The organism is Argonema antarcticum A004/B2 (assembly GCF_023333585.1).
Lineage (GTDB): Bacteria > Cyanobacteriota > Cyanobacteriia > Cyanobacteriales > Aerosakkonemataceae > Argonema > Argonema antarcticum.
In genome coordinates, this window is sequence record NZ_JAIQZN010000057.1 from 1 (window position 1) to 40739 (window position 40739).

A 40739-nucleotide genomic window follows, 5' to 3' on the forward strand; every position below is an offset into this window, starting at 1 on the left:
ATTTTACTATGGGTTTGGGCGAGTGTGGTAAGGCCAGGGAGTAAAAGTGAAGGATTGTGAGTAAATGTTAGTAAAGTGACAACTGTTGATGAACCCTCAGATGGCAAGATGTTCGACTTTCGATATAAAGTTCTATCATAAATTTGGGATTCACCAGTTTTGTAACTCGAACTGGTGAGCGGGAACCCCCTAGCCCGCTAGTTCAGTAGTGCTGAGTGCTAAGTGCGGAGTGCTGAGTATGACCCCACGGATGAATCCGGGGATTTAAACCATTTACCGAGTTTGGTGAAGCTAGCACTTGCATTAGGTCTAAAACCAAAATATCTCAAAGAGGATCGAACACGATGGCATTTACACTTCCCGAATTACCTTACGCTGATAACGCCCTAGAGCCGTATATGTCGGCTGAAACCTTCTCGTTCCATCACGATAAGCACCATGCTGCTTACGTGACCAACCTCAACAAGCTGATCGAGAACACCGAACTAGCCGACAAGTCCCTTGAAGAAATCATCAAAGCCACCTTCAAAGACTCATCCAAAGCCGGTGTATTCAACAACGCAGCGCAGGTTTGGAACCACACTTTCTTCTGGAGTTCCATGAAACCGGGCGGTGGCGGGACTCCCAGCGGCGCATTAGCTGCAAAAATCGACGCTGACTTCGGCAGCTTCGACAAATTTAAGGAAGAATTCAAAAACGCCGCCGCCACCCAGTTTGGTAGCGGCTGGGCTTGGCTTGCCTTAGACAACGGTACGCTGAAGGTCACCAAAACCCCCAACGCCGAAAACCCACTAGCCCACGGCCAAACTGCCCTGCTAACTTTGGATGTTTGGGAACACGCCTACTATCTGGATTATCAGAATAAGCGCCCAGACTTCATCTCCACCTACCTCGATAGCCTGGTTAACTGGGACTTCGCCGCCGAAAACATGGCTGCCGCTTAAACCAAGTGTTGGGTAAGCTTTACCCAAGTCTTACCTGAGCTTAAACACTCACGAAGACAGCCAAGAGTAAAATTGTGGCTGTCTTTATTCATATTTTCAGACTTTGTGACAATAAATTTATGGATAGCAAAGAACTAGCTCAGTACGTTGAAGCAACAGACAGCATCTCAAAGCCGTGGCTGCTGGTGCAACTCCGTCTCAAAAAACTCCAAGAACGTCGCGCCACCCTTTCACCCGAAGTCTACACTAACGAGCTGGCAGACATTCATCAAGATTTGAGCAATTTAGGGGAATGGTGGATTGGCATCGAAGATGAAGTATTCGGTACAGATGGGATGATGGGTAGTGGGTAATGAGTAGGGTTTTTTCGTGTCAAATATGCTGTAGTAGGGACACGGCATAATTAACTGTTTTGTATAACCGACTTATGTACGATCCCCTGTCCCTACAAAAATGTTCATGGGAGTGTCAATACCAATTAACTCTTTCCTACTCAAAATTATTATGGCTAAAACCAAAAAGACTACCACTGCCATCAACCTCAACGACCCGGAATATTATTTCAGTCGGGAATTGAGCTGGTTAGAGTTTAATCGCCGAGTTCTCTGTGAAGCGATCGATCCTCGCACGCCTCTACTGGAACGCCTCAAGTTCATGGCGATTTTTAGCTCAAATATAGATGAGTTCTTCATGGTTCGCGTCGCGGCGCTGAAGCAACAGGTGGAAGCAAAGGTAAGTCGTCTGTCACCAGATGGTCGAATGCCAAGCGAACAACTGGATGGAATTAGCCAGCGACTGCGCCCCCAAGTCGCCGAACAGCATCAGCATTTCGAGCAACAATTGCGACCGATGCTGGTCAAGCACGGAGTCAATATTCTGGACTACATAGACTTGAACCAGGAACAGCGGACTTACTTACAAAAATATTTTGAAGAGCAAATTTTTCCAGTCCTTACTCCCCTGGCGGTCGATCCCAGTCATCCTTTTCCCTACATTTCCAATCTGAGTCTAAATCTGGCTGTGGTGATTCAAGACCCCGAAACGGGAGAGGAATTTTTTGCCCGTGTAAAAGTTCCCAAAGTGTTGCCCCGGTTTTTACGCTTGCCAGATGAATTGCGGGACAAATCGGCAATCTGGACAGGAGTTCCCTTAGAACAAGTAATTGCCCATAACCTGGCATCTTTGTTCCCAGGCATGAATATTCAGGAATGTCACCCTTTCCGAATTACTCGCAACGCTGATTTGGCGGTGGAAGAGGATGAAGCAGAAGATCTCCTGTTGGCTATAGAACAGGAACTTCGCAAACGCCGGATGGGCCGATCGGTGGTGCGGCTGGAAATTCAAGCTACTACTTCCGAACCAGTGCTAAAGATGCTGATGCAGGAGTTGTCTTTAAATCAAAATGATGTCTATGAAATAGAGGGTTTGCTGGGACTTAGCGATTTAATGTCTTTTATGGAATTGCCAGCCCCGGATTTGAAAGACCCTGTGTGGAGTCCCGTGGTACCTCCGCGCTTGCGACGAATTGTCGAACCCGATGGGCCGCATTTCGACCGGGACACAGAAGAAGGGGAAGATTTTTTCAGCGTTATTCGCGCTGGGGATTTACTGCTACACCACCCCTATTACTCTTTTGCGGGGACGGTACAGCGTTTCATTACTCAGGCGGCACATGACGCAAATGTGCTGGCGATTAAAATGACTCTCTACCGCACTTCTGGAGATTCGCCGATCGTTAATGCTTTGATTGCAGCGGCGGAAAATGGTAAGCAGGTGGCGGTATTGGTGGAACTGAAAGCTCGTTTTGATGAAGAAAACAATATCCTTTGGGCACGCAAACTAGAACAAGCTGGGGTTCATGTGGTCTACGGTTTAGTAGGTCTAAAGACTCACACCAAAGTAGTACTCGTAGTACGTCGAGAGGACGATCGCATTCGCCGCTATGTCCATATTGGCACTGGCAACTACAATCCTAAGACAGCCCGTGTTTATACGGATCTGGGCATTTTAAGTTGTCGTGAAGATTTGGGGGCCGATCTTACAGATCTGTTTAATTATTTGACTGGCTATTCTCGGCAACGGTCTTATCGTAAGCTGTTGGTAGCACCAGTGAATCTGCGCGATCGCATGACTTCCCTGATCCGGCGAGAAGCAGAACATTGCCAAAAAGGTTATTCCGGTCGCATTGTCGCCAAAATGAATGCCTTGGTCGATCCCAAAATTATTGCTACGCTATACGAAGCTTCGCGAGCGGGCGTCCAAATCGATCTGATTGTGCGCGGAATGTGCTGTCTGCGTCCAGGACTCCCAGATTTGAGCGAAAATATTCGCGTTATCAGCATTGTGGGGCGATTTTTAGAACATTCGCGGATTTATTATTTTCATAATGGAGGTCAAGAGGAAGTCTACATTGGCAGTGCCGATTGGATGACTCGCAACCTCGATCGACGAGTGGAAGCGATCGCACCTGTAGAAGACACAAATCTCGCCAAAGATTTACAAGAAATCCTGGGAATTATGCTGGCAGATAACCGCAAAGCTTGGGAATTACAGTCGGATGGCAATTATATCCAACTGCGTCCGCCTGACAACGGCAGAGAGCAAAATGCACAAACGATTTTGATGGAAATGGCGCTCAACTCAGGTGGTATAGCCTAATTCAAACTTACGCTTTTGTCACTCTTTTGCCGGGTACGGGGAAATCGGAAGATGGGAAGAGAGATAGATGAAGAACTTTTACCTCTTCATCATTAAGCGATCGCCAATTCCTTTCTCAAAAAATCTAGGCTGCACAATATCAGTGAATATACGCAGAAACAAGCCCTCCCTCGCGGATAATCCGAAATAGACCGAAATTTCACTGAAAAGACTTAATTTTTAACTCCAGTATTGTTATACTAAGTGTTTTTTAAGAATTAAGTCTTTGTATTACAGATTGGAGAGAAACTTAAGGGATATAAGTGCCCAATCAATTTTCTTGACTAGCTCAAATGATAGATGAAAAACAACACTCAGCAAGCTTAAACTAAAGTACCTTTAACAGTTCCTAAGCATCTGAGGTCGTAATGTTGTCCTGTTGCGATAGTTCTACTCTAAAAGTCCTAGTGGTTGACGATCACGAACTCACTCGGCTGAGTCTGAAGTTTGCCCTTTCTAGTCAAAAGAATATCGAGCTGGTTGGCTTGGCCTGTAACGGTCAAGAGGCCATTAGAATGGTTGAACGCTACCACCCTGATGTCGTCATTCTTGATTTGCAGATGCCGGTCATGGACGGTTGGAGTGCTTCTAGCTGCATCAAAAATATATATCCCCAAGCGCAAATCATCGCTTACTCAGCAGTGGAACAGGAACAAGCTGCCGCCATGAACCCGAAGGCAAGCGTTGATGCCTTTTGCAGCAAAGAAACAGCCACTCACGATCTGATCGAGCTAGTCAAAGAACTAGGTCACCGGAGTGGCAGCAGTAGTGAATTCGGCTAACGCTTGATAGAGTAACCAGGCACAGCTAAGATCTTAACTTGCTTGAGCTTCTGGAAAAGTTCTTTTAAACTCCTCGATCAGATCGTCCATTTCCTCCAATGCCTGGTTGACATCAATTCTCAGAGTGCCCAGGTCTGGTTGCTCTAACAGCCGTAACAAAGCCTCGCGTTTGCTTTCAATCAAGGAAATTCGTTCTTTAATTGTCTCTGGCTCCATCATTTTTATTTTTTGGTTTCGCTTACTCACACCTCAAGTTTAATTGACATTCGAGATCGCATCTTTTGGAATTTTATAGTTGTTGCTAAAATCCGCCCCTACCGCAGAAAAGGGGGCCGATCGCTATCTGTATGCTTATTCTTAACCGATTCAGCAATAAATCGCTTGAGCGCCTTCTCCCGATTTTTCATAAAGGCAGCCCAAAACCCTGGTTGAAACTCATCCATAGTCTTAGCTAGAGCCCAAACATCTACAGCTAGGATGTTATACAGCGTTTCATCCTCCCGCTTGAGCGAGTTAATCTGCTCTAGTAGGTTACGCTCTTGAGTGCCATTCTGGTTTCCGTCCGCAGTCATGTTTAAGCCCACACTTAAGATTGACATCCTCCCCCAAACCCCCACGATTCGATAGAAGGTGGCGAGTCCGATCTACCGTACCCTACGGGAAGGCTATGCCTACAGCGGGCTATGCCTTAGCGAATCCTGCACGCTAGGGCTATAAGCCTACAGAGGCACGCACTCCCGGAAGCGCATACCCAAACCCAAACTTCATCCTGTCACGTATCCATAGAAAATAATAAGGATTGCTGAATTCAACTATCTAATCAATATGTTACGTCAAACTTCGCTGGCAACATTGGGCTTAACTGTCGGTAGCATTTTAACCGTAGTCGGATTCGCCGCTTATTTTGCTGATAATGCCACGCTGAATCTGGTAGGTTTTTTTTACGGCTTTCCTCTTTTGCTAGGAGGACTGGCTCTCAAGGCGAACGAACTCAAGCCTATACCATTTTCTCAACCAACGCCTCCAGATGTGCTGGAACTGCGAAACCAGCAAGCTACCATAACACAAAACAAGCTTCGCAAAGACTTGACTCGCCATAGCTACGGTCAAGATACGCAGTTCGATAGACCCCTATCTCAGCTAGGTTTGAGCCCAAGAGACGAAGTACGGCCTACGATCGAGGGTATACGAGAAACACAAGTCGAAGGTGCTTACACTTTGGTGCTGGAATTTGAATCTCCGCAGATACCCCTTGAAGTTTGGCAACAGAAGCAGGAGAAAATGGAAAAATTTTTTGGCCCAGGCGTGCGAGTTGAGTTGACCCAGCCCGAAAGCGATCGCATTGACTTGGCCCTAATTGCGACAGAGCTAGGGGCTAGGGGCTAGAAAAGTCAAAAGTCATTAGTCATTAGTCATTGCTCCCCCACTCTCCCACTCTCCCACTCCCCTTTTTGACTTTTGACTTTTGACTTTTGACTTTTCTAGCCCCTGGCCTTTTTACTTTTCCAAGCGCACCGCATACCACTGGAGATACTTCCCTGGGCCTACATCCAATTCACAAAAAGTATCTAGCAAATATTGGGCTTGGGACTCTAGGGATGTAAATTTCTGCAAATCCGGTGGTAAATTATCCTGTTGGTGAGCCAAAATCCCCTTGAGTTTTTCTAACAACTCTTTATGCGTGAGGAATTGCTCTGGTTGGTTTGGTTCTAGGACGACAAAAGCATCCTGCTTGAACATTATGGAGTCTGGCATTTTGGGTTCTTGGTATTTAAATCTATAATAAATATTAGTAATTAGCTAGCCGCTCGCCAAGAAGATTGATACCGAAAAATCCTAAAAAAGGGTTTTTGCATTACCATAATGCTTTCCGCATCTGTGTTCATCTGCGGTAAAAAATCTTTTAAATCTACTTTTCGGATCGGATATAAGCCCAACCGCTAGTAAAGATTCGATAGATTATATCGGAACCGCTCTCGTCGGTTAAGGCATTCTTAATTCCACCAAACCCTTGATAAGCTGCTACGCATCTAAATCGAATACAAAGACGGGCAGGATGCCCATCCCACAAGAAGATCGGAAAAACTGACTGTCAAATTAGATGCGTAGCAGCTTAATAAACCTTTCTTACCCTAGCCCCTAGTCCCTAGTCCGTAGCTATATTATATTGCCAGAGTCCCTCAGTTGTTTTTTTTCTTACACTAATAGAGAGAAAAAGCGACAAACGATAAACAAAGTGGTTAAACGGTTTGATATGACCCGTTCTGCTGTTCTGATCTTTAATCCGGTTGCCGGTCAAAATGACCCAGAGCAAGATTTGGCTCAAATCAGGAAAATTTTAGAGCCAGATATTGACTTGGAAATTTTGTTGACTACACCGGAAGTTGATGCAGGTATTTTGGCTGGAGAAGCTCTAGCACGGGGTGTCGAAACCGTGATTGTCTCCGGTGGTGACGGCACCATCTCAGCCGCCGCTGCTGCCTTAGTGGGAACAAACATTCCTTTGGGAGTAATTTCGCGAGGCACTGCCAATGCTTTTGCTGCGGCTTTGGGTATTCCAAACACTATCCAAGGAGCCTGCGAAACAATCTTGGGGGGTGTCACCCAGACGATCGACGCGGCCTACTGCAACGGCAAACCAATGGTTTTACTGGCTGGAGTTGGGTTTGAGGCCGAAACGGTTGAGAAAGCCGATCGAGAAGCTAAAAATCGCTTTGGAATGCTAGCCTACATCTTAGCTGGAGTACAACAGCTCAGAGAGTTTGAAAGATTTGAAGCAGAGATTGAAACCGAATCCAAAATTATCACAGTTACGGCAGCTGCCGTGACAGTAGCCAACATAGCACCGCCCACATCGATTTTGGCTCAAGGGCCAGCCGGTCTAGTTGTGGATGATGGTCTGTTGGATGTGACAGTAGTGGCACCAATCAATCTAGCAGGTGCGATCGCTGCCTCCTATCACCTACTCCAAAGCGCTCTTGCCGGTAATGCCTCTGAGCGAGACGATATCGGTTATCTGCGGACAAGAAAAGTCAAAATAAGCGCCCAGCCACCACAGAAAGTTGTTCTTGATGGTGAACTGATCGGCAATACTCCTATTGAGGTAGAGTGCGTTCCAGGGGGATTAACGCTGATCGTACCCCTGGTTGAAGAAGCGCCGCCTTCTGAAAAACTGTCGGGGCTTTCTGGCTTAAAAATTGAGTCTAAAGCACCCTTAGAATCGGAGGAAGTTTGAGTTTGGCATTCAAATGCCAATAGTTCGTCAATCGTGGTGGCAATGGGCTACGCGCAGGCTACGCCAACAAACCACCATAATTGACCCAAATTCTTCCCCTCTCATGCGTGGCATGGAAGGGGTGCCCTTTGGAGCGGTTCACAGGCGGCGATCGCAACCCGTTATAAATGAAAGAAACTCTTCTCCCCCGCTCCCCCACTCCCCCACTCCCCCGCTCCCCCACTCCCCCACTCCCCCACTCCCCCGCGAGTCTCTTAGGAGGTTTTAATGAACAACGGAGGCTGCCAACCAGAACCACCGCTGATCCTGATCGTCGATGACGAAAAAATGATGCGAATTCTGCTGCGGCGAGCGCTGGAAAAAGAAGGATACCGAGTGGTAGAAGCTACTAACGGTCAGGAAGGAATAAATGCTTACCAGCGCATCAAACCAGATCTGGTGTTGCTAGATGCCATGATGCCGATCGTGGATGGTTTTACTTGCTGTGCCCAATTGCAATCATTGAACAATGACAATTCTGAAAAAAATCTATCATACAGCAAAGGGTCAGGCCAACAAGATTCACCTTGGGAGATCCGCGAGCGTCCCACACCAGTATTGATTGTGACCGGCTTAGAGGATGCCGAGTCTGTGGATAGAGCTTTTGAGGTGGGTGCTACGGACTACATCACTAAGCCGATTCACTGGGCTGTGCTGCGCCAGCGGGTGCGTCGTTTAATCGAACAAGCTCAACTATACAAACAGTTAGAAGCGGCAAATCAAGAGTTACGACGGATTGCCTGCTTAGATGGCCTTACTCAAGTGGCGAACCGTCGAGGGTTTGATGAAACCCTCGATCGCGAATGGCGGCGGATGGGACGAGAGCAAGGATCGCTGTCGTTGATTTTGTGCGATGTGGATTTTTTCAAAGGTTTCAACGATACTTACGGTCATCTAGCTGGAGATATATGTTTGCAGCAGGTTGCTGCGGCTATTCAGGTCGCTGCCAAACGTGCTGGCGATTTGGTGGCTCGTTACGGCGGCGAAGAATTTGCGGTGATTTTGCCCAACAGCCCTGAAGCAGGTGCAATTCATGTAGCGCAGGAGATCCGCGCTAACGTAGCAGCCATGAAAATTGACCATCCCAAGTCTGAAGTTAGCCAGTACGTTACCCTTAGTTTGGGTATTGCCTGTATCATTCCCCTTCCCAACTACGAGCCGAGAATGTTAATCGATACTGCTGATAAGGCGCTCTACCAGGCCAAAGCTACCGGACGCGATCGCTTTATCCTCAGCAAATTGGGATAGGGGAACTATTGCAATCTGGTCTAATTTTTGACGGCTAGCCCTTAATGTAAAAATTAAAAATTAAAAATTTTTAATTGGCACAAATCCTCTGAATTTTTCGTTATGAATAGATTTAGAGCAGTGTCAGTTGAACTTGTCGATTAAAGAGCGTTCAAAGTTTAACATTATAGACCTTAAGGGTTTGTTTTGCTTAGACCGTATTGGTTACAGCGGCAACGCCAGTAGCCTTATAAACCTGCGAAAACCTTACACGCTTAGCGAAAATTGGTTGGAATGGCACTAGATATTCTTGAGCTTGATGGTAAAACTTTTGTAAGAGCAGATCAACTGCCCATCCCAGAATGGCCTTGCGTTTTGAATGATGAGCCTCAGCCGACGCTCACCATTAAAGACGACGATATGTTTTTGGTGACCGATACGCTGGGCAACATCGCGTGCAATTTAAGAGATGACGTGAACGCCAGTATGGGGCTGTTCTGTGCTGATACCCGGTTTCTGAGTCGCCTGGAGTTGCAGATAGAAGGTCGAGCCCCTGTCTTGCTCAACAGCACAGCCGATAAAGGGTTTATGCTCTCGGTTTTGTGTACTAATCCCAAAATAGAAAATCGTCTCACACCTGACACCCTGGGAATTCGCCGGGAACTGCTGCTTAATGGCGCTCTGTTTTCAGAATTAGAAATCACTAACTACAGTACTAGCCCTGTTAGCTTTGAACTGAGTATTAGCTTTGATGCTGATTTTGTCGATTTATTTGAAGTCCGGGGCTTTGGAAGGGAAAAACGGGGGGAAGCCTTGCGATCGGTCCTTGACGGAAAACTAGCCCAAGAAGAAACTCTAGATCTGACGCTAGCTTATCAGGGTCTGGATGGCTCGATCGTCGAATCTCGCATCCACTTCGATCATCGTGCGCCAAACTTTTTCAAGGGTTACACGGCGATTTGGCAGCTACAGATGGAACCTCACGAAACCCAAAGATTGGGTTATCGGCTTGTGATGTTTACCAATAACCGACCGACATCCAGGCCCAATATCCCTGCTACTCTGTCGCAAGCTAAGGCAGCTGAGTACATGGAAGAGCAAAATTGGGCTCAACAGATTACGCGAATTCGTTCCGATAGAGCCCTATTTAACCGGACTATAGAGCGTGGTGAACAGGATGTTTACTTGCTGCGCCAGTCGTTTGGTAAGAACTCAACGCTTTCTGCTGGGGTGCCTTGGTTTTCGACGTTGTTTGGACGGGACTCAATTATTGCGGCGTCTCAAACTTTGATGCTCAATCCCACGATCGCACGCGAAACCCTCAATATTCTAGCCGAATATCAAGGTAAAACAGATGATGATTGGCGGGATGAGCAATACGGCAAAATCTTGCACGAGATTCGCTTTGGGGAAATGGCTCGCTGCAAAGAGGTGCCCCACACGCCTTATTACGGCACTGTGGACGCCACACCCCTGTGGTTAATGCTCTACGCCGAGTACTATGCTTGGACAGCCGACCTGGAAACCCTGGATCGTTTGTGGCCCAATGCTTTAGCGGCAATGGATTGGATCGATCGCAACTGTAAAGAAACTGGTTACCTCAGCTACGCCTCTCGATCCCAACGCGGTTTAGTCAACCAGGGGTGGAAAGATTCTGGAGATTGTATTGTCAATCGTAAAGGTCAGCAGGCCAATGGCCCGATCGCTCTATGCGAAGTGCAAGCTTATGTTTATGCTGCGAAAGTGCGTCTGTCTGAATTTGCCAGAATGAGGAAGCGGATTGATTTGGCCGATCGCTGGCAAGATGAAGCCAGAGAGTTAAAAAACCGTTTCAATCGCGATTTTTGGATGGAAGATGAAGGTTTCTGCGCTTTAGCTGTGGATGGCGAAGGTAAGCACGTTGACAGCATTACTTCCAATCCCGGTCACTGTCTGAGTCTTGGTATTCTCACCCCAGAAAAAGCTTATAGCGTAGCAGAACGACTGCGGGCACCCGATATGTTCAACGGTTGGGGTATTCGCACTCTCAGCAGTCTATCACCAGCGTACAATCCAATGGGCTATCACATCGGCTCTATTTGGCCTCACGACAATGCGCTAACTGCGATGGGGTTACGCAGTCTCGGTTTGGTCGATCAAGCCTTAGAAATTTTCCAGGGATTAATCGACATGACTCAGCATCAACCCTATCAACGTCCGCCAGAACTGTTTTGCGGCTATGAGCGTAGCGGCGATAATACTCCCGTGCGATACCCTGTTGCTTGCTCACCCCAAGCTTGGGCGACCGGCAGCATCTTTCAGTTACTGCAAATGGTTACTAATCTGGTGCCAGACGCCGCTAATAATTGCTTGCGAATTATCGATCCGGCTTTGCCAGAGTCGATCGATTCTTTATCGCTGCACAATCTGAGAGTTGGGGGAACTCTGCTGGATCTAGAGTTCGATCGTACTGAAAATACTACTTCTTGCAGAGTTGCCAAGAAGCGGGGGAATTTGCGCGTTGTAATTGAAGCGTAAACTACTGTGCCTTAGCTTCGCTCGATCGGCCTAACCATTGCCGTTGGGCGAAGCTCTCCCCAAGAACTGATATCATATCCGGTGGCATCGGTTGTCTAAAAAAAATCACTCTCTTATCTGTGTTCATCTGTGTTCATCTGTCTTCATCTGTGGTAAAAATTTAACCCTCGATGACAACAGACAATTTCTCGCATCACGCTTACGCTACCGATGCAACCGGACATGATATGATATCAAATCCGGTTTCATAGGAATTATTCCTATTTTCTCATCTACTCAGATCAAATAATTGGAGTCAATCGTTGCTCAATTTCATGAATATAGGTGATAGCAAGCTTTCCAATCCTTCCGATCTTTGTATCCCCAAAAACCACTTGCAGTAACAGACATATTGTCTCGCCCAATTGTGGTAATAAATTGAGGCGCTCTTTCATACTGAAAAATATTTGCGAATGATGAATTAGCAAGCCGACTGAGATAATGCAATGCTTGCAAGACTGATGTTTTACCAGAACTGTTCTGTCCTACAAGTGCGTGTAGGCGAGAACTATCTAAAATAAGTTGCGTATCTCGATGACTTTTGAAGTTATGAAGTTCTACTTTTTCTAGCATTTGATTGCTAACATGAAAGCTGATTTTTCCGGCCAACAGTGTCAACAAAATTTCCCGATAGTTTTGGTGCGTTAACGCAGTGTAACGCACCCTACAAAAACTTCTTTGAATTGCAGGATCAAGAAGACGAACTTTCTGGGGGATTTTGATAAAGCGATTCTAATTGTTGACGGGCATCTTCAACGCCGATCGATCGCATCACCAGAAGAGGTTCATCGATCACGTTGCCAGCCGCATCCAGAAACTCTGGGTGCGGCACCTGCTTAGGTCTGCGAGAACCTGAACGGTAAGCTCCTTGAGAACTTGAAGACAAACTGCTGTAATTATAATCAGCACTTATGCTTATCAAACTGCGGATCAGATTGCCAACGGCTAAAAAGGCAAGCAAAGTAAAGGCTAAAATGTAAAGTAGGTGTAACATGAGATTTTCCTCCAAGTCAGACAGTCTATAGGGCGAGCCGTGAAAGATTTTATGGTAAAATCGACAATTAACAAGGCTTCTGCGAGTGCAGACATCCTAGATGTTTTAGTCTTGCCTCTCCTTGTCCTGTTTTTGTTCGGTAGACTGCTCAAGGCGAAACCGCATTCCCACCTGCCAGCATTCCATCACCAAGCGGTGCCACGGGACTAGCGTTGCCGTTTCCACGCCAGCTTGACCCCCTGTTGCTTTATAAAGCATCTCGACTGTGCTTACCTCACTCTGAGCGTGTTTCACGCGCTTCAAGAGGTCGGATTGCTCCTGTTGACTCAAGAAAGAAATTTCTTTTGTTTCCAGTAAGTCGCGCGATCGCCCAAACCAATATTGAAAGTCATCCAACAACGGCTGCAACAGGCTTTTGAGCAACTCAGACTCAGGCAGGTTGGAGTTAAGCATGAATTAAATACAGATTACTAACTTATCTAAATAATAACCTTAAATCAATTTACATTTCGTTACAATTTAAATTGGTGATTGGGGAAAAGGTGATTGGGAATTGGAAGAACAAGGAAGGTTACTCTGCCCCACTCACCCACTCACCCGCTCCCCCGCTCCCCCACTCCCCCACTCCCCTGCCCTTCTGCTGGTTAAGATAGAGGCTGAGGGGCATTTGTAAAGTAGTTGCCCGTCAAAGATAGTCGTTACATGGTCAAGTCGCCGTCACTTATGTCAGAATCTCCAGATTCCCCACAACAACCAGCTAAAATTCATCTCCCTCGCACCAGTGAATCGGAATCCTTAAAAAAGATTCGTCATACGACTTCCCATGTCATGGCGATGGCGGTGCAGAAGCTTTTTCCCAAGGCGCAAGTTACGATCGGCCCTTGGATTGAAAATGGATTTTACTACGATTTTGACCATCCAGAGCCTTTTACAGAAAAAGATCTCAAGGCGATCAAAAAAGAGATGATCAAAATCATCAATCGCAAACTGCCAGTAATTCGCGAAGAAGTCAGCCGCGAAGAAGCAGAACGCCGGATTAAAGAGATTAACGAGCCTTACAAACTCGAAATTCTAGAAGGTTTACAAGAACCGATTACCCTTTACCACTTGGGAGATCGATGGTGGGATCTCTGTGCTGGCCCCCACCTTGAAAATACCGCCGATTTGAACCCCAAAGCATTTGAACTGGAAAGCTTAGCTGGTGCTTACTGGCGCGGTGATTCTAGCAAAGCGCAATTGCAGCGGATTTACGGTACAGCGTGGGAAACTCCAGAACAGCTGGAAGAATATCAGCGACGCAAAGAAGAAGCGCTGCGTCGAGATCACCGCAAACTGGGTAAGGAACTGGGACTATTTATCTTTGCCGATGAAGTTGGGCCGGGATTGCCTTTGTGGACTCCCAAAGGTACGGTATTGCGAAGTATTCTGGAAGATTTCCTCAAGCAGGAACAAGTCAAACGCGGTTATCTACCAGTTGTGACGCCGCATATCGCCAGAGTCGATTTGTTCAAAACTTCAGGACACTGGCAAAAATACAAAGAAGATATGTTCCCGCTGATGGCGGAGGACGAAGAAGCTGCCGCACTCGAACAAGGTTTTGTTCTCAAACCGATGAATTGTCCGTTCCACATTCAGATATATAAAAGCGAGTTGCGTTCCTATCGGGAATTGCCGATGCGCTTAGCTGAATTTGGCACAGTTTATCGTTACGAACAATCTGGGGAATTGGGTGGTTTGACGCGAGTGCGCGGTTTCACAGTAGATGATTCTCACTTATTTGTAACGCCAGAACAACTGGATGCCGAATTCATCAATGTTGTGGATTTGATTCTGTCGGTATTCAAGAGTTTGCAACTGAAAAACTTCAAGGCGCGACTGAGTTTCCGAGATCCAACTTCCGATAAATATATCGGTTCTGATGAAGTTTGGGAAAAATCCCAAGGTGCTATTCGCCGTGCTGTGGAAAAGCTGGGAATGAACTATTTTGAAGGCATTGGAGAAGCGGCATTTTATGGCCCTAAATTGGATTTTATTTTTCAAGATGCCTTAGATAGAGAGTGGCAATTGGGTACTGTTCAGGTAGATTATAATTTGCCGGAACGGTTCGATCTAGAATATGTGGCAGAAGATGGTAATCGCAAACGTCCGGTGATGATTCACCGCGCTCCTTTTGGTTCTTTGGAAAGGCTAATTGGGATATTAATTGAGGAGTATGCAGGTGATTTTCCGTTGTGGTTAGCGCCAATACAAGCGCGATTATTGGCGGTGAGTAATGAGTTTCTGCCTTTTGCACAGGAGGTTGCAGAAAAAATGAAATCTCTCGGTATCCGCGCCGAAGCTGATGCTAGTAATGAGCGATTGGCTAAACTAATTCGCAATGCGGAAAAAGACAAAATCCCCGTAATGGCGGTAGTGGGAGCGAAGGAGGTTGAATCTAATAGCCTGAATATTCGGACTCGCGCTTCTGGAGAATTGGGAGAAATTCCGGTAGCGGAAGTGATGGAAAGGATGAAGAATGCGATCGCAAACTACAGCAACTTCTAAAAAGTAGGGTGGGCATAGCCCACCTTACTTTACTTTGGCCCGATCGCCTGCTGCGGTAACTTCTAGAAAATGACAGATAGATGACTTAAAAGCAAAGTTATGATTACCACAAAACAGAAAGTCGAATCTCTCTTGAGCAAATTGCCAGATGATTGTTCCCTTGAAGATGTCCAATATCATCTTTATGTACTAGAGAAAGTTCGTCAGGGATTGGAAGTAGCCGACACTAAAGGAACAGTAACACAAGAGGAAGCAGAAAGGCATTTGAGCAAATGGCTTATCAAGTAGTGTGGTCGCCCAAAGCTTTAGAAGATGTAGAAGCGATCGCCGCATATATAGCGCGTGATTCTACTTCCTATGCTGCGGCAGTAATTAACAAAATACTTGACGCGACTCGAAACTTAAGCAAATTTCCTTTTGCAGGGCGCATTGTACCGGAATTTGGTGAACAAACTATCAGGGAACAGTTTGCATATAGCTATCGAGTTATTTATCGAATACAGGGTGAAACTGTAACTATTGCGGCGGTGATTCATGGAAAAAGACTCTTGGAGGAATTGGACATTGATTGTTTAGATTAATGACTGCTACAAAAAAGCAAATAATTTGAAGGAAAATAAGTCTATGCCTTCTCCTTTTCCGGGAATGAATCCCTATTTAGAAAATCCTCAATTGTGGCCTGCCGTTCATCATCGGTTGATAGTAGCGATCTCTGATGCTTTGGTTCCTCAACTGCTTCCCAAATATCTAGTAGACATTGAAAAGCGGGTTTATCAGATCGATGGGGAAGATTCCCTTTTGGTCGGTATTCCCGATGTCACTGTCCAACGTTTTGCAAGTCAAACAACCTCTCCCACTTCTAATGTTGCAGTTGCTGCGACACTCACTAAACCTTTGCAGGTAACAGTGCCAATGCCGATGGAATTTAGAGAAGGATATTTAGAAGTACGAGAGATAGCAACTAAAGAGGTGGTGACAGTAATAGAAGTGCTTTCACCTACCAATAAACGCACCGGACAAGGAAGAGAAATATACGATAAAAAACGTCAACAGGTATTGGCAAGCCGCACTCATCTAGTGGAGATTGACTTATTGCGTGGGGGGCAACCTATGCCTGTTTTTGGGAATAACATAGAAGGGAGTTATCGAATTTTAGTTAGTCGGGGAAACCGTCGCCCAAGGGCAGAATTGTACGTTTTTAATTTACCAGATGAGATTCCTGCTTTCCCGTTGCCTTTGCGAACAGGAGATGTAGAACCCGTGGTAGATTTGCAGGCGTTAATTGGCGGTGTTTATGACCGAGCAGGTTATGATTTTGTAATTGATTACAGTGGCGAACCAGTACCGCCATTGTCGGAGACAGATGCTGCTTGGACAGATGGTTTGTTGCGGGAGAAAGGGTTACGCTGATGAGGAAATTTGCTGGTAATTTGTTTCTAAATCGCATTAATATAGATTGATAACAGGGTGCTAAGTAGGTGGGCATAATTAAACGTAAAACTGTCAGGCCCAAAGAAACCCGGTTTCTTGGAGAAACCGGGTTTCTGAGAGTTCAGTTTATTTACGCCACCTACTTAGAAGAAAGGCAATGGAAATGGAAATATGCAACCCATTCAAGTAGGCATCATAAAATGTCCACAGAAAATTTCTACTCTGATTTGCCTAGTTTCAAGAATTTTCTTGATATCACTGATTCGGAAAGATTTGTCTCTGTACCTGATGATTGGTACATATTGATTACAGATATTGTCGGTTCTACAAAAGCTATAGAAGCAGGACGTTACAAAGATGTTAATCTCATCGGTGCTTGCTGTATTATTGCTATCTTAAATATAGCTGGCGAGCGTGAAGTTCCCTTCATTTTTGGCGGTGATGGTGCTTCCATTTTGATCCCGCCATCTCTACTTGTAGAAGCGAAACAAGCCTTGCTGGGAACGCAATATTTTGCCAAGCAGGAATTTAATATGGATTTGCGGCTAGGTATTGTTCCTGTATTAGCTGTAACTGAGGCAAAGTATGAAGTAAAAATAGCCAAATTGAAAGTTTCTGATACTTATAGCCAAGGTATATTTACAGGCGGCGGACTGACTTATGCTACGCAACTGACTAAAGACTCAGCTACTGCTAAGATTTATAATATCAAAAATATAGGTATACCTGACAAAGCAGATTTCTCTGGGTTAAATTGTCCTTGGGAAGATATTCTCAGTCAACATGGGGAAATTGTTAGCTTGATGGTTATGGCAACAGTAAATGATAGTCAAAAGGAAAATTATGTTTATAGAGCAGTGTTAGAGGAAATTTACCAAATTTATGGTAGGAGTGAAAATTTTCATCCTGTCATTCCTGAAAATCTCAGGCTGACATTAAAAAATAAAAACATTTATAGTATGGTTAAAATTAATGGTCAACATATAAACTATTTACAAAAATTTGTTTTGGTGATTGTCATCAAAATTAAGATGTTAATTGGCGCAGTTTTGATGCGATTAAAAATAAAATTAGGGAAGGTAGATTGGGAATTGAGTAAAAATGGTTTGGTTGCCAATACTGATTACAGAAAGTTTGACGATTTGCTACGGATGATTATATCTGGTAATATGACACAGCGAGAAAAATTAGTTACCTATTTGGAAAAAAACTACCGAGCAGGTAAGCTAGTGTATGGAATTCACGTTTCCGATCGCGTTCTGATGACTTGTCTTGTGCCTGTAGGTGTGGGACGGGAAGTCCATTTGGTGGACGGTGCTGATGGTGGATATGCCTTAGCGGCAAAAGATATGAAAGCCAGAATCAATTTGGCTTCTAAGTAAATCCAGATAAATATAAAGATGTCTGTTGTTTCTACTGTTAGTGTTACTGTTCCAGCTACTACGGCTAACTTGGGGCCGGGTTTCGATTGCATCGGTGCAGCTTTAACGCTGTACAATGAGTTCAAGTTCTCTAGACTCGCTTCATCTGAATCGGCTGTAAATATTACTGTGACTGGGGTTGAGGCCGATCGCGTTTTGACTGATGAGAGCAATCTGGCTTACCAATCCTTCTTGAAGCTTTACGAACATATAGGTGAAACGCCGCCACCAGTAGAAATCGAAATAAATCTCGGTGTCCCACTGGCAAGAGGGTTGGGTAGTTCGGCAACGGCGATTGTCGGCGGGTTGGTTGGTGCTAATCTGTTGGCGGGGGAACCTATTTCTCAGACAGAATTGATGGAAATTGCGATCGCAATCGAAGGACACCCAGACAACGTAGTACCTGCACTGCTGGGAGGCTGTCGTTTGGCGGCTACAGGCTTAATTAACGAAGAAGATCTCCCCCCACATCCCCTGAAAAAAGGAGGGCAAGGAGGCGATCGCAGTTGGGAAATCTGCGATATTCCCTGGCATGGCGATATTGTGCCAGTGGTGGCAATTCCCGACTTTGAACTCTCCACGGCAGAGGCGAGGCGGGTTCTGCCAACCGAGTACAGCCGCGCCGATGCGATTTTCAATACGGCGCATTTGGGTTTGCTGTTGCGGGGGTTAGAATCTAATCGCGGCGATTGGTTGCGAGTTGCTTTGCAAGATAAAATCCATCAGCCTTATCGGCAAGGGCTGATTGCAGGGTATGATGCGGTGCAAAAAGCTGCTTTGGGATCGGGTGCATTCGGCATGGTAATTAGCGGTGCGGGGCCAACGCTATTGGCTTTAGCAGATTCGTCGTCAGCATCAGGTGTGGCGGCGGCAATGGCAGCAGCTTGGCAGCAGGAGGGGGTCAAAGCAAAAGTGCGATCGCTCTCTATTGATACCCAAGGCGCAAAAACCTTTAATATCGCCTAAAATAGCTTGTTCTATTTTAAGAGCAGTCGCTTGAGAGTTTCAACCAGTTCAGCTGGATGGAACGGTTTGGCGATGTAAGCATCTGCACCTTGTTTTAGACCCCAATAGCGATCGATCTCTTTAGTCTTAGACGAACACATCACCACGGGTATTTTATTGGTTTTGGGATTAGATTTGAGGCGACGGCAAAATTCATAGCCGTTCATCCGGGGCATTACAATGTCCAAAAGTACTAAATCTGGACGATTAGCCTCAACTTTTTCTAGCGCTTCTACACCATCAATCGCTACCGTGACGTTCAGACCTTTATTTTTGAGAAAGCCTGAGATCATCTCTCTTTGGGTGGCACTATCCTCCACCAACAAAACTGTACTCATAACTTTTAGCTGCTATCCAGTATTGAAACAAAAACCGGAAAGGGTTTCGCCCTCGATCGGGATTTCCCTTAAGTAAATTTAACTACCCAATTCCACTCCTAATCTAACACCCCTTCTCTAATTTAAGCGAAATCCCTGATGACATACCTATGTAGGTTTGATCTCAAATCGAATTTTGCGTTTTGAGATCTTACTTTTGGAACAGAAACTCAACACTACTGATTTAGAGATTGTCGCATAAATTACACATAATCCCAATAATTTCAGGACTTACGCAGAACTCCCCCCTAGCCACCCAGATTTGGGTGGCTAGGGGACGAACAAGGAATATTGCGTAAGTCCTGTTTGTGTTAGTAAAAATCGGCAGCAAATCAGGCGATTTCTCCCATTGCTTCCAACTCCAACATCGCATCAATCATCTGCTGTGCCTTGTACAAAGACTCGCCCAACGTACTGACGCGAACACCGTATTGAATGCCTTCGTATACCCAGTGAAGCCACGTTTCTTTCTCTTTCTTAAGAGTTTTTAGATAAATCGGGATGGAATGGTACGTACTAACTGGTGTTAAATTCATCATACCTACTGACCTCTATGTCTAACGATTCAGGTGTGGATCTTCTATCAACGATCGGTTTTGCACCCCGCGTTTTCATAGAAACTAACTAACTATATTTAATCAGTAAATTTTGTGAGATTAAATCTGTCTAAGGATCTTTTTAACAAATATTGAATTATTTCTGAGGATATACAGATTGCTTGTAACAGCAGCTACAGAAATAAGCCCGCATAGGCAGGCTTTTAGCTTAGCGATTTAGTACGAGTATAAATACCTTAATCACCGGACTTTTGTTTGTAGTGCGATCGACTGCAAACCGAAAATTAACTTTGCCGGATGGGAATTTCAATAATAAATTCTGTGCCAACAGCAAGCTGGCTAGTGTAATGTAACTGGCCCTTGTGTTTTTCTACTACGATTTGGTAGCTAACGGACAGCCCAAGACCCGTACCTCTGCCGATCGGTTTTGTGGTGAAAAAGGGGTCGAAAAGCTTGTCTAGCACCTCCTGGGTCATTCCGGGCCCGTTATCGGCGATGCGGATTACTGCGCGATCGCCGATCGTTTCTGTGCCAATCCAAATTGTCGGGCATAGGGCATAGGGAATGGGGGATTGGCTAAATTCTTCCCCATCCCCCATGCGCCGTGGAAGTTGCCCCTCTTCCAAAGCATCAATCGCATTGGTCAAGATATTCATAAACACCTGATTTAGTTGTCCGGCGTAGCATTCTATTTTAGGCAGATTGCCGTAAGCTTTAATTAGCTGAATTTCGGGATAATTTGATTTTGCTTTTAGCCTGTTTTGTAGAATCATCAACGTACTGTCAATACCTTCGTGAATATCGACTTTCTTCACTGCTGCTTCGTCGAGACGAGAGAAGTTACGCAAGCTAAGAACTATCTCCCGAATGCGTTCTGCCCCCACCTTCATCGAAGACAAAATTTTGGGAAGGTCTTCGGTGAGGAAATCCAAGTCTATCGCTTCTATTTCCTCCAAAATTCTCGGTGTGGGATTGGGGGATTCCTGCTGATAAAGTTGTAATAATTTTAATAGATCTTGAGTGTAGTTATTGACATGGATAAGATTGCCGTAGATAAAATTAACGGGGTTATTAATTTCGTGGGCAACACCAGCAACCAACTGACCCAAACTGGACATCTTTTCGCTTTGAATTAACTGGGATTGGGTTTTTCGCAGCTCGCGCAAAGTTGTCTCTAACAGCGTCGCTTTTTCTCGCTCTCGTGCTTCTGACTCTTGCAATGCTAGCTCAGCTTGTTTGCGATCGCTTATATCTTGGATAACGGCAATTAAATACTTCGGCTTTCCTGGCAACTCGCGCACCAGCGATACCGTTAAATTAACCCAACTCAACGACCCATTTTTGCAAATATAACGTTTTTCTAGCGAGAAGGTTTGAATTTCATTGGCAAGCAATTGGCGCATCAACTCCAAGTTGATATTGAGATCGTCCGGATGAGTAATATCCATAAAAGTTACCCCGATCAATTCCTCTTGTGTATATCCCAAAATATCACAAAACTTTTGATTTACCTGTAGCAACCGGCCATCCGTTCGCGCATGACAAATGCCAACAGCCGCCTGCTCAAAAGTGGCGCGAAATTGCTCCTCACTTTCCCGCAATGCCGCTTCTATCTGTTGGCGTTCGACGATTTCTTCTAGCAGTTGCTGATTAGCTATTTGAAGTTCTGCAGTCCTCGCAAACACCAGGTCTTCTAAACCTTCCTGGTACTCGCGCAAGGCTTTTTCTGCCTGTTTTAGTTGGGTGATTTCTACAACGACTACACCCACGCCGATGGGTTGACTTTCCTCGCCAAAAAGGGGAAATTTAGAAGTTACCCAATGGCGCAATATACCCGGTTGAGAAGGAGTTTCACCGCTTATTTCTTCGTTAATAATCGATTTGCCGGTAGTCAATATATGACGATATCCGGGTTCCAACTTTGGTGCCAAATGTGGCAAAGCTTCACTCATTCTTTTGCCGATCAGATCTGCTGGTGTCCGACCGCTATTTTCTGCCAGCGTTGGGTTGACTTGGATATAACGCATCTCGTCGTCAAAAATACAGAGTCCGGCTGGCGAAGCATTGAAAAAAGCGTCAAAACGAGCTTGGCGCAAGGCTAATTCTTTTTCTAAAGCTTTGCTAGAGGTGATATCAATCCCAAACGCAATCAGAAAGTTGAACTCGCCATTGTCCTTCAAAGCTAACTGTCCGCGCCACTCAACCAAGAGTTCCTGACCATTCTTAGTAAGTACCCGGTTTGAGTGGACGTTAGGTTGGTGGGTGCGTACACAATCCTCCAAAATTTGCAGAAGCTTTTGGTGTTCATCTTCTGGAACAAAAGTTTGCAGATAATCGGTACCTACAACTTCTTCTAGGGTATAGCCTAGCGCGTTTAGCATTGAGGGGTTCATTGTCAAGGTTTTGCCATCGGCGCTGACAGTGACAACAAAAATCTGACAGGCTTCCAGTACGGCTTCGCTGAAGTCTCTTTCTTTGATTAATTCTGCTTCGATTCGTTTTAGATCGGTGATCTCTTCAATACTTGACAAACTTAGTTGTGCGATCGCATCCGCTAAAATTATCGCGCCGCCGATTTCGCCAGTACTGGTACGCCAAGGATGGATTTTACACTTCAGATGCTCGATGGAACCATCTGATTTGACGATAAAATCTTCCTGGGATTCTTCCACTGCTTCAGCCAAACAACGCTGGTATTTCCAGCGCAAATTGTCGGATAAATCCGGTAAAATTTCGTCATGAGAGCGACCGATGATGTCTCGATCGCTTAAACCGAAATCTGTCAGCCAGCGGCGCGAGGCGAACAAGTAACGCATATTGCGATCGCACATAGCAACAGCGCTGGGAATATGTTCCAAAAAAAGATGTAACAGTTCTGGATTATCTGGCGAGTACATGGCTAATTGGTAATTGGGAATTGCTAAGTAGGAATTAGTAATTGCTAATTGGGTAATTTCAAATTTCAGAGATCGGATTCCAGATTGAAATAAAATTTAAAATCTAAAATCTAAAATTACCCATTACCCACTAGCCGCCGCTGATTTTGGCTTTGTAACCCTGTTGAATCAGAACCTGAACAAGCCTCTGACCGCAATCCCCTTGAATTTCAATGGTATTGTCTTTAACAGTGCCACCAGTACCGCATTGAGTTTTCAACTGTTTGAGCAAGGCGTTGAGAGTTTCCGGCTTACTCTGAAAACCAGTAATTACCGTTACGGTTTTGCCCTTGCGACCTTTGCGGGATGCCTGCACTCGGAGGTCTTGTTGATTTGGCGGTAGTTCTGGGACTGCTCGTTCTAGGGCTGCTGAGTTGTCTGGGACCGATCGTTTTAGGGCGGCTGAGTTGTCGCCGTTGCCAAATTCTGAGTAGACGATGCGATTTTCAGTCAAGGTTTTGAGGTCGGAAGATTTGCGCTTTGAAGAAGACATAAAAGACACCAATTATCTAAGAAGATCAGCTTTGTTTCTGCATTCTTTTTCACAGTATTACCAATTTCCCTTGGTGATGCTATAGCAACTGCTTTCGTCGGTGAGGACAGATGCGGGCAGAGGGGCAGAGGGGCCTCAAAAGTCAAAAGTCAAAAGTCAAAAGTAAAGAAGGGATTGGGGGCAGAGGGGCCTCAAAAGTCAAAAGTCAAAAGTCAAAAGTCAAAAGTCAAAAGTAAAGAAGGGATTGGGGGCAGAGGGGCAGAGGGGCAGAGGGGCAGAGGGCAGAAGGGAATTCTGACTCCTGACCTCTGCCGTGACCGTTCGCGCAGCGTCTCGCAGAGAAGGGAACAAGGGTTTAAAACCCCGACCAAATTTTTAATTTGGTCGCTCTTATTAAGGAGGGGTCTGAATCCCCTTCTTAATAAAACCTTCTGCCCTCTGCCTTCTGCCTTCTCAACAAATCCGTTGTCAGGCAAGTGAAGCTTACGTTTTGTATTGTAGTTAATCAATTCAAACAGGAAATAGAACAACCACTGCTTACAGTAATACCAGGAGCAAAGTGGTTCACTCGGCTCAGGTGAAGTGTTCTTAAATTCAAAAAAGCAATGGCGTCAGCATGAATCAATCAAATTCAGGATACAAACTGGTCTACTTTGACGTTTGTTGGAAGTTTTGCTCTTTCAATGCTATTTTCTACTTATAGCAACCGCCAAGGCGGTTAGGACATTCTCAATTCCCGAAACCCTTGATTCTAAACACTTCTTCCCCTAGTCCCTAGCCCCTAGCCCCTAGTCCCTAGCTATATCTTGAGTAACAAACGTATTTCTTTGACACTCCCATCCCCTTTTAGGGGATGGAATTCTTGAGAGCTAGGCTTGCCTAACACGCAAAGGTTTAGCCAAAAAACCTTTAGACAATCAAATTATGGCAACTGCAACCGACTTTAAAGATTACTACACCATTCTGGGAGTCAGCAAAACTGCAACTGCTGAAGAAATCAAGCGAGCATATCGCAAACTTGCCCGCAAATATCATCCTGATGTGAATCCCGGCAATCCAGAAGCTGAGGAGAAATTTAAAGACCTTAATGAAGCCAATGAGGTTGTCTCAAATCCTGAAACACGCGAAAAGTATGACCAATTTGGGCAGCACTGGAAGCAAGCGGCAGCAGGCGGGTTTCCTCCTAGAGAAACGAATGCAAATGCAGCAGGATTTGACCAATATAGCAACTTTGATGATTTTATCAATGATTTGATGGGTGGTAGAACCAGATCGGGACAAACTCATTACCGCACCTCAACTCAACAGCCTGATGATTTTGCTGGATTTCGTAGCCAAGCACCGGCACCTGATACAGAAGCGGCGATCGCGCTCTCCTTCTCAGAAGCATGGAATGGTGTTCAAAAACGGTTACAGTTGGACGATGAAACCATTAACATTCGCATTCCCGCAGGTGCTAAATCAGGCAGTCGGATTCGGATTAAAGGCAAAGGTCGCGCTAGCCATTTTTCTCAGCAGCGAGGTGATTTGTATCTGACGATCGAACTATTTCCCCATCCATTTTTTAAATTTTCAGGTGATAACTTAATCTGCGAGGTTCCTATTCGCCCCGATGAAGCTGTCTTAGGTACTCAAATGCAAGTGCCAACGCCAGATGGTGCTGTGACGATGACTGTTCCTAAAGGGGTGAATTCTGGGCAATCGCTGCGGCTGCGAGCCAAGGGTTGGAAATTGCCGAAAGGCGATCGCACCGATCTAATTGTGAAACTTCAGATCGTATCTCCCAAGGAGTTGAGTGAAATCGAGCAGGATTGCTATGAAAAGATTCAGGCGAGTAGCAGTTTTAACCCGCGTTCTACATTAGAAGAGGTGACACTATGACCGAGTTTAGCCTGTCCACTACGGTTATTTCCCAAGAAGGCGATCGCCTTTATACGTTTGAATATGCAGCTTTAGTGACAGAAACCTCAACGATCGCGATTGAGCAATTTGTGCAAGTGGGATTGATTGAACCGATCGGCTCAATGCTGCACGCGCGGGAAATTGCGCGAATTGCTCAAATCCAAAGGTTGCGCCAGGATTTAGGACTAAATCTTGTAGGGGCGGCGATGGTTTTAGATATGGCGCAGGAAATCGCCCAACTTCGGGCACGACTAAAAGCATTGCAGTCTTGACTTGAAAAATTATCAACGGTCAGCGCCAGCCGGAACTCAAAGCCTTTTACGAGGCTGTAGGGCGATCGCTCAGTGGCGCAGAGAAGATTCTGATTTTTGGTAGCTCGACTGGAGCCAGCAGTGCGATGGATTATCTGCTGGCAGAACTCAAAGAAAATCACCCCGATCTGGCTCGGCGAGTTGTCGGTACGATCGTTGTCAACGAACAACACATGACCGAAGACCAGTTACTGGCAAAGGCGCGATCGTTCTACGCGGCAAACGAGCCGTGAAAATGCGACGCAGCTTAAACTCTAGCTGTGTCCTGCCTCCTAACGACCGACCCAGCATTTTGGCAATGTAATCAATTCGTTAGTGAGGTATTGGAGATGCCGACTCGACGACAAGTTATTTTAGCAATTGCCACACTAACGGGTGGGACAGCCGCCTATACAGCAGGGTATTTTCATCGTGCTGCTAGTAGATATAACGATGCCGTGCGTAATACCTGGCGACACACTACAGAACATCCGCCAACCGGGTTTTTAGCAGTAAATCGCGAACTGGTTCGCTATGCCACACTAGCAGCGTCAAGCCATAATACTCAATGCTGGAAATTCGGGATAGAAGATCGGACGATCGCAATCTTGCCAGATTGGACAAGACAATGCCCTGCTGTCGATCCCGATCGCCATCATCTGTTTGTGAGTTTGGGCTGTGCAACCGAGAATCTGATTCAAGCAGCGCAGGCTTTTGGCAAGCACGGACAAGTGCGTTTTGACTCTGCTATAGATGTTGTGAATGTCACCTTAGAACCATCAAAAGCTGTTATTTCTCCGCTCTTCGATGCAATTCCTAAACGGCAGTGTACCAGAGCCGAGTATGACGGCAGAAAATTAAGCAACGATGACTTGAAATCCCTTGAATCTGCGGGGCATGGTAATGGGGTCAATGTGTTGCTTATCACCGAAAAAGAAAAGGTCGAGAAAATCCTTGAGTATGTAGTTCAAGGCAATACGATGCAAATGAGAGATCGCGCCTTTGTGGATGAACTCGAATTCTGGATTCGATTTGGTTATGACGAAGTGGTGAGCAAGGGCGATGGTTTATTTTCAGGATCTACTGGAAATCCTGTTATTCCTCGATGGCTCGGAATGAAGCTGTTTAATTTATTTTTTACTCCTAAAAGTGAGAATGATAAATATGCCAAACATATCCGTAGCTCTGCGGGTATCGCTGTGTTTGTGTCTGAGCGGAATGACAAGGAGCATTGGGTTGAAACAGGAAGATGCTATGAACGTTTCGCTTTGCAAGCTACGGCTCTAGGTATCAAAAATGCCTTCTTAAATCAGCCAGTTGAGGTTTCAGCATTGCGTCCACAGTTTGCTGACTATCTTGGTATTGGCGATCGCAGACCAGATCTAGTTGTCCGTTTTGGTTATGGATCTGAAACGCCGCGATCGTTGAGGCGATCGCTCGATCGAGTAATCGTTGCATGAACGCGAACCAGATTGAACATCCATCCTCAGCAAAAGCTACAGATCGCTATATCCACTCCCAATCTTAAGAGGTTCGTCTTCGATGGCGTTGGTGAAGCTAATCTATCAAATGTCAAGAATGACCGAGTGGAGATAGTGGTGAACGGGGTCGGAAGTTTAAGTGCATCTGGTGAAACAAAAGAAGCAGATATTACATTATCTGGTATCGGAAGTGTGGACGCGAAGAATTTACATTCTGTATTACACTCGATCTCAAAGCCCAAGAAGTGAATTTTTCTGGTTGTTCCCGCAGAATGATGGTCACGATATAGATGACGAGATAAACATGAGCAATCCAGCAGCACCATCGATACCCTCCGACACCAGCTCACGCCGCTTTTATCATGGCACCAGAGCGAACCTGAAGCCTGGGGATCTGATTCAACCCGGCTATCCCTCCAACTATACCGAGCGGAGGTCGCCCTGGGTCTATTTCAGCGAGACCCTGCACGCGGCTATTTGGGGAGCGGAGCTGGCAAAGGGCGAAGATCCATGCCGAATCTACCTGGTGGAACCAGTCGGCTCGTTTATGGATGACCCCAATCTGACGGACAAGAAGTATCCAGGTAATCCTACGAAGTCCTATCGCTCGCGAGAGCCTCTGCGGGTTGTGGGCGAATACCTGGATTGGCAGGGACACTCCCTGGAGGAAATCCAGGCAATGAAGGACGGCATCGCGGGTCTGGAGCCTATCGACGACTGAGATGCTTTCCGCGTGGGTATAGAAGTCAGGGAATAGACATTATTACGAGCGGGTCTAGCATTCTCAAATCAATAGGTGAGATCCAAGGGTCGAGCCGCCTAACAATCCCGCTGCACCTGAACGAAGTCAAGTTGTCGGTGATATGCAAAGGTTCTCTGCGTCTGGTGAGCGGGGTCGTTGGGCTGCTTTGTATCTTGATGGAGACGGTACAGCAAAGCTATCTTCTGAGGTCAGAGATTAAGTTGCCGTAAAGTTATCTGAAAGACTTTGCTTTGAAGGTATTGGCAAGGTGGTTTTGATAAGATACGGCTGTCTGAGGAAAAGGCATACTACATAGATAGTACAGTTTACATATGATACTTGAAACGCAGAGGCTAGCTTTAAAACCGATTCTGGAGAGCGAATGTAGCACACTCCATATGATTTTTACTGATCCCTATGTGAGGAATTGCGTTAGTGAAGCTGGCCGTAGGCATCGCTTCCCTATTTAAAAACTGTCCGAAGTATTGTTATGATAGAACCTGACGTAATGTAAGATTACAATAGAACTTAAAACCGCAGTTGCGAAATCTATTTTTAGACAAAACAACCCTTTTATATAATTTGCATCTAGATTAAACTATGTTAGTTTCACTTCCATTTATTATTCGGCAACTTGCGCCCGAAGACTTGGCGTTGATGGAATCCATGATGACTACCTTCGGCGAGGCATTTGATATGACAGAAGCCTATACAGCCTCTCGCCCAAGTAAAGCTTATCTGGGTCGCTTGCTTGCCAGCGATTACTTTATTGCCCTTGCAGCGTTAAAGGATGGCGTTGTTGTGGGTGGAATTGCTGCATACGAACTTCAGAAGTTTGAGCAAGAGCGCAGTGAAATCTATATTTACGACCTAGCCGTGGCTGAGGCGCATCGACGCGAGGGCATTGCGACAGAACTGATCCAAGAACTCAAGAAAATTGCAGCATCGCGTAGAGCCTATGTCATCTTCGTTCAGGCGGACATGGGAGATGATCCTGCAATCTCGCTTTATACAAAACTGGGAGTCCGAGAAAATGTTCTGCACTTCGACATAGCAGTTGCAGGCGATGGTGTTATTGTATAAAACAGATCAAATCATTTGAGAATATTTATTTTTGGTGAGATAGCGATCGCCTACAGCAAACTTTAACGATCAAGTCATCGACATTTTCTTCTTGCCAAAGTGGTTTGGCGATCGCATTTTCACGATCTATGGTGGCTTGCTAATAGTTACGCTTCTGCTTCTTGTGATTAGATTTTTGAGTTGATGGGCAATGAGAATATCCGCCTGCGGATACATATATATATATGATGCGATCGCTATTCTGGATGATATAACCAAAAGCTTTTAACCAGTAACATACATCGTATTTTTAACCAAAGCTTCAGCGCAAAGTGCTGTATCTTGCCCTTTAAACCTTTTAAAACATGACTAAAATCCAAGAAATTTCTCTAGACGATTTGTGGGAATCAGCACCGAAGAGCGATCGCGACTTCAATCCTGAATCATTAATCAATCTTCCCAATCTAGCCCGTCGCTATTTGGAACACGCGATCGCCCCCGGTACACCCCTCGCATCCGCCGTTCGATTTTGGATGCGAGGCGAAATCAAACTCGGAGAAAAATGGCATCCGTTTAAGGGAGAGGAAGCGATCTATTGGAATCGCGGCATGATCTGGCGGGCGACGACTTGGATGAAAGGTTTACCGATTTGGGGAGCCGATCGCATCGTGGATGGTGTCGGCGAGTCGCAGTGGAAAATCCTGGGGCTATTTCCCGTAATGCAGGCATCTGGTGCTGATATCACCCGCTCTAGTGTGGGGCGAGTTCAAGTAGAGTCGATGTTGCTGCCTTCCGTCCTCTGCAATCCCGACATCTCCTGGACAGAATTAAACGCTTCACAGGTACAGGCAAACTTCACAGCACTCGCCGAACCTGCCAAACTCACCCTGACAGTTAGCGATCGCGGGATGTTGGAGCAAGTCAAAATCGATCGCTGGGGTAATCCCGAAAGCGGAGATTTCCACTACGTTGATTTTGGTGGAATCATCGAGGAAAGCGGCACATTTGACGGCTACACGATCCCGACTCGCCTCCGCGTTGGCTGGTATTTGGGGAGCGATCGCTTTGAGTCGGAAGGCGAATTCTTCCGCTGTGCGATCGATCGGGCAATCTATCGATGAAGGAGGCATCAATGTCTAAGTTTTTGATAAGTCAAGTTTTGAACAACTACGTCAGTACACGCTAACTTTTTCCAATTTTACCATTAATATTCAACCCAATAATACAATGATTAATTGTCAATCCCAAGCGACAGATTCCGTCGCATCTCAAAGTGAAGATCGCGTTGCAGTTTTGCTTGCAGGTTATGGTGAAGTGCAATCTTATCGCGATCTAAATCTCTACAATCAAGCTGCAACTAAGTACATCGCGGCTCAGTTTGTACCAATTCCAGAGTGGCTATACCCCTTGGCGGGCAAGATTCTAGCGCTTCAAGATTTTTACAATTTTGGGGTTAAGCATCATCAGTTCATTTCACCTGAAAACGAGATTTTTGAGAAACAGCGCCTGGGTATAGAAGCACAGTTACAAAACCGATGGGGAAATCGCGTAGAAGTATTCAAGGGATTTTATTTCTGTAAACCCTTTGTACAACAGGTTGTGGCAGATATTAATCAGCAGGGTTTTCAGCACTTACTTATCTATCCTTTACTTGTTGTCGATTCTGCCTTTACAGGAGCAATTGCCGTCGAACAAGTCAATGAAGTTATTGCCGCAAACGCACCGGAGAATAATCCTCAACATTCTCCATTTAAATCAGTTCGGTATATTCCATCATTTGCAACTGAACCTGCTTATGTCGATCTGATGGTGCATCAAATTGAGTCAGAGCTGAATCAACCTTTAGTAAGTAGCTTTTTTGAGTCTCGAATTGGCATCATACTTGTAGTTCATGGTGGCCCAGAAAAAGCAAAAGGACTGTTGACTGGTGTGATTGACGGACAAGCACTTTCTGATGCTGTGCGATCGCAATTGCAACAGCGATATCCGTTAATCTCAATTGGCTGGGTAAACCATGACACTCCGTTCATCAATTGGTCACAACCCGACCTCAAACAAGCCGCAAAAAGCTTGATTAAATCAGGTGCCCAAGCCATTTTATTTAAGCCCCTCGGTTGGGCAACTGAGAATTACGAAACCATTCTTGATGTGGAGGATGTCATTCAATCTTTACGTCCTCAGTATCCAGATGTAACTTACGTGCGGCTAAATTGTGTCAATGACGATCCTGATTTTTTAAAGATAGCAGCAGTATGGGCAAATCCTCATATTGAAGCCATGCTGAACACACAGCAAATCCTAATTGGAACTCTAAATTCTACCTATTAGGTTATTGGGCTTGATTTACTTATGATTTCTGTGCTTGTGGAAACGCCGAAAAAGAGCGCGAACTATTCCGATCGGGAGTGAGGTTTTGCTTCATACACATAGTACAAAGGAATACCAGATGAAGATATTGACACTAATCAGCATAGGATTAGTTATTGGCTTGGCGGGATGCAATCTCATTAATACCATCTCCAACGTTAAAGGAAGTGGCAATGTTAAGACGGAGAAAAGATCGCTTGCTTCCTTCACTTCGCTAGAAGTGAATTTTGCCGGTTCGATCGAAGTGCGTTCTCAATTGCAGAAAAGTCTCGAAATTAGCGGTGATGATAACATCATCCCATTAATTATTACTGAAGTTAAAAACGATACTTTGTACATCCGACCCAGTAAAGGATATAATCCTCAGCAAAAACTACAGATCGTTGTATCCACTCCCAATCTTAAAAGGTTTGTCTTCGATGGAGCGGGTAAAGCTAATCTATTAAATTTAAAGAATGACCGATTGGAGATAGTGGTTCGTGGAGTCGGGAGTTTCAGTGCATCTGGTGAAACAAAGGAGGTGGATATTACATTGTCTGGTGTGGGAAGTGTTGACGCGAAAAATTTACGTGCTGTCAACGCAAAGGTAAATTCATCGGGTGTCGGAAGTGTTGACCTATATGCAACAGGGCAACTGGATGCAAAGACATCTGGTATAGGAGAAATCAATTACTATGGAAGCCCAAAAATCGTCAACAGTCAGGCTGATGGGATCGGGAAAATAAACAAGAGATAAATGATGTGCGATCTATTCCGATCGGGAGTAAGGCATATTTAGATGGATAATTGTAGATGATATTGAGAGTTCGTGAGTGAATTATGGAGTGTTACGATCGAGTGCAAACTAACAGAAAAAGTCATGCAAGCATTTATTTTTGCCCTCACACTATCAGCCTTACCAGTTATCAGTAACTTCATCGGTGCGATGATTGCCGAAGCGTTACCTTTATCAAAACAAACATTAGGACTTGCATTACACGCTGCTGCTGGTGTGCTACTCGCGATCGCATCCACCGAATTGCTGCCCAAAGTTGTCTCAGCTAAACCAGCCTGGGCGACTATTCTGGCAATGTTTGTTGGTGGAGCTTTTTATGTGTGGGTTAATCAACTTCTCAACTTGAGCAAAAATCGCCTGCGGGGGATCGATGGCAATAAAGTGGCTTGGGCAATTTTTCTTAGTATTGCGATCGATTTATTTGGTGATGGATTAATGATTGGTACCAGTCTGACAATCTCACAACATTTAGGAGTAACACTAGCATCGGCGAGAGTTGTCGCTCACATTCCCGAAGGATTTGTGACTAACGCAGAGTTTAAGAGTCAAAATATGCCGCGCGTACAGCGATTTTTGTTGCTTGCTGCCTTTACGATCCCGGTTTGGCTGGGTGCAACTTTAGGCTATTGGGGATTGCGTGGACAATCCGAACTTCCTAAGCTAGTTGTGCTGGCATTTACAACGGGTACTCTGATTACAGCAATTGTTGAAGAAATTATTCCCGAAGCACATCAAACTCAGGATACAAACTGGTCTACTTTGACGTTTATTGGAAGTTTTGCTCTTTCAATGTTATTTTCTACTTATCTTGAGTAACAAACGTATTGCTATGAACCTATCCACTTCTCAACAGCGAGGCGATTTGTATCTCACAATCGAACTATTTCCCCATCCATTTTTTCAGTTTTCTGGTGATACAGCGGTTTCCGCTGTAATGAGGTACACTAAATATTCTGTAGCGGTTTGTAATAAATTGGTTTACTAATTGCTACTGTACCTCATAAGAGCGGGAACCGCTGTAACTTAACCTGCGAGGTTCCCCTTCGCCCAGATGAAGCTGTCTTAGGTACTCAAATTCACTCCTATGAAGGAGGCATCCATGTCTAAGTTTTTGATAATCGCTGGGGTTTAATAAGTTAATTTAGACTAAATTATTGACTTTTTTAGTTAATCTGCACTTTTTCTCCCGCCAGTGTAATGCAAAATATGGAGTTGACTCTCATTATTAAATAATCTTTTGAATATTTATACTTAAAAAGTATCCGCTCTTTCACTTCTACGCTTCTGCCACTGTCTATATCACAGTTGAGGGTGCAGAATGTGGGTTTTAGGGTGGGCTGTGCCCACCCTACCTGAAATCTTTAATGGTGTAACTTTTGTCAATGAGTAACAATACTCAATTTATTAGTTTTTGAGAATGAGAATCTGAAGTTGGGTGCTTCAAGTTCTTTTTTGTCCGGGTGGATCATATTAATCACTTTATTTTATTAAATCAACAACTAAGAACATTTGCTTTTATCGGTACTCAGCAATTACAGTAAAAGTTGTAAGGCAAGCAATGAAGTCTTGTTGAGGCGGAACCCAGCCATTCAATTTGGCGGTATTAACCGATCTTTAGCCCCACACTCATCTGCTGCCAGTAAATTTTAGTCTCCTAGAGGTGCAACATGAAGCCAACAAATTTATCTTCAAACGCCGTTGATACAGAAAAACTTTCCTTACCTCAAACCCAACGGCAACTGAAACAACTGCCACCAGAACCCGATGATAAACAATCGACACTAGGCCAGCGGCTTGCCGATACACTCGCCTCTAAAGTAGGTTCTTGGGCATTTCTCATCGGACAATCAACCGTTCTGGCCGGATGGGTGGGGGTGAACCTCACGCCGGGGTTACCCCACTGGGATCAGTCACCATTCATCCTGCTCAACTTAGTGTTTTCCTTTGCCTCAGCCTACACCGCACCCATCGTTTTGATGAGCCAAAATCGCCAGTCTGACGTGGATAGAGAAAACTCAGCTTATAACCACAAAGTGAATCTGAAAACTGCACACGACCTGGAACTGCTTCACGAAAAAATTGATGAGTTCCACTCAAAGCAGCTACAAGAATTCGCGCAAATGTTCAAGCAGCAACAACAATCTCGCGATGAAGTCAAAGTTACTGTAACGCCAGCACCAAAGCCTCAAGCTGTTGGCAATAGTAAATCGACTAATTCCCCAGTGCCAAGTACTCTTATGCCTATCCTTTTTGGTGCTACGCCAGCAGTCAATCGGCAAACTCAAAACGAATTATTGAATAAATTTTCAGATAGTCAAGCTTTCAACCAATACCAACCAAGATGGGACGGTAAAAATCTGTTAATCCGCCCATATCTTGATGAGAGCAAGCGAAATGCTCAGTAAGCTCGCCGCCCTAATATGAGAGTCTTGACATTAACCTACTCGTTGCTTGCATTAGGTGCAACTCTAGGCTCTCGGAGTATCACTATAAGCCTTCCATTTGAAAATTAGGACAGAGGGAAATGAGCCAATTATTGACTTCCATTAGTACCGCTTTAGCCGCTTTTAGTGCCACCAATATTGATGATATCGTTATCCTGACGCTATTTTTTTCACAGGTAAATGCGACTTTTCGGCGTCAGCACATTGTTGCCGGTCAGTACCTTGGGTTTAGTGCATTGATCGCCGTTAGCCTTCCCGCTTTCTTTAGTGGGTTAATTCTGCCGCCAGACTGGATTGGAATGCTTGGAGTTGTTCCCATTGCGATCGGCTTGAATCGCTTGCTGAATCGGGAAACAGATGAATCAGAAGTCACTGCCCAAACAGATCCTTGTGTCAAGTCTCTATTGACCAGTTTTTTATCTCCCCAAACTTACGGTGTAGCAGCTATCACGATGGCCAATGGGAGTGACAATATCAGCATCTATGTACCGTTGTTTGCTAGCAGCACTTGGTCGGGTTTGTTAGTTATTCTTGGTGTGTTCTTTCTGCTGGTGGGAGTTTGGTGCTACGCAGCTTACCAGTTGACTCGGTTACCTGCGATCGCAGACGCCCTCACTCGCTACGGTAACAGTCTGGTTCCTTTTGTCTTGGTTGGGTTAGGTATTTCGATTTTAGTGGAAAGTGGCACCTTGGCAAGTATCCCGTTAACGGGACTCACCTTCATGGCTGGTTGCGGCTGTTTGTTTGCCCTCAACAAAAATAACAAACAACTTGAAGCCGAAAAGCATTGAAGCACAGAACAGAAGCCGGAAACGAGTTGGGTTGCTTTCGATTATTGCTGCGATTACAGCCTTTGGAACCACTAACGTTGATGACAACCTAATCTTGATGCTTTTGAGAGCGCGAGTCAATATCAGCTTTAGCCCCAAACATATCAATGTGGGGCAGCACGTTTGATTAAGTCCTTTACTCACTACAAGTCTTCGCTTACCGATTAACCCGTTAATCAAAAATTGTTTGTGTCCTCTGCGGCTATGCCCGGAGAATTTTTTCATTTTATGTTGATTAACTTAAGGCTTTTGATTATCGTAGAAAGTGGCACGCACCGATCGGGTCTTACTGCTGGTTAAAATCAATAATATTTTAAGCGATGCAATCATTGTTCAAATGCAAGGTAGATACAGAGAAACTAAAACGAACAGATGAGTCGCGGGTGCGGGAACACTTGGCGAATGAACGTACCTATCTGGCATGGATGCGGAGTGCGATCGCTTTGCTTGGGTTTGGGGTTGTCATCGTGCGCCTTCGTGCCTTTCATCCACCTATGTTGCCCGATCCTGGTAATAGTTGGAAAATTGGTTTAATCTTCTCTATAGTAGCTTTAGTCACAGTGTTGCTCTCAACCCAACACTACTTCGCCGTCCGCCGCGACATCGACGAGGACTTCTACGAACCGGCTGACCGTTGGGTCATTCTTTTGAGTCTTGCGGTGACACTCCTGGGTACTGGAGTGATTTATTTTGTCTTTACAACACCTATGAGTCTCATGGGTATTTAGTGATGCTATAGCTAGGGGCTAGGGGCTAGAATCAATGGTTTGGTGGAATTAAGAACGTCTTAACTGACGATAGCGGTTGCTATAGATGAAAACTGTTGGAACACTCACAACTTTGACTTTAATTCCTCTCTAGTAATAAAATCAAATGTTCTTATTTGTTAATAAGATAAATAAAAGTGATTAATTAGCTTGGGCCGGAATTGGCAAACCACACTGATGGCAGGAAAAATTTGTATAGCGATCGTTACTTCCTTGTCCTTCTTGTCCGTGTCAGAATGGAGGTCTGTCGTGTATTCTCGCCTGACCCGTGACCACTACTCCTCTCTCTTACAGTTCCCAAACAGCAACTGACTCCCCCGCTCAACAACCGGACGCCCTGGGAAGATTTGGGCGCTTTGGTGGCAAATACGTGCCGGAAACGCTGATGCCTGCTTTGAGCGAACTAGAGGCGGCATTTGTAAAATATCGCTCTGAGGCAGATTTCCAACAAGAACTCCAACAACTCCTGCGAGACTATGTGGGACGCCCCAGCCCCCTGTACTTCGCCGAACGCTTAACCGCTCACTATGCCCGACCTGACGGCACCGGGCCGCAAATCTACCTCAAACGAGAAGATTTAAACCACACTGGGGCTCATAAAATCAACAACGCTTTGGCTCAGGTATTGTTGGCCAAGCGGATGGGCAAGCAGCGCATTATTGCGGAAACTGGTGCGGGTCAACATGGGGTGGCGACAGCAACTGTTTGCGCCCGGTTTGGGCTGGATTGCGTTATTTATATGGGCGTTCACGATATGGAACGACAAGCCCTAAACGTATTCCGAATGCGGCTGATGGGGGCAGAGGTACGCCCAGTGGCGGCGGGAACGGGAACGCTGAAGGATGCGACTTCGGAGGCAATTCGGGACTGGGTGACGAATGTGGAAACAACTCACTATATCCTGGGTTCGGTTGCTGGGCCGCATCCTTACCCGATGATGGTGCGAGATTTTCATACGATAATCGGTGAGGAAACTCGCGCTCAAGCTGAAGAAAAATGGGGCGGTTTGCCGGATATTCTGTTGGCTTGTGTGGGTGGTGGGTCAAATGCGATCGGACTTTTTCACGAGTTTGTCAATGAGCCTTCTGTGCGGCTGATTGGTGTGGAAGCTGCTGGGGAAGGCGTCGATACAGGAAAACACGCGGCTACCTTGACAAAAGGAAGAATTGGTGTATTGCACGGGGCGATGAGCTATTTGCTGCAAGATGATGACGGTCAGGTGATCGAGCCGCACTCGATTAGCGCTGGGCTGGACTATCCTGGTGTTGGCCCAGAACATAGTTATCTGAAAGATTCGGCGCGTGCTGAGTATTACAGCGTGACTGACAAAGAAGCTTTGGAAGCGTTTAAGCGTCTATCTCAGCTGGAGGGGATTATCCCGGCGTTGGAGACGGCTCATGCGATCGCATTCCTGGAGACTCTCTGTCAAGAGCTTACCGGCAGTCCCCGCATAGTCATCAACTGCTCCGGTCGCGGCGATAAAGATGTGCAGACAGTCGCCAAGTTTTTCAATGAAGGGGCTAGGGGCTAGGGGCTAGGGGCTAGGGGAAGAGAGGGGCTAGTAAGTAAGAAATGATGTTCAATTCTCGATCGAAATCCTTCTTTTTATTTCCCCAGTTCCTAGTCCATAGTCTCTCCCTAAGCGTTGAAGATGCAAAAACGATTTACGGCAATTGTTGTGGGAACGATCGTGCTGAGTAGTAGTTTGGTGGGCTGCGATTTCATCAAGAATATTGGCAAACTTCAGCCTAGCAAACCTACTGCAACTACTTCGCCAAATTCAGGTTTTCAAACATCACAATCTAATTCCTTAAATGCCTTGGAAAAATCAATTCACCAACAAGTAAACGAATATCGCAAATCCCGTAATTTACCGCCCCTGACGCTGGACGATCGCATCAGCGAACAAGCAAAGATACACAGTCAAGCGATGGCTAGCGGTAAAGTTCCTTTTAGTCATGAAGGATTTGAGCAGCGAGTTAAAGCGATCGCTAAATCGATTAACTATCGCAGTTCTGCTGAAAATGTCGCATTTAACCAAGGTTATAGTGACCCAGCCACTCAAGCTGTTCAAGGTTGGTTAAAAAGTCCCGGTCATCTGAAAAATATTGAAGGTGATTTTGACTTAACTGGTGTAGGCGTTATCAAAAACGCTCAAGGCGAGTTCTACTTCACGCAAATTTTTATCAAGCGTTCTAGATATGGATTTTGAAGAAGATTTTCAGGTTTGCGATCGCGACCTTTCCGATTCCCTTTTAGCTGAGTATCTCCAAGCTGAAGCTGTAGCTGTGGATACCGAAACAATGGGATTGTTGCCAATGCGCGATCGCTTGTGTCTCGTGCAACTATCTTGTCCCGGTTACTTAACTGTAATTCGCATTCCTAAAGGGCAAACAGAAGCTCCGAATTTAAAACAGTTAATGGAAGCATCAAATGTTACTAAAGTGTTCCATTTTGCTCGCTTTGATGTTGCCCAATTGCGTCAGAATCTGGGCATTGACGTAGCGCCGATATTCTGCACTAAAATCGCCAGCAAGTTAGCCAGAACTTACACACAAAGACACGGACTTAAAGATGTGGTGCAAGAATTAGAGCGAGTGGAACTTGACAAAACTGCCCAAAGTTCCGACTGGGGAAATGCGGCGAATTTATCTGAGGAGCAACTGCGTTATGCTGCGAATGATGTGCGTTACCTGCTGAGTGTGCGACAGAAACTGATTGCTATGCTCAAACGCGAAGAACGTTACTCACTTGCAGAGCAATGCTTTCAGTGCTTACCGACAGTGGTGACAATGGATTTACTGCAATTCAAGGATATTTTTGAACACTGATGATTGTCAGTGGTGAGTGGTGAGTGGTGAGTGGTCAGTGGTGAGTGGTGAGTGGTGAGTGGTCAGTGGTGAGTGGTCAGTGGTCAGTGGTCAGTGGTCAGTGGTCAGTGGTTAGTGGTCAGTGGTCAGTCGTCAGTTGTCAGTTGTCAGTTGTCAGTTGTCAGTTGTCAGTTGTCAGTTGTCAGTTGATGGTTTCTACTAACAATTGACCACTGACTAATGACTAATAACTAATGACTAATAACTAATGACTAATTACCAATGACAGTATATGGGATAGCTTCTACAGGAAAACCTACTGCTTTCCATGCTGCGAGACCGCCTCTTAGTTCGGAGACGTTCTCAAATCCAGCTGTACGCAGTTTGGTTGCTGCTTCGGCAGTTTCTTCGTCAATTTCGCCGTAGACATATAAGTCGCGGCTGAGTACAAGGCTGGGGAGGGCGCGATCGATCAATTCGTTCATAGGCATGGAGATAGATCCCATGATGTGACTGGTGTTGAAGAGGTTGCGATCGCGCACATCGATAATTGTCAGTGCTGGTTCGCCCCAGTCTAGTCTAGCTTTCAAGTCATAAACGAGCGATCGCGCCTTCATAGGTGGAGGCGTGGGAATCAGGTTTGGGAAGGGGCTCATAGCGTTTACAATTTTTTATAACGTTAATTGCAATTTAACAATTAATTTTACAATTTGCAAACTTTTATTGATAAATCATTTACATATTTAAGCATTTATGCTTAGGAGCGGCAGAGCTAAAATATAGCAACCGCCTTGGCGGTTAGGACATTCTCAATTCCCGAAACGTTGGCGGATTCTAAACACTTCTTCCCCTAGTCCCTAGCCCCTAGCCCCTAGTCCCTAGCTATAACATTGGGGCAAAATCAGGAAGATTGCCCCAAATATAGCTATATGGTGCGTTGCAACGCACCATACAATATTATTTGTCTACTTGGTCTTCGTTGATTGATGATTTTTTAGCCGATCGACCACATTATAATCATCAGCACCCGCAGGAGTTCTCGATTCGGAAACGCCTTCTGTGGGGCCACCGATCGCTTTCCATGCAGCCAAACCGCCTTGCAGTTCGGCTACTTTTTCAAACCCAGCACTGCGAAGTTGATTGACAGCTTGAGAGGTTTGTTCGTCGCTATCAGCGTAGACGTAGATATCGCGGTTGAGGTCAATGCTGGGTTTGGCTCGTTCTACCAATTCATCGATCGGCATGGGCATAGCTCCCATGATATGACCGTCGTTGAAGATTTCGCGATCGCGCACATCCAGAATTGTAAAAGCTGGTTCGCCCCATTCCAGGCGAGATTTGAGGTCATGTGCAGAGGATTGCGCCTTGAATCCCGGCGGGGTAGGAGTAATGTTGGGCATCTTCTCTTTAGCGCTGAGAATAGCCTCAGAAACCTTGTCGCCAGAGTATTTAATGTCGTCTGATAGCTTTTCTTTAACGGTTTGACCGGCGTCTGAAACCTTGTCGCCCGCCTTTTGAATGCCTTCGGAAATGTTATTTTTAGCTTCTTGAGCTTTGTCTTGGATATTTTCCATGTTTCAATCCCTTTTTACTTCACCTGAAATGTAACAAGTAACTCAAAATCAGCTAATCTTTCTTTGGGGTGATCACTGGAATTATCCTTCTTTAGGCACAGTTCATCCTTCTTTAGACTGAGTTGAGTCAGTAGGTTCAGAGTTATTAGTAGCGCTTATCTTAGCACGCAAGTTTTCGAGGTTTTCGCGAATAGCGATAGTTTGGGGATGGTTGGAGCCTAAAGTGCGTTTTCTCAATTCCAAAGTTTGCAAATACAGCGGTTCTGCTTCCCTGTATCTTCCTTGGGAATAGTAGAGATTTGCCAGATTGTTCAGATTTGTGGCGACATTGGGATGTTCATCTCCCAACCAGCGTTTTGTCAATTCCAAAGTTTGCAATAACAGCGGTTCTGCTTCCCTGTATCTTCCTTGGGAATAGTAGAGATTTGCCAGATTGTTCAGATTTGTGGCGACATTG

The 40739-nt window shown here is 45.4% G+C and carries 45 protein-coding genes; 32 read left to right on the top strand and 13 right to left on the bottom strand.

The window, feature by feature from the left end; genetic code table 11:
* Nucleotides 1–344 precede the first annotated feature (344 nt).
* The 4 genes from sodB to LAY57_RS22150 all read left to right on the top strand — a co-directional run bounded on the left by sodB (nt 345) and on the right by LAY57_RS22150 (nt 4423).
* A complete protein-coding gene (gene sodB / locus LAY57_RS22135; RefSeq protein ID WP_249069023.1) occupies nt 345–944 on the top strand; it encodes a superoxide dismutase [Fe] in 600 nt (199 codons plus the stop codon).
* A gap of 119 nt (nt 945–1063) precedes the next feature.
* Nucleotides 1064–1297: a hypothetical protein gene (locus tag LAY57_RS22140; protein ID WP_249069024.1), complete on the top strand. Its 234-nt coding sequence runs from the start codon at nt 1064–1066 to the stop codon at nt 1295–1297.
* A 151-nt stretch (nt 1298–1448) separates the two neighbouring features.
* The gene (ppk1, locus tag LAY57_RS22145) at nt 1449–3602 is read left to right on the top strand and encodes a polyphosphate kinase 1 (RefSeq protein ID WP_249069025.1); all 2154 of its coding nucleotides are present in this window, start codon (nt 1449–1451) and stop codon (nt 3600–3602) included.
* 446 nt (nt 3603–4048) lie between these two features.
* Nucleotides 4049–4423 carry a response regulator gene (locus LAY57_RS22150; RefSeq protein WP_249069026.1) on the top strand — a complete coding sequence of 125 codons (375 nt, stop codon included), beginning with the start codon at nt 4049–4051 and terminating at the stop codon, nt 4421–4423.
* Nucleotides 4424–4456: 33 nt separating this feature from the next.
* On the opposite strand, the gene LAY57_RS22155 is transcribed toward LAY57_RS22150, so the two are convergent.
* Nucleotides 4457–4639 carry a hypothetical protein gene (locus LAY57_RS22155; protein WP_249069068.1) on the bottom strand — a complete coding sequence of 61 codons (183 nt, stop codon included), beginning with the start codon at nt 4637–4639 and terminating at the stop codon, nt 4457–4459.
* Nucleotides 4640–4737: 98 nt separating this feature from the next.
* On the bottom strand, nt 4738–5022 hold the full coding sequence (locus tag LAY57_RS22160) for a hypothetical protein (RefSeq protein ID WP_338022465.1): 285 nt from the start codon (nt 5020–5022) through the stop codon (nt 4738–4740).
* A 226-nt stretch (nt 5023–5248) separates the two neighbouring features.
* Here LAY57_RS22160 and LAY57_RS22165 point away from each other — a divergent pair, with 226 nt between their 5' ends.
* Nucleotides 5249–5809, top strand: a complete 561-nt coding sequence (locus tag LAY57_RS22165; RefSeq protein WP_249069027.1) for a DUF2854 domain-containing protein — start codon at nt 5249–5251, stop codon at nt 5807–5809.
* 111 nt (nt 5810–5920) lie between these two features.
* Here the strand turns inward: LAY57_RS22165 and LAY57_RS22170 are convergent, their stop codons facing one another.
* Nucleotides 5921–6178, bottom strand: a complete 258-nt coding sequence (locus LAY57_RS22170) for a CRR7 family NDH-1 assembly protein (RefSeq protein ID WP_249069028.1) — start codon at nt 6176–6178, stop codon at nt 5921–5923.
* Nucleotides 6179–6659: 481 nt separating this feature from the next.
* Between LAY57_RS22170 and LAY57_RS22175 the strand changes: the two genes are divergently transcribed.
* The 3 genes from LAY57_RS22175 (at nt 6660) to LAY57_RS22185 (ending at nt 11441) form a co-directional block, all read left to right on the top strand.
* Entirely contained in the window at nt 6660–7658 is a 999-nt protein-coding gene (locus tag LAY57_RS22175; RefSeq protein ID WP_338022466.1) for a YegS/Rv2252/BmrU family lipid kinase, read from the top strand.
* Nucleotides 7659–7925: 267 nt separating this feature from the next.
* Complete coding sequence (locus LAY57_RS22180; protein ID WP_249069029.1) at nt 7926–8945, top strand: response regulator; 1020 nt, start codon at nt 7926–7928, stop codon at nt 8943–8945.
* 273 nt (nt 8946–9218) lie between these two features.
* Complete coding sequence (locus LAY57_RS22185) at nt 9219–11441, top strand: amylo-alpha-1,6-glucosidase (protein WP_249069030.1); 2223 nt, start codon at nt 9219–9221, stop codon at nt 11439–11441.
* A gap of 312 nt (nt 11442–11753) precedes the next feature.
* Here LAY57_RS22185 and LAY57_RS22190 read toward each other — a convergent pair whose 3' ends face one another.
* From LAY57_RS22190 to LAY57_RS22200, 3 genes are all read right to left on the bottom strand, one after another.
* The gene (locus tag LAY57_RS22190) at nt 11754–12143 is read right to left on the bottom strand and encodes an AAA family ATPase (protein ID WP_249069031.1); all 390 of its coding nucleotides are present in this window, start codon (nt 12141–12143) and stop codon (nt 11754–11756) included.
* Nucleotides 12144–12171: 28 nt separating this feature from the next.
* Nucleotides 12172–12474, bottom strand: a complete 303-nt coding sequence (locus LAY57_RS22195; protein WP_249069032.1) for a DUF2973 domain-containing protein — start codon at nt 12472–12474, stop codon at nt 12172–12174.
* A gap of 105 nt (nt 12475–12579) precedes the next feature.
* Nucleotides 12580–12927, bottom strand: a complete 348-nt coding sequence (locus LAY57_RS22200) for a DUF2605 domain-containing protein (protein WP_249069033.1) — start codon at nt 12925–12927, stop codon at nt 12580–12582.
* Between the two features lie 270 nt (nt 12928–13197).
* On the opposite strand from LAY57_RS22200, the gene thrS reads away from it, so the two are divergent.
* From thrS to thrB, 6 genes are all read left to right on the top strand, one after another.
* Entirely contained in the window at nt 13198–15018 is a 1821-nt protein-coding gene (gene thrS / locus LAY57_RS22205) for a threonine--tRNA ligase (RefSeq protein ID WP_249069034.1), read from the top strand.
* 99 nt (nt 15019–15117) lie between these two features.
* Complete coding sequence (locus tag LAY57_RS22210) at nt 15118–15306, top strand: hypothetical protein (RefSeq protein WP_249069035.1); 189 nt, start codon at nt 15118–15120, stop codon at nt 15304–15306.
* Nucleotides 15291–15599: a type II toxin-antitoxin system RelE/ParE family toxin gene (locus LAY57_RS22215; RefSeq protein ID WP_249069036.1), complete on the top strand. Its 309-nt coding sequence runs from the start codon at nt 15291–15293 to the stop codon at nt 15597–15599. Before LAY57_RS22210 ends, LAY57_RS22215 begins: the two co-directional genes overlap by 16 nt.
* A gap of 43 nt (nt 15600–15642) precedes the next feature.
* A complete protein-coding gene (locus tag LAY57_RS22220; RefSeq protein ID WP_249069037.1) occupies nt 15643–16428 on the top strand; it encodes a DUF4058 family protein in 786 nt (261 codons plus the stop codon).
* Between the two features lie 221 nt (nt 16429–16649).
* Nucleotides 16650–17831 (top strand): DUF3095 domain-containing protein, encoded by a 1182-nt coding sequence (locus tag LAY57_RS22225; RefSeq protein WP_249069038.1) that lies wholly within the window; start codon nt 16650–16652, stop codon nt 17829–17831.
* A gap of 18 nt (nt 17832–17849) precedes the next feature.
* Nucleotides 17850–18836, top strand: a complete 987-nt coding sequence (gene thrB, locus LAY57_RS22230; RefSeq protein ID WP_249069039.1) for a homoserine kinase — start codon at nt 17850–17852, stop codon at nt 18834–18836.
* Nucleotides 18837–18847: 11 nt separating this feature from the next.
* Here thrB and LAY57_RS22235 read toward each other — a convergent pair whose 3' ends face one another.
* The 4 genes from LAY57_RS22235 to LAY57_RS22250 all read right to left on the bottom strand — a co-directional run bounded on the left by LAY57_RS22235 (nt 18848) and on the right by LAY57_RS22250 (nt 23238).
* The gene (locus LAY57_RS22235) at nt 18848–19213 is read right to left on the bottom strand and encodes a response regulator transcription factor (protein ID WP_249069040.1); all 366 of its coding nucleotides are present in this window, start codon (nt 19211–19213) and stop codon (nt 18848–18850) included.
* 371 nt (nt 19214–19584) lie between these two features.
* Nucleotides 19585–19791, bottom strand: a complete 207-nt coding sequence (locus tag LAY57_RS22240; protein ID WP_249069041.1) for a hypothetical protein — start codon at nt 19789–19791, stop codon at nt 19585–19587.
* Between the two features lie 302 nt (nt 19792–20093).
* Nucleotides 20094–22706, bottom strand: a complete 2613-nt coding sequence (locus LAY57_RS22245; protein ID WP_249069042.1) for a PAS domain-containing sensor histidine kinase — start codon at nt 22704–22706, stop codon at nt 20094–20096.
* 130 nt (nt 22707–22836) lie between these two features.
* Nucleotides 22837–23238: a translation initiation factor gene (locus LAY57_RS22250; protein ID WP_249069043.1), complete on the bottom strand. Its 402-nt coding sequence runs from the start codon at nt 23236–23238 to the stop codon at nt 22837–22839.
* Nucleotides 23239–24162: 924 nt separating this feature from the next.
* Here LAY57_RS22250 and LAY57_RS22255 point away from each other — a divergent pair.
* The 18 genes from LAY57_RS22255 to LAY57_RS22335 all read left to right on the top strand — a co-directional run bounded on the left by LAY57_RS22255 (nt 24163) and on the right by LAY57_RS22335 (nt 38938).
* Nucleotides 24163–25119, top strand: coding sequence for a DnaJ C-terminal domain-containing protein (locus LAY57_RS22255; protein ID WP_249069044.1), 957 nt, complete (start codon nt 24163–24165; stop codon nt 25117–25119).
* On the top strand, nt 25116–25412 hold the full coding sequence (locus LAY57_RS22260; protein ID WP_249069045.1) for a chaperone modulator CbpM: 297 nt from the start codon (nt 25116–25118) through the stop codon (nt 25410–25412). The genes LAY57_RS22255 and LAY57_RS22260 overlap by 4 nt, the downstream gene beginning before the upstream one ends.
* A gap of 125 nt (nt 25413–25537) precedes the next feature.
* Complete coding sequence (locus tag LAY57_RS22265) at nt 25538–25684, top strand: hypothetical protein (RefSeq protein WP_249069046.1); 147 nt, start codon at nt 25538–25540, stop codon at nt 25682–25684.
* Between the two features lie 96 nt (nt 25685–25780).
* On the top strand, nt 25781–26890 hold the full coding sequence (locus LAY57_RS22270) for an Acg family FMN-binding oxidoreductase (protein ID WP_249069047.1): 1110 nt from the start codon (nt 25781–25783) through the stop codon (nt 26888–26890).
* A gap of 138 nt (nt 26891–27028) precedes the next feature.
* Entirely contained in the window at nt 27029–27160 is a 132-nt protein-coding gene (locus LAY57_RS36585; protein WP_476727022.1) for a hypothetical protein, read from the top strand.
* A 55-nt stretch (nt 27161–27215) separates the two neighbouring features.
* Nucleotides 27216–27632, top strand: coding sequence for an NAD(+)--rifampin ADP-ribosyltransferase (gene arr, locus LAY57_RS22275; RefSeq protein ID WP_275994295.1), 417 nt, complete (start codon nt 27216–27218; stop codon nt 27630–27632).
* Nucleotides 27633–28253: 621 nt separating this feature from the next.
* Nucleotides 28254–28736, top strand: coding sequence for an AAC(3)-I family aminoglycoside N-acetyltransferase (locus LAY57_RS22280; RefSeq protein WP_249069049.1), 483 nt, complete (start codon nt 28254–28256; stop codon nt 28734–28736).
* Nucleotides 28737–29080: 344 nt separating this feature from the next.
* On the top strand, nt 29081–29836 hold the full coding sequence (locus tag LAY57_RS22285) for a DUF6920 family protein (RefSeq protein ID WP_249069050.1): 756 nt from the start codon (nt 29081–29083) through the stop codon (nt 29834–29836).
* Nucleotides 29837–29942: 106 nt separating this feature from the next.
* The gene (locus tag LAY57_RS22290) at nt 29943–31043 is read left to right on the top strand and encodes a ferrochelatase (protein ID WP_249069051.1); all 1101 of its coding nucleotides are present in this window, start codon (nt 29943–29945) and stop codon (nt 31041–31043) included.
* Between the two features lie 118 nt (nt 31044–31161).
* Nucleotides 31162–31818 (top strand): head GIN domain-containing protein, encoded by a 657-nt coding sequence (locus LAY57_RS22295; protein WP_249069052.1) that lies wholly within the window; start codon nt 31162–31164, stop codon nt 31816–31818.
* Nucleotides 31819–31890: 72 nt separating this feature from the next.
* A complete protein-coding gene (locus tag LAY57_RS22300) occupies nt 31891–32673 on the top strand; it encodes a ZIP family metal transporter (RefSeq protein WP_249069053.1) in 783 nt (260 codons plus the stop codon).
* Nucleotides 32674–33524: 851 nt separating this feature from the next.
* Nucleotides 33525–34262: a DUF1003 domain-containing protein gene (locus LAY57_RS22305; protein WP_249069054.1), complete on the top strand. Its 738-nt coding sequence runs from the start codon at nt 33525–33527 to the stop codon at nt 34260–34262.
* A 119-nt stretch (nt 34263–34381) separates the two neighbouring features.
* Nucleotides 34382–35092, top strand: a complete 711-nt coding sequence (locus tag LAY57_RS22310) for a cadmium resistance transporter (RefSeq protein ID WP_249069055.1) — start codon at nt 34382–34384, stop codon at nt 35090–35092.
* A gap of 368 nt (nt 35093–35460) precedes the next feature.
* Nucleotides 35461–35859, top strand: coding sequence for a YidH family protein (locus LAY57_RS22315; RefSeq protein ID WP_420839113.1), 399 nt, complete (start codon nt 35461–35463; stop codon nt 35857–35859).
* A gap of 307 nt (nt 35860–36166) precedes the next feature.
* Nucleotides 36167–37429: a tryptophan synthase subunit beta gene (trpB, locus tag LAY57_RS22320; protein ID WP_249069057.1), complete on the top strand. Its 1263-nt coding sequence runs from the start codon at nt 36167–36169 to the stop codon at nt 37427–37429.
* Between the two features lie 120 nt (nt 37430–37549).
* On the top strand, nt 37550–38110 hold the full coding sequence (locus tag LAY57_RS22325) for a CAP domain-containing protein (protein WP_249069058.1): 561 nt from the start codon (nt 37550–37552) through the stop codon (nt 38108–38110).
* Complete coding sequence (locus LAY57_RS22330) at nt 38100–38729, top strand: ribonuclease D (RefSeq protein ID WP_249069059.1); 630 nt, start codon at nt 38100–38102, stop codon at nt 38727–38729. The genes LAY57_RS22325 and LAY57_RS22330 overlap by 11 nt, the downstream gene beginning before the upstream one ends.
* 44 nt (nt 38730–38773) lie before the next feature.
* The gene (locus tag LAY57_RS22335) at nt 38774–38938 is read left to right on the top strand and encodes a hypothetical protein (RefSeq protein ID WP_249069060.1); all 165 of its coding nucleotides are present in this window, start codon (nt 38774–38776) and stop codon (nt 38936–38938) included.
* A gap of 42 nt (nt 38939–38980) precedes the next feature.
* Here LAY57_RS22335 and LAY57_RS22340 read toward each other — a convergent pair whose 3' ends face one another.
* From LAY57_RS22340 to LAY57_RS22350, 3 genes are all read right to left on the bottom strand, one after another.
* Complete coding sequence (locus LAY57_RS22340) at nt 38981–39364, bottom strand: rhodanese-like domain-containing protein (protein ID WP_249069061.1); 384 nt, start codon at nt 39362–39364, stop codon at nt 38981–38983.
* A gap of 309 nt (nt 39365–39673) precedes the next feature.
* On the bottom strand, nt 39674–40282 hold the full coding sequence (locus LAY57_RS22345) for a rhodanese-like domain-containing protein (RefSeq protein WP_338022467.1): 609 nt from the start codon (nt 40280–40282) through the stop codon (nt 39674–39676).
* 102 nt (nt 40283–40384) lie between these two features.
* Nucleotides 40385–40739 (bottom strand): tetratricopeptide repeat protein (locus LAY57_RS22350; RefSeq protein ID WP_249069062.1); only part of this gene is annotated, 355 nt, incomplete at its 5' end.

Coding starts and splice junctions, on each gene's coding strand:
- sodB (WP_249069023.1), top strand. CDS start 345: ATGGCATTTACACTTCCCGAATTACCTTACGCTGATAACGCCCTAGAG.
- LAY57_RS22140 (WP_249069024.1), top strand. CDS start 1,064: ATGGATAGCAAAGAACTAGCTCAGTACGTTGAAGCAACAGACAGCATC.
- ppk1 (WP_249069025.1), top strand. CDS start 1,449: ATGGCTAAAACCAAAAAGACTACCACTGCCATCAACCTCAACGACCCG.
- LAY57_RS22155 (WP_249069068.1), bottom strand. CDS start 4,639: ATGGAGCCAGAGACAATTAAAGAACGAATTTCCTTGATTGAAAGCAAA.
- LAY57_RS22160 (WP_338022465.1), bottom strand. CDS start 5,022: ATGTCAATCTTAAGTGTGGGCTTAAACATGACTGCGGACGGAAACCAG.
- LAY57_RS22165 (WP_249069027.1), top strand. CDS start 5,249: ATGTTACGTCAAACTTCGCTGGCAACATTGGGCTTAACTGTCGGTAGC.
- LAY57_RS22170 (WP_249069028.1), bottom strand. CDS start 6,178: ATGCCAGACTCCATAATGTTCAAGCAGGATGCTTTTGTCGTCCTAGAA.
- LAY57_RS22180 (WP_249069029.1), top strand. CDS start 7,926: ATGAACAACGGAGGCTGCCAACCAGAACCACCGCTGATCCTGATCGTC.
- LAY57_RS22185 (WP_249069030.1), top strand. CDS start 9,219: ATGGCACTAGATATTCTTGAGCTTGATGGTAAAACTTTTGTAAGAGCA.
- LAY57_RS22195 (WP_249069032.1), bottom strand. CDS start 12,474: ATGTTACACCTACTTTACATTTTAGCCTTTACTTTGCTTGCCTTTTTA.
- LAY57_RS22200 (WP_249069033.1), bottom strand. CDS start 12,927: ATGCTTAACTCCAACCTGCCTGAGTCTGAGTTGCTCAAAAGCCTGTTG.
- thrS (WP_249069034.1), top strand. CDS start 13,198: ATGTCAGAATCTCCAGATTCCCCACAACAACCAGCTAAAATTCATCTC.
- LAY57_RS22210 (WP_249069035.1), top strand. CDS start 15,118: ATGATTACCACAAAACAGAAAGTCGAATCTCTCTTGAGCAAATTGCCA.
- LAY57_RS22215 (WP_249069036.1), top strand. CDS start 15,291: ATGGCTTATCAAGTAGTGTGGTCGCCCAAAGCTTTAGAAGATGTAGAA.
- LAY57_RS22220 (WP_249069037.1), top strand. CDS start 15,643: ATGCCTTCTCCTTTTCCGGGAATGAATCCCTATTTAGAAAATCCTCAA.
- LAY57_RS22225 (WP_249069038.1), top strand. CDS start 16,650: ATGTCCACAGAAAATTTCTACTCTGATTTGCCTAGTTTCAAGAATTTT.
- thrB (WP_249069039.1), top strand. CDS start 17,850: ATGTCTGTTGTTTCTACTGTTAGTGTTACTGTTCCAGCTACTACGGCT.
- LAY57_RS22235 (WP_249069040.1), bottom strand. CDS start 19,213: ATGAGTACAGTTTTGTTGGTGGAGGATAGTGCCACCCAAAGAGAGATG.
- LAY57_RS22240 (WP_249069041.1), bottom strand. CDS start 19,791: ATGATGAATTTAACACCAGTTAGTACGTACCATTCCATCCCGATTTAT.
- LAY57_RS22245 (WP_249069042.1), bottom strand. CDS start 22,706: ATGTACTCGCCAGATAATCCAGAACTGTTACATCTTTTTTTGGAACAT.
- LAY57_RS22250 (WP_249069043.1), bottom strand. CDS start 23,238: ATGTCTTCTTCAAAGCGCAAATCTTCCGACCTCAAAACCTTGACTGAA.
- LAY57_RS22255 (WP_249069044.1), top strand. CDS start 24,163: ATGGCAACTGCAACCGACTTTAAAGATTACTACACCATTCTGGGAGTC.
- LAY57_RS22260 (WP_249069045.1), top strand. CDS start 25,116: ATGACCGAGTTTAGCCTGTCCACTACGGTTATTTCCCAAGAAGGCGAT.
- LAY57_RS22265 (WP_249069046.1), top strand. CDS start 25,538: ATGGATTATCTGCTGGCAGAACTCAAAGAAAATCACCCCGATCTGGCT.
- LAY57_RS22270 (WP_249069047.1), top strand. CDS start 25,781: ATGCCGACTCGACGACAAGTTATTTTAGCAATTGCCACACTAACGGGT.
- arr (WP_275994295.1), top strand. CDS start 27,216: ATGAGCAATCCAGCAGCACCATCGATACCCTCCGACACCAGCTCACGC.
- LAY57_RS22280 (WP_249069049.1), top strand. CDS start 28,254: ATGTTAGTTTCACTTCCATTTATTATTCGGCAACTTGCGCCCGAAGAC.
- LAY57_RS22285 (WP_249069050.1), top strand. CDS start 29,081: ATGACTAAAATCCAAGAAATTTCTCTAGACGATTTGTGGGAATCAGCA.
- LAY57_RS22290 (WP_249069051.1), top strand. CDS start 29,943: ATGATTAATTGTCAATCCCAAGCGACAGATTCCGTCGCATCTCAAAGT.
- LAY57_RS22295 (WP_249069052.1), top strand. CDS start 31,162: ATGAAGATATTGACACTAATCAGCATAGGATTAGTTATTGGCTTGGCG.
- LAY57_RS22305 (WP_249069054.1), top strand. CDS start 33,525: ATGAAGCCAACAAATTTATCTTCAAACGCCGTTGATACAGAAAAACTT.
- LAY57_RS22310 (WP_249069055.1), top strand. CDS start 34,382: ATGAGCCAATTATTGACTTCCATTAGTACCGCTTTAGCCGCTTTTAGT.
- LAY57_RS22325 (WP_249069058.1), top strand. CDS start 37,550: ATGCAAAAACGATTTACGGCAATTGTTGTGGGAACGATCGTGCTGAGT.
- LAY57_RS22330 (WP_249069059.1), top strand. CDS start 38,100: ATGGATTTTGAAGAAGATTTTCAGGTTTGCGATCGCGACCTTTCCGAT.
- LAY57_RS22340 (WP_249069061.1), bottom strand. CDS start 39,364: ATGAGCCCCTTCCCAAACCTGATTCCCACGCCTCCACCTATGAAGGCG.
- LAY57_RS22345 (WP_338022467.1), bottom strand. CDS start 40,282: ATGGAAAATATCCAAGACAAAGCTCAAGAAGCTAAAAATAACATTTCC.